This is a genomic window from Mesorhizobium sp. RCAM 05104, from assembly GCF_059683645.1.
In genome coordinates, this window is sequence record NZ_CM185033.1 from 57672 (window position 1) to 112713 (window position 55042).

Below are 55042 nucleotides of genomic sequence, written 5' to 3' on the forward strand. Positions count from 1 at the left end.
GTCTCGCCCTTGCGTACGGCAATGCCGGCGCCCGGCCCGAAGATATCGACCGGTTGCGGCGACGGCTGGCCGAGAATCTTGCAGCAGGCGCCATCAGGCGAATCCAGCCACTGCTGCAGCACGACGATATCGTCCTCGATGGCGTCGAGGCGACCATTGGCAAGATCTGCCTGCTCCTCGGGGCTGCTCGGATATCCCTTCACGGTGCTATCGGTGAAGGTCTTCGTGGCATAGTTGAAATGGGTGGTCGTCGTGGCGACGCCGACGGTCTTGCCGGCGAGATCTTCCTTGGTCACACCCTTCAGCGTGCTGTCCTTCGGCACGGCGAGCGCCGACGGCGTGTTGTAGTATTTGTGGGTGAAGTCGACCTTCTCCTTCCGCTCCGGCGTGATCGACATCGAGGCGACGATGGCGTCGAACTTGCCGGCCTGAAGCGCCGGGATAATGCCGTCCCAATCCTGGGCGACGAAGGTGCACTTGACCTTCATTTCATCGCAAAGCGCCTTGGCGATGTCGATGTCAAAGCCGACGAGCTGGCCATCGGAAGTCAGGTTGTTGAATGGCGGGTAGGCGCCTTCGGTGCCGATCCTCAGGGTCTTCTCCTGGGCCTGGGCTACGCCGAGCGTCAGCAGCGCAGCCGATGCGGCAAGCGCGATACGCAGTGCAATACGCATGATAGTCCTCTCTTTATGTCCCGGCCGTCGTTCCGAAACGGCTCTGTGGGGCGGTGCTTTTGACCGCCCGCTGAGGCGATACTCCCATTCTTTCCAAGAAAAAAGCAACTGCAAAACCATAAAAATAGGCAATGCTATTCTGCCGCTGCGTTACCTCTCAAGCAACGAGCCCGGTGGCGCGCTCGATGAAGTCGGCTATCGACTTTGTATCGTCGAGATCGAACACCGGCAGGCTTTCGCCCTCCGTCGTGAAGTCGGCGGCCACGGCGATGATGGCGGGGTCACTCGCCGAAAGCGGTGTCCGGTCCTTCGCTTCCCGCCGGCGGGTTTCTATCTTGCGATGGGCCTCGCGCTTGTAGCCCTCGACCAGCACGATGTCGCAAGGCGCAAGCCGCGACAGAACCGCCTCCAGCGTCGGCTCATCCTCGCCGCGCAGTTCGTGCATCAGCGCCCAGCGAACACCGGAAACGATCGCGACTTCCATGGCGCCGGCCTGCCGGTGACGAAAGCTGTCGGCTCCAGGCTTGTCGATGTCGAAGTCATGATGGGCGTGCTTCACCGTCGAGACCTTCCAGCCACGCCGGACAAGCTCGATGACCAGCTTCTCGGTCAATGTCGTCTTGCCGGAGTTCTTCCAGCCGGTGATGCCGAAGACGCGTCTGTTCATGGTTTCATGCTCTGCAACAGACGCTCGGCCCGGGCAAGATCATCAGGCTCGTTGATATTGAAGAAAGGGTCGATCGGTTGGCCCGCGGATTGCGGAACGGGAAATTCCACGTCGACAAAATCATGCCGCTCGATGAAGGCCGAAACCCGCCTGTTGTCCTCGTCGACCAGAAAGCGCCGCAAGGCGTCGCGACAATCGGCCGGCCAGAGCGTGAAGGTCGGGTGCCGCTTGCCGGCTGAGCAAGCAACGGCAATCGAACCGGGGCGCTGATCGGTGGCCGCCGCCAGCCGCTCGACAAGATCCAGCGGCAGGAAGGGCGTGTCGCCGGCAGCGGTGACGATTGCCTCGCAAGCGGTGTTGGCGATGGTCCATTCGAGGCCGGTCAGGATTCCGGCAAGCGGCCCGGCAAAGCCGGTGACCGTGTCGGCAAGCACCGGCAGTCCAAAGCGGGAGAACCGCGCCGGGTCGCTATTGGCGCTGAGCGCCAGCGGCGCCACCTGCGGGGCAAGACGCAAGATGACATGGTCGAGCAGGCAGCCGCCGCCAAGCGGCAACAGACTCTTGTCGCCTCCGCCCATCCGTCTTGATTGGCCACCGGCCAGAATGATCCCCGCAACATCTCGCTTCATGCCATCGAGCCTGTACGCCAGCCGTCGGGAATCACAAGAACCTTCTCGGGAGCCGGCTAGATTCCGTCCGGCATCATGGTCGGCCCGGTGCTTTCGGTGACGATCTTTCGCCGGCCGACGATCCGCTCGCGGTAGAGTGCAAAAAGGCCGGAGCCGATGATGATGGTGGCGCCGATGACCATCGGCAGGTCGGGAACGTCAGCGAAGATGAAGAGGCCAAGCAGGATCGACCAGATCAGGGCCGTATAGCGGAACGGTGCGATGAAGGAGATGTCGCCCACCCGCATTGCCATGATGATGGACTGGTAGCCGATGAGCACAAGCACGGCGGCGAGCGCCAGCAAGGCCGTGCTTTTCCCTGCCATCGGTGTCCAGCCGCCCATCGGCGACAACAGCGCCGCGCCGACGATGGTCATGGCAAGTGCGGTCGCGGTCGAAACCAGAAGGGTCGGAATAGCCTTGGGAATCCTCTTGGTGGCGAGATCGCGCACCGCGCAACATGCGACGCAGGCCAACGCGACCAGGGAATATACGCTGAACCCTTCGAAACCCGGCCGCACGATGACCAGAACGCCGACAAATCCGATGGCGATGGCCAACCAGCGCCGCCAGCCGACATCTTCCCCGAAGACGAGCGCCGCGCCCATCGTCACCGCCAGCGGCAGCGCCTGCAGGACGGCCGAGACGCTGGCGATCGGCAAATGGGCGAGCGCGATCAGAAACGTCACCGTGCCGCCGGCTTCGCCGAGGACGCGTAGCGCCACCAGCGGGTCCAGCATCGAGCGCAGCCGGACGAGAGCACCGCGCTGCCAGGCAAGCGAGCCGACGAGAAGGGTAGCAAATGCTCCTCTGACCAACATGACTTGCGCCATGCTCATCGATTGCGACGAGTATTTGGTAATGGCGTCGTTGAGGGTGAAGCCGGCCATCGCCACCACCATGAGCAATGCGCCGCGAAGATTTGGAGAAAGGGGCAAGACAATTACCGGTTCTGCTTTGCTGCAAGCCTGTAGCAGCCGGGCCTGAAACAGCAATGGCAAAGGACTGGGCCACGGCCTTGCCGCGGCCCATAAAACCCCTGCGATAACGGTGGAATCTACTTCTTTGGCGTCAGCACCTCGGTGCCATTGCCGTCCTTGCCGGCGATCGTCCACAGACCGTGCAGCGAACCGTCGTCCATCACCTTGTAGACCACGAGGCCGATGTCCTTGTCCATGACATAGCCGGCTGAGAAGGCATCATCGTTGCGCATGCAGATGCCGTCGGAAGACGAGCCGCCCGTCTCCCAGTGGATCGTGCAGGTCGTCTGGCTGGTCAGCGTGATGGTGGCTTCGCCGTCATAGGTCGAGCCGTCGAAGTTGGTACCGGCGACCGTGTAGGTACCGCCAATCGACTGGGCAGCGGCTGGTGTGGCCGCGAGGCCAAGCAAGGCAAGAGAAAGAATGAGTTTGCGCATGTTTAATCCCCCGAGAAGTGAAAATCGCGACGGGCAGGCTTAGGGCGCAACTGGCCGACGGTAAATCCGGCCGGCGCCCGTGTTCGGCAATATTGTCGTTGTGTGGCCGAAATGTTCAGTGCGCCTTGAGGCTGCCCGCTATGGCCGCGACAAGCCGATCGTACTTTGACTTCACGGCAGGCGGGTATTCGAGCCATACGGTGCGGATGACACCATCCTTGCCGAAGAGGCGACGCTCATAAAAGATCTTTCCATCCTTCAAGCCCGACAGCACGGCCCAGTCCTTGCCGGCCTTGCTGTAGGTAATCTCGTAGCCTGGCTCCTTGATGGCTTTCTCCGCCGCGATGAAACCCTTCGGCGTGTCGTCGTCGATGTTAAGGATGCCCGAGCAGATCAGGCGGGCGCCATCGGCACTGAGCCATTCCTGCCCGTCGCCATTTTCGGGCTCAGGCTGGCGATCGGTGAAGACCTCGTCGGGAAAAGTGCAGAGGGTGCCGAAGCGCTCGTTGGTATAGGTGAAGGGAGCGGCACTTGCGCTGGTCGCTGCAATGGTTGCGACAACCGCCAGGAATGAAGAACGCCTCTGCATATCTAGCCTCGGAGCCAATGACCGAGAGGCGATCTTGCATGAATTTCTCGAAAAGGTCAGCCGCCCGTAACGCTCATATGTCGCGAAACAGAGGGGCGGCTGGTGCGGCGGTCGATGATGAAGTCATGGCCTTTCGGCTTGCGGCCGATGGCTTCGTCTATGGCGTCGGCGACCAGTTCGTTGCCTTCGGACGCGCGCAAGGGCGCGCGCAGGTCAGCCGCATCCTCCTGGCCGAGGCACATATAGAGTGTGCCTGTGCAGGTCAGCCGGACGCGGTTGCAGCTTTCGCAGAAATTGTGGGTCATCGGCGTGATGAAGCCGAGCCGGCCGCCGGTTTCGGTGACGTGGACATAGCGGGCCGGGCCGCCTGTCTTGAAGGGGATGTCGGTCAGCGTGAACTGGCGTTCCAGCGAGGCGCGCAGCAGAGACAGCGGCAGATACTGGTCGGTGCGGTCGGCATCGATCTCGCCCATCGGCATGGTTTCGATGACAGTCAGGTCCATGCCGCGGCCGTGCGCCCAGCGCATCATGTCTGGCAGTTCGGCGTCGTTGAAATCCTTCAGCGCCACCGCGTTGAGCTTCACCTTCAGCCCGGCCGCCTGCGCGGCATCGATGCCTTCCATGACCTTGCCGAGATGGCCCCAGCGGGTGATCTTGTGGAATTTGTCGGCGTCAAGCGTGTCCAGCGAAACGTTGATGCGCTTGACCCCGCAATCGGCGAGTTCGGCGGCGAAGCGCGAAAGCTGCGAGCCGTTGGTGGTCAGCGTCAGTTCTTCCAGGGCGCCGCTTTTCAGATGTCGCGACAGCTGGCGCACGAGGTGCATGATGTTCTTGCGAACCAGCGGCTCACCACCGGTGAGGCGCAATTTCCTGACACCCTTTTCGATGAAGACGCTGCACAGCCGGTCGAGTTCCTCCAGCGAAAGCAGGTCCTTCTTCGGCAGGAAGGCCATGTCCTCGGCCATGCAATAGGTGCAACGGAAATCGCAGCGGTCGGTGACCGACACCCTGAGATAACTGATCGTGCGACCGAAAGGGTCGATCATGTCCATGCTTCAAGCGCTTCCCGTGGCCGTGAACGGCTTCGTTATATATCGCTATGTGATACGATCCGGCCCACCATTCAAGATACCGTTTCTCGATCTTTGGTAACATTCCCTGGCCGACATCGCATGTCGGCTCACCGCAAACGGCTTTTCCCGTTTGGCGAAGCAGCGTAGGGAAGGGTGGATTGCCAAGGGATCGAACACCATGACCGCACCCAGGGAACTCCGGGTCTCAAAAGATCGCCGACTGCTCTCGGTGACCTTTCCCGATCATCAACCGTTCGAACTGCCGGCGGAACTGTTGCGCGTCGCCTCGCCCTCGGCCGAGGTGCAGGGCCATTCGCCCGAACAGCGCGTTACGGTTCCCGGCAAGCGCAATGTGGCGATCCTCAAGATCGAGCCGGTCGGCAACTACGCCGTCCGCATCACCTTCGATGACTTCCACGACACCGGCATCTTCACCTGGAATTACCTGCACACGCTCGGCCACGAGAAGGACGCGCGCTGGAATGCCTATCTCGCCGAGCTTGCGGAAAAAGGCTTGAGCCGGGATCGCTAGCTCCAGCAAGTCGGCGTCGTGAAAACGTCACCCATCGGGAGTAAGGGCGGCGGATATGCGGAGACGAAAAGATGTCCGTCATCACCACGGTCGAACAGCTCGAAGCCCTTTACGGATTGCCCGGCGAAACCTCGCTGGTCAAGGAACTCGACCATGTGATTCCCGAATACGCCGCCTTTATCGAGGCTTCGCCCTTCGTCGCCCTGGCGACGAGTGGGCCGGAGGGGCTGGACTGTTCGCCGCGCGGCGATCTCGCCGGCTTCGTGCGCATCCTTGACCCGAAAACGCTGATGATGCCGGACCGGCGCGGCAACAACCGCGCCGATTCGCTGAAGAACATCATTCGCGATCCGCGCGTCGGCCTGCTGTTTCTGGTGCCGGGCTCGGGCACGACGCTGCGCATCAACGGTCGCGCCCATATCACCACGGATACAGCGCTCTGCGCGTCGTTCACGGTCGATGGCAAGCCGGCGCGCTCGGTGACCATCATCAGCGTCGATTCGGTTTATTTCCAGTGTGCCCGCGCCATCGTCCGTTCCGAGCTCTGGAACCCGGCGAGGCATGTCGATCCAAAGTCATTGCCGACACCCGGCCAAATCCTCGAAATAACCAGCCGCAAGAACATCGACGGCGAGACCTATGACAGGGAATGGCCGGAGCGGGCGAAAAAGACGATGTGGTAGGGCTGACGGCCAGGCCGAGACGGCGGTCACGCCTCCTTCAGCACCTCATAGATCTTGCGCATCTGATCGCCGATCATGTCGCATTGCTCCGGTGTCGACTGGCTCATCGCCTTTTCGATCAGCGCCATATGGACTTTCAGCGCCTGCATCAGCAGCGCCTCGCCGGCTTCCGTCAGGGCAAGCCGCAGGATACGCTTGTCCTTCTCATCGCCTTCGCGGCGCAGCAGGCCACGCGCCTCCAGCTGCGGCAGCAGCATGGTGATGTTGGAGCGACCGACGAGCAGCTTGCGGGCAAGATCGTGCTGCGACATGCCGGGGTGGCGATAGAGGTTCATCAGCACATCGAGCTGTGCCGGCTTCAGGTCGAGCGGCGCAAGCTTCACCGCCAGCGTACGCTCCAGCACATGGCAGGCGCGCGCCACCGCGACCCAGTTGCGAAAACGCGGGTTGTCCCAGGGTAGCTCTTGTTTATTGTTCATCTTTGAACTATTATGTTCATGCTTGAACGTATGGATGGATTCTCACTATGGCATCAATCGGGCTGAAGGTCATCCGGGGGGTGTTTGGTGCGGCCGAACATATTGCACCGCGCCTCACCGGTCGCGCGGCTTTCGAACTGTTCTGCCGCACCCCCAATGCCAAGGCACTGACGGACGGCGAACGCCGCGCCGTCAACCGTGCCGCGGAGTTCATGGCCGAGGCGCGTCATCATCGGCTGAAGACCGCCACCGGCTGCGTCATGGTGCACGAGTTCCGGCCAGAGCCGGGCAGGGCGGTTGCCGGCACGGTGCTTGTCGTCCACGGCTGGCGTTCGCGCACCGAATACATGCGTGCATTGATCGAGGGGTATCGCGCCGCCGGCTACAGGGTTGCTTCGCTTGATCTGCCGGGCCATGGCCAGTCGCGGGGCCGGCGGCTGAACATGGTCAATGCCGTGGATGCCGTGCGCGTTGCTGGCGAATGGTTCGGTCCGTTCGCGGCGGCGGTTGGCCATTCCTTCGGCGGCGCCGTCGCCGCCAACGCCATCGCTGGTTCGGTCAAGAACATCCCACCACTGGCGGCCGGACGGCTGGTCCTGATCGCGGCGCCAAGTTCCCTGCCGGCAATCTTCGCCGACTTCAGCCGCATGCTCAATGTCGGGCCGCGTTCGCAGGCCGCCATGGCGGACCGCGTCGAACATCTTTCTGGCCGGCCATTGCATGAATTCACCGGCGACCGCCAGCTCGCCCATGCGCCGGTGCCGACCCTGGTCATCCACGCGCCGGACGACCGCGAGGTCTCGGCCGATCATGCGAAGCGCTATGCTGGGGCTGGCGGCCATGTGCGGCTTTACTGGGCCGATGGGCTCGGCCACCGCCGCATCCTCGCCGACAGGGGCGTGGTCGAACGCGCCGTCGGCTTCGTGACCACGCACCGCGAGCCGTCGCTGCTCCACTAGCGGCAATCGAGATTATTTCTTCTTGTCTCCAGGCTCGACCGGCAGTCCGGCCGCCTTCCAGGCCGTGTAGCCGCCAAGGATGTGCTTGACCGGCGAAAGCCCCATGTCCTGCGCTGTCTTGGTGGCCAGCGCCGAGCGCCAGCCGCCGGCGCAGAAGAAAACGAAACTCTTTCCCGAAGCGAAGAACGGCTTGTGATAGGGGCTTTCGGGATCGATCCAGAACTCCAGCATGCCGCGGGTCACATGCCTGGCGCCTGGAATCCTGCCGTCGCGCTCCACTTCGCGCGGATCGCGCAGATCAATGAAGATGGTGCCTTCGTCCTCGAGCAATCCCGCTGCTTCCTCGGGCGACACCACTTCGATCTCGGCGTTGGCCTCGTCGAGCAGTTCGCGATAACCCTTTTTCACCCTGTCGTCCCTCCCGGCCAGGTGGTTTGCTGGCAGGTCGAATTTCGAGCACAACAGCCGGCGTTTGTCACGCCGCGTCGAGGCCGGCCATCGTCCACCAGGCAGCCATCGCCCCGGCCACGGTCACGGAAGGCCGTTTCGTCACCGGCGCCGCGCTGACCGTCGACGGTGGCGCCAACGCCCGATCGCCAGTGGATTTCCCCGGCCGGAGCCGAACCGTATCCGTTCCGGCCGTCACGAGGTTGTGAAACCGTTCTGCAACAGGCGCTCCGAAATTTATGGAAGCTTAACGAAATCAGTATGAATCGGTATAGTCGCGTCTTACATCCGCCATGCGGTGAGCGAGATCGTCTAACGGTGCGGAACGGGAACCGGTTGCGACCGGAGCGGGTGATCCATGAAATTCCTCGGAAACAAAGCAGCGGTGATGCCGCTGGTGGCGATCACGGCAACGCTCGCTCTCGGCGTGCCTCAGGCGGAAGCGCAAGGGCTTTTCGAGATGCTTTTCGGGGGCGGCATCAGACATGCGCCGCAAGGCGAGTTTCCACCACCTCCTCCGAAGCACAAGCCGAAAGTCCCTGCCGGTGGTGGCGGGGTGAAAATCAGCGGTCCGTCCTACTACACCTACAAGGCCGATCGCCTGGTCCGAATCGATTTCTCGGCGCTGACGGCAGCGCCGCAGCCGGCGACACCGCAGGACGCCGCTTTCGTTCCATCTGCCACCGGCGCTGCTTTTCGTGATGCGATTGCCAGCCTAGGCGACTACGAACTCTACGCCGAGCCCGACATCGCCAAGGCGCTGATCGCCTATTATTCGGCCAATCCGGATTTCATCTGGGTAAGCGGAACCAGCCTCAACAGCCGCGCGCAGGATGCGGTGCGGGTGCTCGGCGAGGCAGCGAGCTATGGCCTTACGCCCGCCGACTACGCAGTCGACGTGCCCGCCGCCGACTCGTCAACGGCCGACGCTGGGGCGCGGCTGAAGGACCTCGTCCGTTTCGAAATGGCTCTGTCGGCGCGCGTGCTGCGCTATGCCCACGATGCCCAGAATGGCCGTGTCGAGCCCAACCGCATGACCGGCTACTATGATTTCCCGGCCAAGCCGCTCGACTTGCAAGGCGTGCTGAAAACGCTGGCTCACACCCAGGAAGTACGCACCTATCTCGAATCGCGACATCCGCAGAATCCGGAATACCAGGCGTTGCGCGTCGAACTGGAAGCCCTGCAGGCAAGCGCCGAGAACGAAATCGTCGTCGATCCCAAGCTGTTGCTGAAGCCGGGCGAGACCAGCCCCGAACTGCCGAAGCTGCTGACGCTGATCGCGCGCAATCTCGATGACGAGATGGGCGGCGCCTATGGCGAGGTGTTGTCCAGGCTGGCGACCAGTGAAGTCTACGTTCCGGATCTGATTCCGGTCATCAAGGCCGTGCAGCAGAAGGCGGGCATGAAGGGCGACGGTGTCATCGGGCCGCGCACCGTCGAGTCACTGGCCGGGACATCCAAGGCCGACAAGCTTCTGAAGGTGGAAGTGGCGCTGGAGGAACTGCGCTGGCTGCCTTCCGACCTTGGCAGCCCGCGCGTCTTCATCAACCAGCCGGCCTTCACCGCGAGCTACATCGACAATGGCGAGGAGAAGCTGAAGACACGTGTGGTCGTCGGTCGAACCACCAACCAGACCGCTTTCTTCTACGACCAGATCAAGCAGGTCGATTTTCATCCCTATTGGGGGGTGCCGCAGTCGATCATCGTCAACGAAATGCTGCCCAGATTGCGCAGCGATCCAGGCTATCTCGACCGGGCCGGCTACGAAGTGACCGACTCGCGCGGCAACCGCATCCCGTCGTCGGCGGTCAACTGGGGCGCCTACGGCGCCAACATTCCCTACAGCGTGCGCCAGCAGCCGAGCGAGGCCAATGCGCTGGGCGAGTTGAAGATCCTGTTCCCCAACAAGCATGCGATCTATATGCACGACACGCCGCAGAAGTCATTCTTCAAGCAGGACATGCGCGCGCTCAGCCATGGCTGCGTGCGGCTGCAGGATCCACGCGGCATGGCGGCGGCGGTGCTCGGCACCTCGGTGGACTATATCGCGGAAAAGCTGAAGCATGGGCATTCGACGGAAAACGTGACACGCAAGATCCCGGTCTATGTCGCCTATTTCACCGCATGGCCGGACATGTCCGGCAAGGTCGAGTATTTCGGCGACGTCTACGACCGCGACTCGCGGCTGAAGCAGGCATTGGACGCCACCGAGGCAATGCGTTCACCGTCGAGTTGAGCAAAAGCAGTTTACGGCATCCGGAGGCGGCGCAACGTTTGAACGTTTAGCCGCCTCAACTCTTTTATTGACCTGGTGACAGCGGTCGCCGGAAGCCGGCGTCCCGCCCGGCGATCAGCCAGTAGATCAGTCCGGCGACAAGGCCGGCAGCAGCGATGATGCCGATATCGGCCCAGCGCTCGGGATCCATGTCTTCCGCCGTACTTGGCCAGATCAGGAAGAAGCCGCCTGCTGCCGCCGCGGCGGCGAAGAACATGTGCAACAGGGCATTGCGTAACGAGAAGAACTCGGCGATCAGCGCGAAGACAAGCGTCTGCGCTCCGGTCACGACAATCGTCAGGAAATAGATGAACATGCCGAGCGGCGGCACCACCAGGGCGGCGATCGGCGTGACGCCCATGACATCGAAATACGCCGGCGCATTGGGCAGGGAACTGAGCGCGGCGTAGATCGCCGCTACGGCGACCAGGCCGACCAGTACGGCGACGAGATAACCGGCAAGCACCATCAGGATACGCTTCAATATGTGCTTCGCTGTCGCCATGCCCATCCCCCATGCGGCGCAGTCAACCCATTCCAGTCAGCCATCAAAGCGAGGCCGATGCAAGCGGGAGGAGGGAAACCTCGGTCGCGGCGGCAGCTCAGGCGCCACCGCACAGATGCTGCGAATCGGGCAGCGCCCATGACCCTTTGATAGCGAGATCGATGCCATAGTAGAACCGGCCGCGATCGTCGCCCGCAGGGCAATCTCGCGGAATTGCGATCAGGCACATGATCGCCGCGTCGCCGACCTTCGAGGCGGCCAGGCCAGGCTCACGATCATAGGAGACGGCCGTACCGCCATTCGTGAATGTCGCCGCGCTGCCAGCCTCGGGACTGGCCGTTTCCAGCGGATCGTCGCCAAGCCGCGCGGTGAGCGTCTTGATATGCGTGGAGGCGCATTGTCCGATGGCCGAGGGCAGGGGCTGATCCGTCCCTCCAGGGTTCCGCGAGGCGGCTTCCAGCGCCTTTTTGCCGATCAGCGCTATGTTGTAATCCTGCACCCATGACGGGGCATTGCCATAGGTCTGCAATGCGTTGTTCTGCGCACTGACGATGCAGGCAGTATCGCCCTTGCAGGCATTACGATCGGCGATGAGCCAGCGGGCGATCTTGCGCTTGTCGCCACCGAACGCCGGCTCGAAACCCTTGAACGCCTTGGAGACCAGCAGATCGATGGCCGATAGCTGCAGATCGGCGCAGATCGCCTTTTCCGCCGGCAGGCTTGCCTTGGCGCAGTCGAAGGACGGCCCGTCGGCCCGTGCCGGAGCGGCCCCAAGCACGCCGCCGGCCAGGATGATGGCGAGCAAGAGCAAGACATCGGTTCGAACGGAAGATCGCATGCGTGCCCCCAAGCCAACAGGATCGCACACATATCATATCCCAGGATGGACATTCTTGGTCCTATCCCAGGATGGACATTTTTGGGCGAGACGGTTGGTCATTGAGAGCGCCCCGAGAAACGGGGCGCCTCCTTGAGCCGCGGATGTCTCGGGAAAAGCCCTATTTCGGCTCGGCCGTCACGGGATCGTACGTGATTTCGACCTTGGCCTTGTCCGACGTGTAGTAGGTGACGGTGTAGGCGCCGCTGTCCCAGTCGATCTCCTTGATGTAACGGAAGCCGTCGCGCTGCTCGACCTTGGCGATGATCTCCGACAGTTTCTTGGCATTGGGCGGCGGCAGCGGCTTGTCATCCGCCGCCAGAGCCGGGCCGGTGGCGAGGAGAACGGCGACGCTGGTCGCCAGCAGAAATCTGGACATGGTTTTCCCTCAAGTTTCGACGGAGGGAAACTCGCTCACAGGCTGGTTGGTTCCTCCGGCTTGAGGGAAACGCGATGGCACGCCCACCGGCATCCTTTCGGCCCGCGTTTCTGTGGGTTGGGCGTTTGCGGGAGTCACCTTCGAGTATAGGCTGCGCCAATTCGCCCAGGACAACCAAGCTTGTTGGCATCTTGGAGAAGGAGGTATCGTCGCTGGCGTCACTGCATCAGAAACTTGTCGCCGACGCTATCGAGCTTAGGCAGAATCTCGACTTGGAGGACGCCTCGCGCCGGAAGGCCTTGGAAGCGCGTGCAGGAGCATGCGGGGCCGGCGCCCAAGGGGATGAAACGGCCCGCAACACAGTGGGTCAGATCGGGTCTGGTCGGCCGCGTGAAACACTTGCGTGGCGGGGAAGATTTGCGCCACGCTTCGCTGCAGGATTTCCGATTTGAAGAAGATCAATGAACGGCGTCTGGCTCGCGCTTTGGTTTCGTCGGCATCGTGGTGCTGGTGTCGTGGTGGTCGAAAGAGTCGCCAGCTAGATACGGTTGACAGTTTTCGAACTTAAGCGCGGAATCCCCCGTGCGAATTATCGCACTACTGCTTAAAGGGAGGACCGTTACATGGAACACCTTAATCGCAGATCAGCCCTTAAATTTGGTCTCGCCGTGACAGCCGCGACACCCGTATTTTCACTGGCAGCGCCGGCGGAGGCGGCAGCTCCCACCTATGGCGCCACCGACGGCATGGACATGGGACATGGACGGCGAATGGTGGAAGTCGGGGAGCAAGAGTCGCAGATCAGTGCCTATAAGAGCATCAAGATAATCGATGTGATCTATCAACCTGGAGCTTCTGATCCCGACGATCAGCCTTTGATGGACATGGACATGATCTGCCACATCATTGCCGGTGAGTTCAAAATAGAAAAGAAAGGCATACCCGCCTACACGGTCAAGGATGGCGGAATCTACAGCTGCGGCAAAGGGAAGTCGGACAAAGCCACCAATATCAGCAGCGTGGTTGGCATCCATCGAATTGCTCTTTTGATCCCAGCCTGAGTCGTTTCCGAGAAGCCCGGGTTTGCCGGCCATCAGATTCCACCTGGGCCCTAGGGCGTGCCGCGTGGTGTGGCGAGCCGCGCGGCAGCGGCCTTTCGCCTAGCTGCTATAGACGTCAGGCACGCGTCAGGACGCGTGGCGGTTCGTTCTAGGGGAACATTCGCGGAACCTATCAGGACTTGGCACCTTCTAGCATCAAGAAGAATGCATGAGGCGCGCCTAATGTTCAGTGACAAAGAAACACGAGTTTTGGAAGCGGGGCTGTTCGCCGCAGTGCCGCTCTCAATCCTGATCGCGGTGGCGATCGTTAGCCTTACGTTCGGCTGGTTTGGATGAGCACACGCGGCATAAACTTCCTCGACCGATGGATCGCCAACAACGTCCCAGAGACGACAGAGGCGGATGTCATCTCAGTCGACGAGCTCACGCACAAGCTCATCGCGGACGCCAAGGCGCTCGGCATCAAGCGGGAAGAGATCGACGAAGAGGTCGACAGCCTCTATCGAACGATCCTTGACGCGATTGTGCATTACGACCCTGGCCTGCCCAAATAGCACTTGCCACCGAGATCGAGACGAGGAATATAATCCTCCCGTTGCGGCGACCCCTTCAATGAAGATCGCCATGCCCCCCAAGACCCTCGTCGACACCCTCGCAGCCTGCGAAACGGTCTGCATCACTTTCGGCCATCCAGCGTGCTGCAAATCGACCCAACTTGACGTTCAGGCGCTGATGGCGCCATGCCGGCTCTGCTCATGCCTGAAAGGATATTGGCAAACGTTGGACAGAGGCTGACAGGTTTTCACTAAGTGCTTGAAATCTCTGGTACGCCCAAGGGGAATCGAACCCCTGTTACCGCCGTGAAAGGGAAAATGCAGGGCAGGCGGTGCGCGGTTGGCGGAGCGATTGGGATTCGAACCCACGGTACCAGTTCGCCGACCGGCCTGCGGCACCCGGTGACGACCCGCACTGGAGAGCTGGTCGTTGTCTTGTGTTTGTCTTGCCGTAACGCTTTGATTTTATTTAGAGTTTTTGGTGGGCGATGCAGGGATTGAACCTGCGACCCCACCCGTGTGAAGGGTGTGCTCTCCCGCTGAGCTAATCGCCCGCTCGTTGCCCGAAGGCCAAGCGAGCCGCGATATAAGGGAGGCCGGCCGGTTAAGTCAAGGCTGTGTCGGGCTTTCTGACAAGGATCGGACCGCCGCACTTTCGAGCCTGTTTCCGGCGCCGCCGGCCGCCTTCCGATCAGCGTCCGGCAGCGGCGGCGATCAGTTTTTGCGCCAGGTCCAGCGTCAGCGCGTCGAAATGCGAAATCACCGCCGAAGGTTCGAATTCGCGCACATGGCGATCGGTATAGCCGAAATCGACGGCCACCACCGGAATGCCGGCGGCCTTCGCCGTGTCGATGTCGGTCTGCGAATCGCCCACCATCAGGGCGCGGTGCGGGTCACCGCCAGCCCGCGCGATGGTCTCGGTCAGGTGGCGTGGGTCGGGTTTGCGGAACGCGAACGTGTCCTGTCCGGCGATTGCGGCGAAATGTCTGGTCAGGCCGAGCGCATCGATCAGCGCCAGCGAATTGGCTTCGTACTTGTTGGTGCAGATGGCCAGCAGATAGCCTGCATTTTCGAAACGCGCGATCGCCTCGACGACGCCGGGGTAGGGGCGCGATTTGCCGGGGATGTTATCGGTGTAGTGATCGAGGAACAGTTTCAGCAGCCGGTCATGCTCGGCGACGTCAAGCGATCGCTGCTGGGCAGCATGAGCTCGTTCGATCATCACGCGGCCGCCATGGCCGACGAAGCGCTTGAAGCCTGCTTCATCGACGGCCGCGAGCTCGCTGGCGGCCAGGCTGTGGTTCAGGCTGTCGAGCAGGTCCGGCGCTGTATCGACCAGCGTACCGTCGAGGTCGAACACGATGATCGGGCGGGTCATGGTCTGTCCTGCGCAGGTTTGTGCAATTGGCAGGCGATAGCGGCTGCGACGCGCCAAGGCAAGCACGTCAGGGCAAGCGGGCCGGTGGATAGCGGCCAAAGGCTTTGACCCGACCGTCAAAAATGCTAGGAGCCCAGCCAGCAGGTTCCGGGGCAGCAAGCGGCATGGATGCAAGACAACTGAAGGTCGAGGCCGCGCGGGCGGCCCTTGCCCATGTTACGGACGGCATGCGGCTCGGCATCGGCACCGGCACCACCGCCGAAGAGTTCGTGCGGCTGCTTGCCGACAAGGTTGCCACCGGCATGACCGTCATCGGCGTGCCGACTTCGGAGCGCACCGCGTTGCTGTGCCGCGAGCTTGGCGTGCCGCTGTCGACATTGGAGGAAACGCCCGAGCTCGACCTCACCGTCGATGGCGCCGACGAAGTCGACCCGGAGCTGACCTTGATCAAGGGCGGCGGCGGGGCGCTGCTGCGCGAGAAGATCGTCGCCGCTGCTTCCCAGCGCATGATCGTGATTGCCGACCGCTCGAAGATGGTCGAGACGCTCGGCCGTTTTCCGCTGCCGATCGAAGTCAATCAGTTCGGCCTGCGCGCAACCGAAATCGCGATTGCCGCCGCGGCACAAAATCTCGGCCTTTCCGGTCCGGTTACATTGAGGATGACGGGGGGCCAGGCTTTTGTTACAGACGGCGGCCATTTTATCCTCGATGCATCTTTTGGCCGCATTCCGGATACAAGAGCGCTTTCGAATGCTCTCCACGCCATTCCGGGCGTGGTCGAGCATGGTCTTTTCATCGGGCTGGCGTCAGCGGCCATCATCGCCGGTGGCGACGGCATCCAAACCGTCCATGCCGCCCGAAAACCAGGGAGTTCTACCGATCATGATGTTGCATAACCGGGTTCGCAGCCTTTGCGCCGTTCTGGCGGCTTCGGCCGTTTTCGCGTTCTCTTCGCCGGCGTTTTCGCAGGATGTCACGGAATCGCACCTGAAGGCTGCCCGCGCGGCGGTCGCGGCGATCCACGCGACCGACCCGTTCGACAACATCCTGCCGCAGGCGGCAGCCGCGCTCGAGTCGCAGCTCATCCAGAAAAACCCGGACATGCAGGAGTTGATCGGCAAGACGATCAACGAGAAGGCATTGGCGCTGGCCTCGCGCCGCGCCGACCTGGAAAAGGAAGCGGCGCTCGCCTATGCGAAAGTGTTTTCCGAGAAGGAACTGTCCGATATCGCAGCTTTCTACAGCTCGGACTCAGGCAAGAAGCTGCTCGACAGCGGCCCGACCGTGACGCGTGAATTGGTCAAGGCAGCCGACATCTGGCAGAACGGCCTTGCCCGCGATCTCGCCCAGCAGGTCGGCGAGACACTGGCCGCGGCCGCCAAGGCAAAGGCGCCGGCGGCGCCGGCCGATGCCACCGCTCCCGCGGATGGAGCCGCTCCGGCGGATGGCGCAGCGCCCGCCGATGGTTCGGCTCCCGCGGACGATACGCAGAACTGATCCTGCGTTTTCAACCGGCCTTGCGGCCATCTGTTAAGCCCGGCTTGTCCGGGCTTTTCTTTGATGGTTTGCAGCCTACCTGTCTCTGGATTTTCCAAAGCTCGAGGAGCCACGCCATGGCCGGTTACGACTACGATCTTTTCGTCATTGGCGGCGGTTCGGGCGGGGTGAGGGCGGCGCGCGTCGCCGCCGCGCTCGGCAAGCGCGTCGGCATCGCCGAAGAATTCCGCTATGGCGGCACCTGCGTCATTCGCGGCTGCGTGCCAAAAAAACTCTATGTCTATGCATCGCAATTTCCTGAGCATTTCGCCGATGCCGCGGGCTATGGCTGGTCGGTGCCGGAAGCCAGTTTCGACTGGCAGACACTGGTCGCCAACAAGGATCGCGAGATCAGCCGTCTGGAGGCGATCTACGAGAAGAATGTACAAGGCGCTGGCGGCGAGACGTTCCATTCGCGCGCCATGATCGTCGATCCGCATGTCGTGCATCTTCTGGGCGATGATCGCACCGTCACCGCCGACCAGATCCTGATCGCCACCGGCGGTCGCCCGGCCGCGCATCCGGCGTTGCCCGGCCATGAACTTTGCATCTTTTCCAACGAAGCGTTCGACCTCAAGCAGCTGCCAAGGGCGATCATGATCGAAGGCGGCGGCTATATCGCCGTCGAGTTCGCCAACATCTTCCATGGCCTCGGCGTCGACACCACGCTGGTCTATCGGGGCAAGGAGATCCTCAGCCGCTTCGACATGGATCTGCGGCGCATGCTGCATGAGACGATGGAAAAGAAGGGGATAAAGATCCTCTGTCATGCCGTGTCCGAATGGGTCCGCAAGCGTCCTGACGGCCGGCTCGACGCAGTGGTCACCGGCGGCAAGGTATTGACCGTCGACCGGGTCATGCTCGCCATCGGCCGCATTCCCAACACCGAGAACATGGGTCTGGAGGGTATCGGGCTGGAGATGACCAAGACCGGTGCGATCGCCGTCGACAAATACTCCCGCACCAACATCGACAACATCTGGGCGATCGGCGACGTCACCAATCGCGTTCAGCTCACCCCGGTGGCGATCCACGAGGCGATGTGTTTCATCGAAACCGCCTTCAAGGGAAATCCCACCGCGCCCGACCATGAGACGATCGCGACCGCCGTCTTTTCGCAACCCGAGATCGGCACGGTCGGTCTGTCGGAGGATGATGCCGTCAAAAGCTTCCCCGACATCGAAATCTACCGAGCCACATTCAGGCCGATGCGGAACACGCTGTCCGGGCGCGACGAGAAGATGCTGATGAAACTGGTGGTCGATGGCGCGTCGAAGAAGGTGCTCGGCGCCCACATCCTGGGACCAGATGCCGGCGAGATGGCGCAACTCCTCGCCATTCCGCTCAAAGCCGGCCTGACCAAGGATGATTTCGACCGCACGATGGCGGTGCATCCGACGGCGGCGGAAGAACTCGTCACCATGTACAAACCGACCTACCGCATGAAGGATGGCCAGCGCGTCTGACCTTTCGCCAGTTCGCTCGTCGTAAGGGGCAATCAATGACCGCGACCATCGGTTCCGCGCCGCTCGACGATGACTTTGGTGGACGCGTCGATCAAGTTGTCGACAGGGCCATCGAGGAGGAGCGCATTGTCGGCGCCATGATCCTCATCGCTCGACGCGGCGAAATCCTTTACAGCCGCGCCGCCGGTCTTGCCGACCGCGAGTCGAAAAAACCGATCACGGCGGACGCGATCTTCCGGCTCGCGTCGGTGACCAAGCCCGTAGTCGCGACCGCGGCTCTTGCCCTTGTCGAAGCAGGCGTGATCGGCCTCGATGATCCCGTGGCGAAGTTCATCCCTGAATTCCGGCCGAAGCTGGCTGACGGCAGCGAGCCCGTCATGACCGTCCGACAGTTGCTGACGCACACCGCGGGCCTGTCCTACGGTTTCCGCCAGACCGCCTACGGACCCTATCATCGCGCCGGAATCTCCGATGGCCTCGACCAGCCCGGCCTTTCCATGGCCGAGAACCTCCGGCGCATCGCCTCGGTGCCGCTGTCCTACGCGCCAGGAACAGGCTGGGGCTACTCGGTGGCGATGGACGTGCTGGGCGAGGCCATGGCGAGAGCCGCCGGAGCCACCCTGCCGGAGCTGATCGATCGCCTGGTCGTCCAGCCGCTCGGCATGCACGACGCGGCCTTTGCGGTGCGAGATCGATCACGGTTGGTGACGCCTTACGCCGATGGACCTGGCAAGGCCGTGGCGATGGGCGAGCATCATCGCGTCCCCTTCGGCGACAGCGCCATCTCATTCTCGCCTCAGCGCGTCTTCGATCCCGCCTCCTTCGCCTCAGGCGGCACCGGCATGAACGGCACAGCTGGCGATGTCCTCAAGCTTCTCGAAGCGCTGCGTTCCGGGGGCGGACCCGTTATCCGGCCCGAGACGGCCGCGGCAATGACCACGGACGCGATATCGGGCCTGGAAACCACCATGCCCGGCTGGGGCTGGGGTCTTGGGTTTGGCATCCTGCGCGACCCGCTGGCCGCGTCGACGCCTCAGGCCGCGGGCACCTGGCGCTGGGGCGGCGTCTACGGGCATTCCTGGTTCGTGGACCCGACAATGGACCTGACGGTGGTGGCGCTGACAAACACGGCGATCGCCGGCATGGTGGGCGCCTTCCCCGATGCGCTCCGCGACGCGGTCTAGGCAGGCAAGCCTAAGGCCGGAAGGGCGGAACCCGCCGCCGGCCATTTGCCGGCGGCGGAAACAATTGGCGCTGCTGGTTAGAGCAGCGTGCCGCGCAGGATCACCAGCGCCACCGAGAAATAGATCACCAGCCCGGTGACATCGACCAGCGTGGCGACGAACGGGGCCGATGCGCTGGCCGGATCGAAGCCGATGCGTTTCAAGGCAAAAGGCAGCATCGACCCTGACAGCGAGCCAAAGGTGACGATGCCGACCAGTGCCGCGCCCACCGTCGTGGCGATCAGCGGCCAGTGCGGTCCATAGTCGTAGAAGCCCATATATTGCCAAAGCGCGATGCGGCAGATGCCAACCACGCCCAGCATGGCGCCCAGCACGACGCCAGTGGGCAGTTCGCGCAGCGCCACCCGCCACCAGTCGCCAAGACCTATCTCGCGCAGGGCCAGCGCCCGGATGACAAGCGACGTCGCCTGTGAGCCGGAATTGCCGCCGGAGCTCATGATCAGCGGGATGAACAGCGTCAGCACGATCGCCTTTTGCAGTTCGCCCTCGTAGCTCTGCATGGCGTTGGCCGTCAGCATCTCGCTGAGGAAGAGCGCGCACAGCCAGCCGCCCCGCTTCCTGATCATGGCGAGAAAACTCATCTTCATGTACGGCTCGTCGAGAGCCTCCATGCCGCCGAAGCGGTGCACGTCTTCCGTCGTCTCCTCGATCATCGTGTCGATGATGTCGTCGATGGTGACGATGCCCAGGATCTTGCCATGGTCGACGACCGGGACGGCGAGCAGATCGTATTTGGAAATGAGTTGAGCGACTTTCTCGCTGTCGGTCAGCGGTGAAACCGTCACCGGTACGCGGTCCGGCGCCACCGTCATGATCAGATCCTCCGGCTCACCGGTGATGAGCCGACGCAGGCCGGTCGATCGCATCAGGAGATGCGTTTGCGGGTCAACGATGTAAATCGCGTAGACGGTTTCGCGTGTCCGCTCGACCTTGCGGATATGGTCGAGCGTGCGGCCAATGGTCCAGTCCGAGGGAACGCTGACAAACTCCGTCGTCATAATCGATGCGGCGCTACCTTCGGGATAGCCCAGAATGGAAAGCAGTGTCGCGCGCAGCGCCGGCGCCAGGGCTCCGAGCAACTCGGAGCGAGCCGGCTCGTCGAGATCGCGCAGGATGTCGGCGGCGCGGTCGACCGACATGGCGGTGAGCAGCTTGCCTGCCCTGGCACGCGGCAGCGTCTCCATGAGTTCGGACGCGCCATCAAGTTCCGGCTGGTCGAAGATCTCGACCAGACGCTCGAACTGTACTTCGCAGAGCAGCTCCGTCGCGGTTTCTCGCGACTCTCTGTTCAGCGCCTCGACAATGTCGGCGACGTGATCATTGGCCAGGATACGAGCGATTGCGACGGCATCGTCGCTCGCTATCGGGGTAAATTCGTTCATGGTTCACTCCTTGCCGTCCGGCAGGGCATGAACCATTCAAGGTCACGTCTTAGGCGGACGGCGGTTGCGTTCGACTGTGACTATCGCCAGGCATGGCGCGGTGACCTTTCCGCTTGCGGGTTCGCGTTTGAATGTCTGCAAGCCGGCGCAACATAGGGATGCGCCTTGCCGAGTCAATCGTGGTGAGAAGGGAAAATGCCGGCGAGCGAGCAGGATCGCGAGACTGTGATCACCGGCCGCCGCATGACGCGGCCGGCTCGTCTCACAGCATCGTTATTTCTGCTTCAGCCGACGCGAGAAACGCAGCCATTTGTCCTCGACGGGTCTTGGCTGCGCGAGAATGGTGGTGAGTTCGGCAGGCAGGGTCGGAACCAAAGGCTTCTTGGTGGCGACACCGTCGGCGATCGCGACGACGCTGTGATAGAATTCGCTGCCGGTCATCGATCGCGGCGCCACCGCCTCGTGCATGACGCTGATCACCGTGACATCGGGACAGTTGTCCTTGATCGCCTGGTGGAAGGCAACCTTGCCCTGCGGGTCGAGGGCGCCGGTGGCCTCATCCAGGAACAGCAGCCCTGGCTGCTGCAGTATGATGCGAGCCACCACCAGCTTCTGTTTCTGGCCACCCGACAAAACCTGATCCCAGCTTTTGCCTTCGCGGCTGTTGTCGGCCATATGCTCGATGAAGTCACCGAGACCGGCCTTGTGCAATGCCGAGGCGACCTGCGCGTCGCCATGGTCGTGCTCGGAACCCGGCAGGCAGACCAGCTGTTTCAGCGACACTTGCTGCAGCTTGACCTCCTGGGCGGCATAGAAACTCCTCACTCCCTCGGGGAAAACGATGGTGCCATGGCCATAGGGCCACAGTCCATTGATCGCCTTGATCAGCGAAGTCTTGCCGCAACCGGATTCGCCTTTCAGGAACGTCCATTCGCCGCGCCGGAAGCGCAGATTGGCGGCACTGAGGAACGGCGTGGCGTCTTCGCCCTGATGCGCCAGCTCGAGCTTCTGGATGGTCAAGCCGAAAACCGGGTTCTGGCTGGCGTAACGGAATTCGGAGCGACCGGTCTGACTGTAGAACTCCTGTGGATGCTGGACATTCTCGATCGCCACCGCCAGTTCGGTCACGCGCTGGCTGTTGGCCCGCAGCGTGGCAATGGCAGGCATGACATGGATGAACCACGAACATTGGCCGATCAGCGCATTGACCAGTTCGGAGCCGGTAATGTAGCCCTTGAGATCGAGACCGTTGTGGATGAACGGCACGAGGCCAGGCCCATAGGCGACAATGCGGGCGCCGACAAAATTGTAGATCAGCTCGAACGACATGTAGACGGTGTTAACGATGTTAAGCCGCGTCCAGGTGCCGTCGATGTCGACATAGAGCCGGCCATGCATGGTCTTCTGCACGCCTTCGCCCTGAGAGGCGGCGACATGGAAACTGCGGCGCAGGAACGTCGTCAGCTCACCGCGATAGCTGCCTTCAGCCTGCTGCATCCGGATGTTGAGACGCTCGAGCAGGCCGCCCAGCTTGACCGCTATCCAGGTGTTCAGCGGCACATAGGTGGCAACCGCCAGGAAGGCCAGGATGGCACTGCCATAGCTGCCGAGGAACTCCAGCCCCTTCACCTCGACAGAGGTTTCGAGCAGCTTCTGGCCGACAAAATAGAGCGAAGTGGCAACCCCCAGAACGCCCATGGCGAGGCCGATGGCGCCGCCGGTCATGTCCTTGATGGATTCCTGGACGCGCTGGTCGATGTTGTCGGGAGCGGGCGCGCCCGTGCCGGTCGACGCGTGCTGGGCGTGGAAATGCGTATGATTGGTGTCCAGCAGTGCTTCGTTGAAGCGGCTGTCCAGCCAGCCGCGCCATTTGCGGTGCAACGTCGCCGAGACAAGATTGCGGATGCCGGTAAAGCCGGCGTCCTTGAGCACGACCAGCAGAACGAGGATGCCGGCATTGACCAGCAACGTGCGAAGCGGCGTGGTGTTGGCGGCGTCATGGAAGAAGGCGATCGAGTTTACGAGCTCTCCGGACGCTTCGGCGAACCAGACACCGGCCTTGCTGGACAGCGCCGTGAGCAGCGCGATGACCAACGTCAGCGTCCAGGCTTCTTTCCAGCGATCCGAGACCCAGTAGGCCCGCATCAGGCCCCAGAAGCTGCGCATCGAGGACACCGGCGTCAGGAGCGACCGCCTTACGGCATCGCGGTGTAGTTCATCCGGTGCTGACTCTTGCGATCGTTTGCCGATCCGAATCACGATCCCGCCCAAACCTTTTTTGTTTTGTTACGGAGGGTAACACCAATTGATCATTTTCCATTAATTTTTAAAGTTGGCCGAACGGATTACTCCCAGCGGCCGTTGCCAGGAGGCAACAGATCGCTTGGCCGGAATGCCGCCAATCCAGTCAGCACAAATCAGGATATCGTCATTAATTCAAACTCTTGATCGGCGCAGGCACGCCTTCGTCGAAGCTTCCCTTAGGGAAGCTTTTCACACGTTTTTGTGAACTCGAAAATCGTGGGGGAAGATGGATTTTCTTGCCGCGGACTGACCGGAGCGCCCGAAAATACCGTTCATGATTCCGACAGGCTTGCTTTTTTCGTCCTTGGCGGAGCCGCAAAAAATGCCGGCAACGGCCTCGCGGCACGTCGTCCTTGGGCAATGACAACGTCTCAATTCGCGGGTGGAACCAAGCTGCATAAGCGCTGAGTTGCAACGGGGCCACGGCTTCGTCAGGCAAAGGTGATGGTGCAATAGCCAGCGTTGCCAGGTGCAGCAGAGATCGTGCCTCAGCCGGCTGCTCTTTCCAATTCGCCGCGCGCCTTCGCCGCCGCAACCTGGCGAATGGCGTCGGCCAGCGTGTCGACATCCTGCGCACCCATGACCGCGTATTTGCCTTCGAGCAGGAAGCACGGCACGCCTGATATCCCCATGCGCGACGCAGTGGCGATCTCGGTGCGAACCGCCTCGACATCGGCGTCGGTAGGCAAGAGTGTGGCGATCACGGACGCGTCCATGCCAGCCTCGCGCGCGGCTTCGACCAGGACAGCGTGGTCGCCGATATTGGCGCCCTCCTCGAAATTCAGCTGGAACAGGCGGCGCACCAGCCGGTTCTGGACTTCCTCGCCGACAGCTCCGGCCCAGCGGATCAGCCGGTGCGCATCCAGCGTGTTCGCCGCCACCTTGATAGCCCCGAACGCGAAGGAAATGCCTTCGGCTTCGCCCAGCGGCTCGATGCGGGCATGGATCTCACGGATGCGCTCGTCGCTGCCGAACTTGGCCAGCATATACTCGTGGCGATCCCTGCCTTGCGGCGGAATGGTCGGATCGAGCTGGAACGGCCGCCATCGAACATGCACTTCACCGCCGACAGCGGCGATCGCCTTGTCGAGCCGCTTCTGACCGATGAAGCACCAGGGGCAAACGACATCGGACACCACATCGACGGTGATGGCGTTGAGTACGCTCATCTCGATCTCCTGATCTTCAGTTCGCCTTGCGCCACCAGGTTGGCAGTTGATAGCCGAATATGGGCGTCTTCTGCGGATGTTCCAAGTAGTTCCAATAGGCGATCCATTGCTGCGTGTTGTGCTGCATCGGCACCATGTAGTTGCCGGAGATCAGCAGCCGGTCGAGAACGCGAACGGCGGCGACATAGTCTTCCTTCGAGGGGGCGTGCAGCATCGCCTCGATCGCCGCGTCCACCGCCGGATCGGCAACCCCGGCGAGATTGAACGAGCCTTCCGCCCTGGCCGCGGCCGAACTCCAGCGTCCAGTCTGTTCGATGCCGGGCGACAGCGAATTGTTGAAGCCGCTCGAGCCGACTAGCACCTCGAAATCGAAGCGCTGCTTGCGTGACTGGATCTGATCGCCATCAAGGCTGCGAATGCTGACGTTGATGCCGATCTTTTCCAGCGTGCGCTGGTAGATGCCGGCAAGACGCTCCTCGTCCTGCGAGGCAGTCAGGATCTCGAAGCCGAAGGGTTTGCCGTCGGGATCGAGCATCGTCCCATCCTGCACGTGGAAACCGACGCTTTTCAGCAGGTCGAAGGCGGCTTTCAGCACCTTTCGATCCTGGCCTGAACCGTCAGTGACCGGCGGCCGGTAGGTACCGTCCATGACATCGGCCGGCACGCGACCGGGGTAGGGAGCCAGAAGTGCTTTCTCCCTGTCGTCGGCCGGATGGCCGAGCGCGGAAAGCTCTGAATTCTGCCAATAGCTCATCGTGCGTGTGTATTTGCCGCCGAACAGGTTCTTGTTGGCCCATTCGAAGTCGTAGAGCATGCCGAGCGCACGCCGCACGACGGGGTTGGAGAACTTCTGCAGCCGGGTATTGAACAGGAAGCCGGTCACCACAGGCGGAATGCCGGTGTCGAAGGTCTCGGCAATCACGTCGCCCTTGTGGAAGGCCGGGAAATCCAGATCGCGCTCGCGCTTCACCGGGTCGCTGTCGTCGTCGATGGCGCATAGGCCTTTCTTGAACGCTTCCAGCTTGGCGTTGGCGTTGAGGAAATATTCGATGGTGATCTGGTCGTAATTGTCGAAACCGCGCTTGGCCGGAACATCCTTGCCCCAGTAATCCGGATTGCGCTTGAAGACGATGCGTTGGCCGGGCTGTACCTGCGCTATGGTATAGGGGCCACTGCCGATCAGCGGCTTTAGCGTGGTCTTGTCGAAGGTTTCCTTGTCGAAAGCATGTTTGGGAATGATCGGCGTCAGCGCGATGATCAACGGAAATTCGCGATCGGCCTTGTCATTGAAGGTGAAACGAACACTGTGGTCGCCGGTCTTTTCGAGCTTGGCGATCCTGGCCATGCGGTCGCTATAGGGCGGGCGGCCCTTCTCCGTATAGACATCGTAGCTGAACAACACATCCTCGGGCGTTACCGGCTCACCATCCGACCACCTGGCCTTCGGGTTGAGATGGAATTCGATGCTCTTGCGCTCGGGGTCCATGTCGGCGGTGTCCGCCAGCAGCCCGTAGAGGGTAAAAGCCTCGTTGGCACTACGTTGCATCAATGGCTCGAAGACCAGATTGCCGAAGATCGTGTCCATCATGCCGCGCGCCGTTGTGCGCAGGCTCTTGAGGATGAAGGGGTTGAGGTTGTCGAAGCTGCCGACGACGCAATAGGTGACGCTGCCGCCCTTCGGCGCGTCGGGATTGACATAGTCGAAATGCGTATAGTCGGGCGGGAGCTCCGGTTCGCCCTGCATGGCGATCGCGTGCTTCGGCTCCGACACCGCCGGCTGATGCGAAAGGGCGAGAAACGATATCGCGGTGATCAGCCAAACAAGAACGCGGCCCATGACCGTCTCCTTACTGGGTCGGCTTGATGATTCGGTGCGCACCCTAGCATGAGGCAGCGGCATGCCGGCCAATGGCGTGGTCAAGAATTACAAGTGGCGGGCTGGATTCGGCATCACTTGCAGTGTAACACGCCGACCGAAGTCATTCTGTTGCCTCATTTCGGCAACAGGTAGCTGGACCACACGGCGCGAAGAAGCCGGTCCCGGGATCATTTGAGAGGAAGTGCACGACATGACGAGCCTGAACAGCAACGCGTACCGCCTGTCGGTCATGGCCGCTGGCGTGATCGGCTTTCTAGGCGCAGGGCTTCCCGCTGCTTCCGCACAGCAGCAACAGCAGATTCCGCAAGGCTGGTTCAAGGCTTGCACCAAGCAGGAAGATGTCGACATCTGCAACGTCCAGAACATCACCACCGCCGGCAACGGCCAATTGATCACCGGCGTCAGCCTGATCGAATTGAAGGGCAAGGTGAACCGCAAGGTGTTCCAGGTGACGGTGCCGACCGGTCGTCTGGTGCCTCCCGGCATCGGCCTGCAGATCGATACCGGCAAGGCGCAGAAGCTCGACTATGTGATCTGCTTCCCGGATCGTTGCGTGGCGGAGGTGCCGTTGACCGACCAGCTCGTCGCCTCGTTCAAGAAGGGCCAGGCGATCACGCTGACTTCGGTCAATTTCCAGAACCAGCCCAATCCGATCAAGATCGCCCTGCAGGGCTTCAGCGGCGCCTATGACGGCCCGCCGCTGCAGCAGTCGGACATCGAGGACCGGCAGAAGAAGCTGCAGGACTTCGTCGCCAAGAACAATCAGGACTTCGCCAAGAAGCTCAAGGAAGAGCAGGACAAGGCGAAGACCGCCAACTGATCACCCGTCATCGGGTCATTCTCAAGCCAAGGAAAAAGCGGGGTCATGCCCCGCTTTTTTCGTTCCTGACCATACCGGCAACGCCGGTAATCAGTGTCTGGACTGCCGTTTGGGCTCGTAGCGCCCGTCGGGCCTCTTGTCGAACATCTCCTTTATCTGCGGATGCCTAACCGGTTCACCCGACCGATCCTCCAGCAGATTCTGCTCGGATACATAGGCGATGTATTCGGTTTCCGAGTTCTCGGCGAGCAGGTGGTAGAATGGTTGATCCTTGCGCGGCCGCACGTCGGCCGGGATGGCTTCGTACCATTCGTCGGTGTTGGCAAACTGCGGATCGACGTCGAAAATGATGCCCCTGAACGGAAACAGCCGGTGGCGAACCACTTGCCCGATTGCGAATTTGGCTGTTTTCATCGTACTCACCACTGAATTCCTTAGCTTTATTTGGCGCAGACCGCGTGTCAATTCAATCCTGCTGTGCTTGACGCGCCGTCAAGCACAGCAGGACGCGGGGCACGGGTCCGCCGCATGCGGGCGATTTCGACGATCGTCGACGATGCAGATCAGCAAGAATGTCCGGAAGGCCGTTACCGGCGCACCGGCCTTCGCAGGCCGCCCGCGAGCGCCGCGAAGCCGCTGCCGGGACGGAGTCCCTCGCGCATGAAGAAGGCGCGAAGCGGTGCGAAGCCGCCGAGCACGCCGAGCCCGGCAACGCGGGCAATCTGGGCCGGCAGCATGTCGGAGAGGAGCGACATGTTGAGCAGGTTGACCGCGCTGCTGCGTGCCAGAATATCGGGGCGGCGCTTGAAGTCGTAGGCCGCAAGCGCCGTTGGGGAACCGGGATCGCGACGATTTTCACAAGCAATCCCAATAAGATCTTCGATATCCCTGATGCCGAGATTGAGGCCCTGTGCGCCGATGGGTGGAAACACGTGGGCGGCTTCGCCGACCAGCGCTATCCGGTCTCGCGCGAAGCGCAGCGGGGTCACCGCCGAAAGCGGATAGATCTGGCGCCCCGGCTCGACCGTCACCCGGCCCAGCATCGACTGCATCTGTTGTTCGACCCGCATTGAAAGCGTTGCATCGTCCAAAGCGGCAAGTTCTGTCGCGGTCTCCGGTTTCACCACCCAGACGAGGCTCGAGCGATTGCCGGGCAGGGGAACCTGTGTAAACGGCCCGGTCTCGGTGTGGAATTCGGTCGAGGTATAGGCATGGTCGCCAGTGTGACGGAAATTGAGGACAAGCGCTGCCTGTGGGTAGGAGCGAGCCGAGGTCGTGATGCCAGCCGCCTGGCGAGCCGGCGACAGCCGTCCGTCGGCGGCGACCGCCAGCGATGCGTCCACCGTGCTGCCGTCGCTCAGAATGGCACCGGCGTGCTCGGCATCGAGATGCCATCTCGCCACCATCGACCTTCGCCACTCGATGCCGGCATGCGCGGCTGCCGCGCCGGCCAGCGTCGGATTGAGGGCGCTGTTGGGCAGGTTCAACCCGAACTGTTCCTCGTCGATCTCGCTGGCGCGGAAGGTGACGACCGGACTGCGGATCAGCCGGCTGGTCGCGTCGATGATGCGCATCACTTTCAAGGGCGCAGCCTTGGGCTTGATGTCTTCGAGGACGCCCAGCCGCTCGAGCACTTTCAAGGCAGGATTCATCAGGGCCGTCGTGCGGCCATCGGGAGCAGAAGCCTCGGGCCCGACGAGCGTCACCGGGAAACCGGCATCGGCGAAACCGAGCGCCGCGATCAGTCCTGCCGGCCCCGTGCCAGCAACCAGTATCCGCGCAGTTCCCTGATGCTCCAAGATCGGCTTTCCGGCTGCAATGCGAGGCGGTCCACCTGACCTGCCAGTCGATGAGCATATAGGTCAGATCATGCCGCTTGATCAACGCGGCGATTCGGCTCATTCGAATGACATGACCGGCCAGCAAGACGACTTCAGCCATCTCGACCGCGCGGGCCGCGCCATGGCGAGCATCGCGCGCAGCCCGCGTGTCACGGTCAATGTGGTCATTGGCGCCGGTATCCTGCTTGCCTGGCTGTTCCTTGCCGCCACGGCAATCCGTGGCGCTGAAGGGCGGGTTGCAGGCGGCGGCGCTCCTGGTGACGCGATCCTGCAAAACCTGCCGCGCCTGCCACTGCCAGCTTTCCTGGAACGGTTCTTCGCGCTTTGCCTCTCGCCGGCGACGCTGGACGGAAGTGTCGGCCTGCAGGCCGGCGCGCTCGTTGCGATGTGGTTCCTGATGGCGATCGCGACGATGCTGCCGTCCGCCGCACCGATGATCCGCACCTATTGCGAGATCGCCGATACGGCACAGAATCAAGGGCGAGCCGGTCGTCCATCCGCTGGTGCTGGTCGCCGGTTATCTCAGCGCTTGGCTCGCCGCCTCGGCGATGTTCGCGGCGCTGACCTTTGCCAGCCACGCCTTCGCCTCGTCTGATGGGCTGCTTGACCCGGCGATCGGGATTGCCGGTGCACTCGCCCTGCTGGTTGCCGGCCTCTACCAGTTCAGCGGCCTGAAGGAAGCCTGCCTGGAGAAATGCCGAAACCCGTTCTCGATCCTGTTTTCGAACTGGAGCGCGAGGCCCGCCCGCATCTTCCGGCTTGGCCTCGCGCAAGGCATATGGTGCCTCGGCTGCTGCTGGGCATTGATGCTGGTGATGTTCGCCGTCGGCGTGATGAACGTCTTCTGGATGGCCTTGATCGGGTTGTTCACCCTGATCGAAAAACAAACAGCGAGCAGGGTTCCAACCCGGCTGGCCGGTGCGATACTGCTTGTCTGGGCAGCCGCCCTGCTAGTAGTCTCACGATAGTGGGGGAAATTTCGATGGCAGATCAGGGCTGGGCGATGAAGGGAGAGCTCGTACTCTCCTGCAATTGCACGGTTTTCTGTCCTTGCGTGCTGTCTCTCGGCAATCATCCGCCAACCGAAGGCTATTGCCAGACCTGGGCGGGGTTTCGCATCGATGCCGGCCATTTCGGCGACGTCGACCTGTCAGGTCTCAATCTCGGACTGGTCATGGAAATCCCCGGCTACATGAGCCGCGGCAACTGGACCGCCGGCCTGTTCATCGACAAGCGCGCCTCTGTCTACGCGGTCAAGGCGCTGACAAGGATCTTCACCGGCAAGGCGGGCGGCACCACATCGTTGCTTTCCATCCTTGTCGGTAAATTCCTCGGCGTCGAGCAGGTGCCGATCACCTATGAGACGCGCGACAAGACGCGCATCTTCCAGATACCGAAGATCATCGACGGGGCGGTGACGCCGATTCCCGGCAAGGACCGCGAAAAGGATACAGTGATCAGCAATTCGGAATACTGGATCGCGCCGGAGATCATCGTGGCCAAGTCCGACAAGAGCAAGATGCGGGCTTTCGGCCGCAACTGGAATTTCGCTGGCCGTTCGGCCGAAATCTGCAAGCTGGATTGGCGGGGCCCGTGAGCAAAAACACTACGGCCAGGAAAGCCGCCAAGAAGATCACGGACCGGATTCCGCGGCCGAAGAAGAAAGTCACCTGGCCGCAGGCGAGGGCTTTTTCCGTGCACCTGCTGACGGCGTCGGGTTCGTTCCTGGCGTTCCTGTCGCTGGTGGCGGCGAGCGAAGAGCGCTGGACGGCCATGTTCTGGTGGCTCGGGCTGGCGCTGTTCGTCGATGGTATCGATGGGCCGATCGCCAGAAAGCTCGAGGTGAAGGAAATCCTGCCGACATGGTCGGGCGAACTCCTCGACAACATCATCGACTACGTGACCTACGTCCTGATCCCGGCCTTCGCGCTCTATCAGCGCGGCTTCATGGGGGAGGGCCTGTCATTCCTTTCAGCGGCGATCATCGTCGTCTCCAGCGCCATCTACTATGCCGACACCGGCATGAAGACGAAGGAGAACTTCTTCAAGGGATTCCCTGTGGTCTGGAACATGGTGGTGTTCACACTGTTTGTCATTGAGCCGGGACCGTGGGTTTCGTTCGCGGTGGTGGTGGTAGCCGGCATTTTGACTTTCGTGCCGATGAACTTCATCCATCCGGTTCGCGTAGTGCGGCTGCGGCGCATCAATCTTTCGATGACCCTTTTGTGGTGCGCCTTCGGCGCGCTTGCCCTGGCGCAAGCGGCGCTCGCAGCCTTCTACGATCAGATCGGCGTGCTGGGCGAGCAGGTCAGCACCTTCACCAAGATCGGCATCACCATTACCGGGCTCTACCTTGCCTGTATCGGCGGGATCATGCAGTTCTTTCCAAATCTCGGTGCTAAAAAGGCCTGATCAGCCAGAGGAAGCCTAGCCCATGTCCAAAGCGATCCGTATCCACGCCAATGGTGGTCCGGAAGTTCTCATCTATGAGGATGCCGATCCCGGCCGGCCGGGATCCGAGCAGATCCTGATCAGGCACACGGCGATCGGCCTCAATTTCATCGACGTCTATCATCGTTCGGGCCTCTATCCGCCGCCTGGCGGATTTCCGCTTGTCCCCGGCAGTGAAGCCGCCGGCGTAGTGCTGGAAGTCGGCGAGGGCGTCGACTGGCTGAAGCCGGGCGACCGGATCGTCTATGCGGTGACGACGGGCGCTTATGCGCAAGAGCGGGTTATCGATGCCAGCCGCGTCGTCAAGGTTCCGGATGGCATCAGCGACGAGCAGGCGGCCGCAATGATGTTGAAAGGCATGACCGCCGAGTACCTGCTGCGCCGCACCTTCAAGGTGAAGGCGGGCGACACCATCCTGTTTCACGCCGCGGCCGGCGGCGTCGGATTGATCCTCGGCCAATGGGCGAAACATCTCGGTGCGACTGTCATCGGCACGGCCAGCTCGACCGACAAGATCGAACTCGCCAAGGCACATGGCTTCGACCATGTCATCAACTACAAGGAGCAGGATTTCGTCGCCGGCGTCGCCGCCATCACGGGCGGCGGAAAATGCGACGTCGTCTACGATTCGGTCGGCAACGACACGTTTCCGGCGTCGCTGGACTGCCTGAAGCCGCTCGGCATGTTCGTCAGCTTCGGCCAGTCCTCGGGTCCGATCCCGCCGTTCAGCATGTCATTGCTGGCACAGAAGGGCTCCTTGTTCGCCACGAGGCCAACATTGTTCGTCTACAACGCAAAACGTGAGGCCCTGGAGGCCTCGGCCGCAGCCTTGTTCGAGGTCGTGCTCAGCGGCGCGGTGAAGATCAAGATCAACCAACGCTACGCGCTGAAGGACGCCGGCAAGGCGCATTCCGACCTCGAAGGCCGCAGGACAACCGGAACCACCATTCTCATCCCTTAGTCCCTTCCGGCTTGCTATCCCTTGAATTTCCGCTGAAATTCTTGAAGCTCTTTCAAGACGCGTGCCGCTTTCCGATGGGAGCCGGCCGCGCCTACCATGCTTGCGGGAACACAGAACATATCTGGCTAACCAGATGGGAGGCACTGTGAGTGCAAATCAGGATGGCACGAACTTGCTCGAGGTTCGTGGCCTTACCAAGATATTCGGTACGCTGACGGCGTGCGATCATATCGATCTCGACATCGCCAGGGGTGAAATCCACGCTTTGCTCGGCGAGAACGGCGCCGGCAAGTCGACGCTGGTCAAGATGCTGTTCGGATCACTGGAGCCCAATTCCGGGGAGATTTTCTGGAACGGCCAGACGGTCAGGATCACCAGCCCCGGCGTTGCGAAAAAGCTCGGCATCGGCATGGTGTTCCAGCATTTCTCGCTGTTCGAGGCGCTGACCGCGGCGGAGAACATCGCCCTGTCGCTGGACGATGGTTCGCCGATCAGCAGCATCGCTGCCAAGGCGAGGGCGCTTTCCTACAGCTATGGCCTGCCGCTCGATCCTGAATCGATGGTCGGCGACCTGTCGGTCGGCGAGCGCCAGCGTATCGAGATTATCCGCTGCCTGCTGCAGACGCCGCAGTTGATCATCCTCGACGAGCCGACCTCGGTGCTGACGCCACAGGAGGCCGACAAGCTGTTCGAGACGCTGGAGCGGCTGCGCTCGGAAGGCAAATCGATCCTCTACATTTCGCACCGGCTCGAAGAGGTCAAACGCATCTGCGACCGCGCCACCGTGCTGCGGCATGGCAAGGTGGTCGGCCACTGCAATCCACGCGAGGAGACCGCGGCCTCGCTGGCCCGCATGATGGTCGGCAACGAGGTGCAGGCCGTGGTGCGTGCGCCGGTCGAGGGGATCGAGACGGCGCAGCCGCTGCTCGAAATTCGCGGCCTCACCCGCAAGCCGGCAACGCCGTTCTCCATTCCGCTCAGGAACATCAGCCTGAATGTCCGCGCCGGCGAGGTGATCGGTATCGCCGGCGTCGCCGGCAACGGCCAGGGCGAGTTCTTCGAATCCGTCTCAGGCGAAGCGTTGCAGCAGGATGCCGCGTCCGTGCGCATCCGCGGCAAGGACGCCGGTGGCCTCACCATCACCGGTCGGCGTTTGCTGGGCGCCGCTTTCGTGCCCGAAGAACGCCTCGGCCATGGTGCGGCGCCACGCATGAAGCTCTCGGAAAACCTGCTGTTGTCGCGCCATGCCACCGACGGCAAGGCCTTTGTCGGCACCGGCGGGATGGTGAAGAGCGGCGCTATCTACGCCGCGTCCCAACGCATCATCGCGGCGATGGACGTGCGCAAGAGCGCACCGGATCCGGAGGCTGCGGCACTTTCGGGCGGCAATTTGCAGAAATTCATCGTCGGTCGCGAACTCGACCGCCGGCCCAGCGTCATGGTGGTGAACCAGCCGACCTGGGGCGTCGACGCCGGTGCCGCCGCCCACATCCGACAGGCCTTGATCGAGCTGTCGCGCAGCGGATCGGCGGTGCTGGTGATCAGCCAGGATCTCGACGAACTGTTCGAGATATCGGATGCCATCGCGGTCATGCACAATGGCGAACTGTCCAAACCCATGCCGATCGCCGACGCGACCTTCGAGAAAGTCGGCTTGCTGATGGGTGGCGCCGAGCCCGGCCACGCCGAACACACGCTGGAGACGGCATGATGCGCCTTGAACTCGTCAAACGTCCGCAGCGCTCGGCGCTGTTTTCGGCACTGTCGCCGTTCATGGCCTTCGTGCTGACCATCATCGCCGGCGCCATCATGTTCGCGCTGCTCGGCGTCAATCCGTTGACCGCGTTCCGGATCTATTTCATCGAACCGGTCAGCCAGGTCTGGCAGCTGCATGAGCTGGCGATCAAGGCTGCGCCCCTCATCCTGATCGCTGTCGGCCTGTCGGTCTGCTACAAGGCCAATATCTGGAATATCGGCGCCGAGGGCCAGTTCATCTTCGGCGCCATCTTCGGCTCGGCCATTCCTGTGCTGTTTCCGCAGTTCGAAGGCCCACTGGTGCTGCCGCTGATGCTGTTGCTCGGCATGGTCGGCGGCGCGGCCTATGCGGCGATCCCGGCTCTGCTCAAGACGCGCTTCGGGACCAACGAGATCCTGACCAGCCTGATGCTGGTCTATGTCGCCCAGCTGTTCCTCGACTGGCTGGTGCGCGGCCCCTGGCGTGATCCGCAAGGCCATGGTTTCCCGCAGACGATCCAGTTCGGCGACTCGGCCGTGTTGCCGGAGTTGATGCCGGATGCGGGGCGAGCGAACTGGGGGTTCGTCTTCGCCTTGATCGCTGCGGTGCTGATCTGGATCCTGATGAGCCGCATGCTGAAGGGCTTCGAGGTGCGCGTACTCGGCTCCAGCCCGCGGGCAGGGCGCTTTGCCGGCTTCGGTCTCAACCGCATGGTGTTCTTTGCCTTCCTGCTGTCGGGTGCGCTGGCCGGTCTTGCCGGCATCTCTGAAGTCTCCGGCGCCATCGGCCAGTTGCAGCCGGTGATCTCGCCCGGATACGGCTTCACCGCCATCATCGTGGCGTTCCTCGGCCGGCTCAACCCGCTCGGCATCGTCGCCGCAGGCCTGGTGCTTGCGCTGACCTATCTCGGTGGCGAAGCGGTGCAAAGCGCGCTCGGCATTTCCGACAAGGTGGCGCGGGTATTCCAGGGCATGCTTTTGTTCTTCGTGCTCGGCTGCGACACACTCATTCATTACCGCATCCGTCTGATCGGCCTGGCGCTGACGAAACCGGAAAGCGCGGCCAAACTTGAACCCACGCCAAAGTTGAAGGAAGCCCGCTGATGGACATCACCATCAACATCCTTTTGACCATCGCCACGGCGGCGACGCCGCTTTTGATCGCCGCGATCGGCGAACTGGTGGTCGAGCGCTCCGGCGTGCTCAATCTCGGCGTCGAGGGCATGATGATCATGGGCGCGGTCGGCGGCTTCGGCGCCGGCTATTTGACCGGATCGCCCTGGATCGGCCTTTTGGCGGCGATCGCCATGGGGGCGATATTCTCGCTGCTGTTCGCCGTCATGACGCTGTCGCTGGCAACCAACCAGGTGGCGACTGGCCTGTCGCTGACACTGCTTGGCCTCGGCCTTTCCGGCATGATCGGAACGAGCTTTGTCGGCCAGCCCGGCGTCAGGCTGCCCAATCTCGATATCCCCGGCTTGACCTCGATCCCCGTCATTGGCAGGCTGTTGTTCGGCCAGGACCCGATCTTCTACATTTCGATCGCGCTGACGGCGGCCGTCATGTGGTTCCTGTTCAAGACCCGTACCGGACTGACGTTGCGCTCGATCGGCGACAGCCATGTGTCGGCGCACGCACTCGGCATCAAGGTCATCCGCTACCGCTATCTCTCGGTGATCTTCGGCGGCGCTTGTGCGGGCCTTGCGGGCGGCCATCTGTCGCTGGTCTACACGCCGCAATGGGTCGAGAACATGACCGCCGGCCGCGGCTGGATCGCGCTGGCGCTGGTGGTGTTCGCTTCGTGGCGACCGTGGCGCGTGCTCGCCGGCGCCTACATATTCGGCGCGGTGTGGATCGGCCAGCTTCATGCACAAGCTTTTGGCATTCCAGTGCCCTCGCAGATGCTTTCTTCTCTGCCCTATCTGGCAACCATCGTGGTTCTCGTTCTAATCTCGCGCAACAAGCGTCTGACGATGATGAACACGCCGGCTTCCTTGGGGCAGCCATTCGTTCCGGATCGTTGACAACAAAAACAAACGGGAAGCCCCAAGGCTTAACACAGAGAGGTAACACAATGAAAAAACTGCTTATTGCCCTGATGACCACGACAGCGGCGTTTTCGCTGGCGGCGTCCGCGGAGGCCGCCGACAAGCTGAAAGCCTGCTGGGTCTACACCGGCCCGATCGGCGACTTCGGCTATTCCTACCAGCACGACCAGGGCCGGCTCGAGGTCGAGAAGGCGCTCGGCGACAAGGTCGAGACCGCCTATCTGGAGAACGTGTCCGAGGGCCCCGATGCCGACCGCGCTTTCGAGCGTCTGGCGCGCGAGGGATGCAAGCTGATCTTCGGCACCTCGTTCGGCTTCATGGACGCGGAAGTGAAGGTCGCCAAGAAATTCCCCAAGGTGATGTTCGAGCACGCGACCGGCTACAAGTCCGGCGACAATCTCGGCCTCTACAATGCGCGCTTCTATGAAGGCCGCTATGTGCTCGGCCAGATCGCCGCCAAGGAATCGAAGTCCGGCGTCGCGGGCTACATCGTTTCCTTCCCGATCCCGGAAGTGGTAATGGGCATCAACTCCTTCATGCTCGGCGCACAGTCGATCAACCCGAACTTCAAGGCCAAGATCGTCTGGGTGAACTCGTGGTTCGATCCCGGCAAGGAAGCCGACGCCGCCAAGGCGCTGTTCGACCAGGGTGCCGACATCATCGTCCAGCACACCGATTCGACCGCTGCCCTGCAGGTGGCCGAGGAGCGCAAGCTGCATGGCTTTGGCCAATCCTCCGACATGATCAAGTTCGCGCCGAACGCGCAGCTGACCTCGCTGACCGACGAATGGGGGCCCTACTATATCAGCCGGGTCCAAGCGGCGCTGGACGGCACCTGGAAGCCTGACAATGTCTGGCTTGGCATCAAGGACGGCGCGGTCAAGCTCGCGCCCTTCACCAACATGCCCGACGACGTGAAGGCGATGGCTGAGGCAACCTCGAAGAAGATCGCCGGCGGCTGGAACCCCTTCACCGGGCCGATCGCCAAGCAGGACGGCACGCCATGGCTGAAGGACGGCGAAGTCGCCGACGACGGCACGCTGCTCGGCATGAACTTCTATGTGAAGGGTGTCGACGACAAGCTGCCGCAGTAAGCTGCGCGAAGATTGAAATGAAAAGGGCGCCGCGAGGCGCCCTTTTCTTTGCTTGCGTGAACGGAATGAAATCAGACCGCCGATCCGTAGAGATCGTAGGCATCGGCGCGGTCGATCTTGACGGTGACGATATCGCCAGCGCGCAGCGGACGGCGCGACTGGATGTGCACCGAGCCGTCGATCTCAGGCGCGTCATATTTGGTGCGGCCTTTTGCCGACGTGCCGTGCGCCTCGTCGATCAGCACCGGCAAGCGCTTGCCGACCTTCTTGGCCAGCTGCGTTGCCGAAATCTTCTGCTGGCGCTGCATGAAGCGGTGCCAGCGTGCTTCCTTGATCTCCTGCGGGACCTGTTCGAGACCCAGGTCGTTGGAGCGGGCGCCCCGGACCGGCTCGTATTTGAAGCAGCCGGCACGGTCGATCCTGGCTTCATCCAGCCAGTCGAGCAGCATCTCGAAATCGTCGTCCGTTTCGCCGGGGAAGCCGACGATGAAGGTCGAGCGTATGGCAAGATCCTGACACACCTCGCGCCAGCCGCGAATGCGCTCGAGCGTCTTTTCGCCATGCGCGGGCCGGCGCATGTTCTTCAGCACCTGCGGCGAGGCGTGCTGGAACGGGATGTCGAGATAGGGAAGGATCTTGCCTTCCGCCATCAGCGGGATGACGTCGGCGACATGCGGGTAGGGGTAGACATAGTGCATGCGCACCCAGATGCCGAGCTTGCCCAATTCCTCGGACAGATCGAGGAATTTCGCCCGAACCTCGCGGTCGCCGAACATGCTGGTCTGATACTTGATGTCGATGCCGTAGGCGCTGGTGTCCTGCGAGATGACCAGAAGCTCCTTGACACCGGCCTTGGCCAGTTTTTCGGCTTCGCGCAGCACATCGGCCGCCGGCCTCGAGACAAGATCGCCACGCAACGCCGGAATGATGCAGAAGGTGCAGCGGTTGTTGCAGCCTTCCGAAATCTTGAGATAGGCATAGTGGCGCGGGGTCAGCTTGACGCCCTGCGGCGGCAGCAGATCGACATAGGGATCATGCGAAGGTGGCGCCGCTTCATGCACGGCGGCCATCACGCTCTCATAGGCCTGAGGGCCGGTGATGGCGAGAACGTTGGGATGCTTCTCGCGGATCACGTCCGGCTCGGCGCCCAGGCAACCGGTGACGATGACCCTGCCGTTTTCCGAAAGCGCGGAGCCGATGGCGTTGAGCGACTCGTCACGGGCGGAATCGAGAAAGCCGCAGGTGTTGACGACGACGAGGTCGGCGCCGTCATGCTTGCGCGCGATCTCGTAGCCCTCGGCGCGCAGGCGCGTGATGATGCGCTCCAGAATCCACCAGGGCCTTCGGGCATCCAAGACTGACAAAACTCACGCGGGGAGCGGACATATAGGGGTTTTCCGGACTTTTCAGGATTGCGGCGCCAGTACCACACTTATTGCGGCATTGGTATGGTGGAAGACATCCATGGCCAGACGCGCGGCGATCGAGCGTGAAGCCTCAAGCCAGATCGAACGATCCGGAGACAGGCTTTTTTCAGCTTACCGCGTTGCTGACATGCGGCCAGACTTCCATCGCCCCGCGATAGACCATGTCGACAGCAACATAGAGAATGATGAGCAGGCCGATATAGGCGATCCAGCGATGGCGGTGCAGCAGCTTGGCCATGAAACTTGCCGCCAAGCCCATCAGCGCGATCGACAGCACGAGGCCAATGACCAGCACCGGGAAATGATCGCGCGCGGCACCGGCGACCGCCAGTACGTTGTCGAGCGACATCGACACGTCTGCGACGACGATCTGCAATGCTGCCTGGCCGAGCGTCTTGCGCTTTGACTTGCCGGCCACCGCGTTGTCGTTGTCGAGATCGGAATTCGACAGCGCCTCGGTCGCTTCCAGCTCATCGGCATGCGACGTGCGCAACTCGCGGTACATCTTCCAGCAGACCCACAGCAGCAAGATACCGCCGGCCAGGAGCAGGCCAACGATCGCCAGCAGCCTGACGGTCACCGAGGCAAAACCGATGCGCAGCACCGTTGCCGCCAGCACGCCGATGAGGATGGCCTTCTTGCGTTGTTCGGCCGGCAACCCGGCGGCGGCAAGGCCGATGACGATCGCATTGTCGCCAGCAAGGACGAGGTCGATGGCGATGACCTGGAGCAGGGCCGTCAGGCTGGCAGCGCTGAAAATGTCCATCGACCGGAAGCCCTTGCCTGTTTGCCGAGTGTTCGTCGATTATCCAGACGGGCCCTAACTTGGTGATCCCTTGACGTCAAGGGTTCGCCCATGGCGGCCATCGTTCCACCGAGGCTGGATTCAATGATCTGCGGCACTTTCCGGCAGCCGGGCAAAGCCGCGACGACCGAGAACAAATCAATCGTAGAGATTGTACTTTGCCCAATCGGCTTCCGGAATTTCATCACCGATCCGGTAGCGGAGTTGCAAAACTTCCATATGATCCGGCGCCGTCTGGCACTTGAACTTCAACCGGTACCATTGCCCCTTGCTGCGAAACGCGGCACCTGGGCTCCTGATTGCATCCGTGCCCATCTCGGGCGTCGCGAAGGCGTAGGCGACGACGCGATCCGCCTTGAACTTGCGATCGTCGTGAGTGATCCGGTCGAGCACTTCGGCATCACAACGCTGTTCAAGGCGGGTTTGCGGATCGAGTTTCATCAGGCCGGCGCGCAATGCACTGTCCATTGCGTTGGCCGGAAAACTCAGCGTCACAGACGCCAAGGCGGTCATGCAGAGCTTCTTCATGGGCGGGACAAGCAGCATGTTTTGCCGGAAAAATCAACATGACGGGGCGTTCCGCACCGATCAGAAATCAATGATCGGAATGTGATTGGCGACAGTCCGACCGGGCATGCGCCCTTTTTCACCCATTCAAGACGTTCAAATCTTTCGTCTGCTCTGCCGCGTCAGGCAATTGCGGCCAACGAACCAGCGAAGCCCGGCCGGCGTCGGTAAGGTCATAGAGACCACGGTCGACGCGCGCGAACCAGCCATAGACATTGTGCAGCAGGATCTTGGGCGCGATCGGCGTCAGCACCTTCAGATCACGGGGGCGTTTGGGTCCGTCGGCCATCGCTGCGGCACAGGCGAGGGCGCTTTGCCGATACGCCGTCATGATCGGATTGCGCGACCCGCCGCCCGCAACCGGATCGCCGCGACGGCGCTGGTGTTCGTCGACCAGCCGAGAGCGCCGTCGCGCATTCTTGCGCGGCGACAGCGCGACCGGGCTGAGAAGCACCTCGACCCGATCATTCGTGGTCACGCCAAGCAGGCCGAAGCCAAGCCTGCGGCAGAGATTGCGAAACCTGGCATCGCCTTCGCGTCCCTTGCCCCGCACCGACATGCGCGCGGCCAGCCACACCTCGTCGCAGGCCGTCGCGCGATCGACACCTTGCAGCACCAGTTCGAGATTGAACTGCAGCTTCAGTTCGCAGATGACGACGACCGGCGGCTCGCCCTCGCGCAACGCAACAATGTCGCAGCCGCCGATCTCGCCTTTCACGACGAAGTCGAGGCTTTCGAGAAACCGTTTCACCGGCGCATAAAGTGAGGTCTCGTTCATCCTCAAGGCTTAGCCGATTCGGGCGATAAAGCCTTGCGGCGGTGCGGGGCTTACCGCGCGCCCGCTGGATCAGCGCCTGGAAACATCTGGCCTTCCCGAAAGATGGGTCACAGTTCATTCCGGGGAGATGGGTTATACTTTCGGGCCTTTGCAAGGAGCAGAAACGCGCTCTGGTGAGGCTCGGAGAGGGCCTGACGCATCACCTGAGGATGAAGTAGAGCGGGACGAGAATCGAGAACGCCGCGACAGCGGCGAGAAATAGGTCTGTGGTCATGAGCCCCCGCTCGGAATTCCATGACCCTTCTCACATTCAAGTCAGCTAAAATGCAAGGAGTCGGGCCTGTGCATTCGACGGTATCCCCTGATTGTTCCACCTACCGGCCAGCTCGATTTCAGGAATAGGCTCCTCGTTACGGCGATTTTTGACTGCTTGAGCTGTAAACCGCGGCTGCCACCAACGGCCGGTGTTCTTCACGATCATCCCGATTACGAAGGCCAGCAGCGAGACCGGAACAGGTGCAGGAAGCTGGCTTTCGAGCGACGCTATGCGAGAACTTTTCGCGCCTCGACCTCACGAACTGTGCCGTGAGGTGCCTGGATCGGCTGTGGCGTGAAATGCCGAGCCACGAAAGCATCGATCGGACCTGTCAAGAAATCGGCTTCCTGCTTGATCTTTTCGTCGTCCCAGTCCCACCAGCGAATAGCCAGCATTTTACCGATGATTTCTTCGGAGAAGCGCAGCCGGATAATCTTGCCGGGATTGCCGCCGACAATGGCATAGGGCGGCACGTCCTTCGTAACCGTGGCTTGCGCTCCCACAACGCCACCGTGGCCGACGTTCACCCCGGGCAGGATCAGGGCTCTTCTGCCGATCCACACATCATTACCGACCTTGATGCCGCCCTTTCCGGGGCGATCCCAAGGCGAGGCCTTTCCCATCATATTCGAGTGGACATAGGACGTCGTCGCGCAGTCGGTTGGGTGGTTGCCGCTGCACAAGAGCACGACCTCGGCAGCGATCGAGCAAAAGGAACCGATCTCAAGCGGTGACTCTGGACCGCATCCGGCAATTTTTCGACCGTCGTCAATACCGTAAGTCCAGCGACCCATTGTGGCGCTCTTCGGAATTGGGTGGCGTCTGTTGCGCCACCACATAGACAATTTCGACATTTCACCCCCAACTACACTTCTGCAGCGGCCCGTCTGCTCGCTCCCGGCGTGACGTTAGACATTCATTGGCGGAAAGGGCAATGCCATGGCTCGCAACTTCCTGCCCGCCATGAAGAAACGGCCTGACAGAATATTAGCCCCCAAAATATTGGTGTCTCGCGGCGGGGCGATGACCCTCTCGCGATTGTATACATTCATGCTAATATTCGAAGCATGCAAATTAAGGAGCTGGCCAGGGAGCAGGGATTGTGTCAATCCGCGATGAATTGCAGGGAATTTGGAACATCTACATTGCGGCCTATCGGACCGGGGACGCTGTCGGTTGTGCGGCCGTATTTACATCTGACGCAGAATTGCATTCTCCCTATGCGCCGCCGGCTCGCGGCCGCGCGGCGATAGAGGCACTGCACGGCATCTGGACCCACCACGCCACTCCCGACAAGACTCTTGTCATAACGCAGGCAGGAGGGTCCGGTGAACTAGCCTGGTCTCTCGCGGCCTATTCGGAAGGCGCGGCGACCGGAAACGGAACTTCGCTCAGCGTCTTTCAGCGCCAGGTCGGCGGAGGCTGGTTGATCCGTATGTGTAGCCTGAACAGCAGCGACCCAGCAGAATGACCGGAGAAGACGGCAACGACCTATATCGTCAGCGTTTCAACAAAGCCGCATTGGCGGACGATCCTGACCACAGCGACACAACGGAGAGGGCGAAGCGCTTGAACAGGCGATGGTTCCTGACGAGCTAAGACGCGGATCAGGAGATCACGCCGGACCGTCCCCACGTTTTAGCGGGAAATAGATCGGCTTCCCATCGGAACTGATCCACAACAAAGAATGGCCGACGACGCTGCGATGTAAAACAGAAGATTATTCAGTTAAATCAATGACCATGGCGGAGGAAGTGGGATTCGAACCCACGGTGAGCTTGCACCCACGCCGGTTTTCAAGACCGGTGCCTTAAACCGCTCGGCCATTCCTCCGTGCCTGATTTCGTTAGGTTTTCTGGCTTACGACAGGAGCCCAATTTGGCCGCTGCTACCATTTTGCTACCGAAAGGGCGTTCACGCCTTCGCCTTTACCGCGCTCCGGATCGCCACGTCAACTTGCTCAGCGCCGTCCGCCTGCATTCAAGGTATGACATGGGAATGCCGGATCCGGCGTCGACCTGCTGGCGATCCCACGGATGAGGAAAGGACCGTGGGCGGCAAACTCCATTTCCGGACTCTGAAAACTGGCAAGCTGTGACAGCTAGTCCGGTAGCCCGCTGCCTAGCTGTCGTTGAACCAGGACCAGGGTCGGATCATCGGGGTAAGCCGTGACGGTGAACCCCATGTCACGTTCGAGTTCGATAGCCGCACGGTTTTCGCGATTCTCGATCGACTCGATTGTATGGAGGCCCAAGCCTTCAGCATATCTCGCTATGTAAGCGAGCAGTTCCCAGCTGACGCCCATATGCTTGCGATCCGCTCTGATGCAAATCGCGACCTCTCCGTGCCGACGAGCCTCATCGCACGCGAGTGTTCCGACCGCGATCAGCATTCCGTCGGTCGAGAACGCAAGAAAATTGTGTATCCGTGCATCATCGGACCGCGTCATTGCCACAAGCCGCTCGTGCGAAACTTCCTTCACTCCGCCGAGAAAGCGAAATCGCAGGTCGTCTGGCGTCACATGGGTGAAGAACTCCGCCAGGGTCGGTTCGTCTTCAGGCCGCGCACGGCGCACCTCGAATTGAAATCCGGTACGTGTGGTAATCGCGCTATTCGTGGTCATATACGGCCTCTAATCCTCGGTTGTTCGGAAGCAATGCGCTACCCGTTGGTCATTCGCTAATATCTTGAAGCGCTTCGTGCTTGACGATTTCGATGCTGCGCAGGCTGGTGAGGCGGATCACGCCCTTGTCCTTCAACCGGGTCAGCACCCGCGACACGGTCTCGATGGTGAGGCCGAGATAATCGCCGATGTCCATGCGCGACATCGGCAGCTCGATCGGCTGCAATCCACCCTGCCGCTCGGCCATGTCGAGGAGGAAGGCGGCGACGCGTTCGATGGCATTCTGGCGGCCGAGGACCAACAGGTGTTCCTGCGCCCTGGTCAACCCTTTGAGCGCCAGGGGCAGCACCTGACGCGAGATGTCCGCACCCGTGGCGAAGCGGAAGACGCGGATGCCGGTGGCGTTGATTGCCTCGGCGAAGAAATGATGCGTGCTGTCGGCCTCGAAGCCGAATGTCTCTCCGGCCAGGTGAAAGGCGCTGATCTGGCGACGGCCATCGGCCAGCAGGCGGTAGATGCGGACGGCGCCGAACTCGACCTGATAGAAGGGCCCGGCCTTCTCGCCCTGGGCATAGATTTCCGCGCCGGCGGGAAAGAAGCTGAGCGGTTGCAGCAGCGCGGGCTCGAAAGCCTCTGGCAGGGTCGGCTGGGGGGACCGTGACGGCAGTGCAATTCTGGAGGTCGTGTAGGTGTGCATGGCTGTTTTCCCGGTTGATCCGCGACACAGCAATCGCGCGAATCCGTGGGTGACGAAATTCGGTTATGTCCCTACGGGAAACTACCTAATCTGGCCGTCCAGCTTGTTGATTCATATCAAGCGGCCAGGCACTCCGATCGCTAGAATGTTCTTTTGCTCTGGGCGATGGCAACGCGCTTCGAACCCTCGCATCGGAACGGCTGGTGAGCAGCGATGTATTTTCCGCAATTTCTGGTGGGAATGTTTTTTACGTCGGGCGTCGTGGCCCTCTGGGCCTACACGGCAACCGGTTCAATCTGGAGCGCACTCGGCTGGGCGATCGTCGACCTGGTCCTGTTGCAGGTCGGATACTTCGCCTTTGTCATACGCCTGGTTTACAAACGCGCGACGGGTGACGCCGCGGCAAACTCGGCGTCTCCCAGCCATGTTCGGCCATTCCATCACGACGGCACGCTTTTCTAGGGCCAGGCCAAACTGCGTGCCTCATCCGCCGTCCGGCGCGCCTCAAAGCGGGGCGCCGGCTTCGAGCCGTGTGCCGCGATTTCCTCTGACGATTTCTACGGCGTCATCGAGCTTGCCGATCGCGGCTGGCCTGCCGGTCGCTTCAACGAATTCGATTGCGGCACTGACCTTCGGTCCCATGGAGCCAGCGGGAAAATTCCGCCCGGACACCTCCTTGGGCGTCACTCGACCGAGCGCATGAGCGGCAGTGGTTCCATAGTCGATATAGACGGCGTCGACATCGGTCAGCATCAGCAGCATGTCGGCTTTCAACTGGCGGGCAAGAAGCGAGCTTGCCAGATCCTTGTCGATAACGGCCTCCACGCCGCAAAGGCTGCCATCGTCCCGCGCTACCACGGGAACGCCGCCGCCGCCGGTGCAGATGACGATGACGTCGCGTTCGACAAGGAACGAGATCACGGATGCTTCCAGGATCGCCAGCGGCTTGGGCGAGGGCACCACGCGGCGCCATTTGTCGCCATCGGGCGCGATTTGCCAGCCGCGTTCGGTGGCAAGCTTGCGTGCCGTCGCTTCGTCGTAGACCGGGCCGATCGGCTTCGTCGGATGAGCGAAAGCCGGATCGTGCGGATCCACCTTCACCTGCGTCAGCAGCGTCGCAAACAGCCTTTGCGTGAGGAGATTGCCGAGCTCCTGCTCGATCACATAGCCAATCATGCCGGCGCTCTCGGCGCCGAGCACGTCCAGTGGAAATGTGCCGCCATCCGAGGTCGCCGCCGCCTGCAGGGCCAGAAGCCCCACCTGCGGTCCGTTGCCGTGTGTGATTACGATCGAGTGCCCTTCGCCGACGAGTTCGGCGAGCACCGAGGCGGCGCGCACAATGTTGGCGCGCTGGTTCCCGGCCGTCATCGGCTCTCCACGACGCAGCAGTGCGTTTCCGCCAAGCGCAACGACGATACGCATCTCAGTTGCCGATCGTGGCGACGAGCAAGGCCTTGATGGTGTGCATGCGGTTTTCCGCCTGGTCGAAGACGATCGAGGCAGCCGATTCGAACACCTCGTCGGTGACCTCCATGCAGTCGATCCCGTATTCCTTCGCGACGAACGCACCTATCTCCGTCTCGGTATCGTGGAACGCCGGCAGGCAATGCATGAACTTCACGTGGGGGTTGCCCGCGGCAGCCATCACCTCGCTGGTGACACGATATGGCTTCAAAAGGCGAATGCGCTCGGCCCAGCCCGATTTATCCTCGCCCATCGACATCCACACGTCGGTGTAGATGAAATCGGCATCCTGGACGCAACTCATCACGTCCTCGTCGAGTCGGAAGCGGCCGCCGCTACGCTCCACCAGCTCCCGGACATGGGCGCAGAATTTTTCATCCGGCCATAGGTCCTTTGGCGAGGCAATGCGCATGTCGATGCCGACCTTGGCGGCACCCAGCGCCAGCGACAGCGCGACGTTGTCGCGCCCTTCGCCAACGAATGTGACGGCCATGTCCGAGAGATGCTTGTGCGTGAATTCGCGCATGGTCATGAAATCGGCGAGGATCTGCGTCGGATGCGCTTCGTCGGTGAGGCCGTTGTAGACGGGCACGCCGGCATGCGCGGCGAGCAGTTCGGCCTGGTGCTGGCCAAAGCCGCGATATTCGATCGCGTCGTACATGCGGCCGAGCACGCGGGCGGTATCCTTCATCGATTCCTTGTGGCCGATATGGCTGCCAGTGGGGCCGAAATAGGTGACGTGGGCGCCCTGGTCATAGGCCGCCACTTCGAACCCCGTCCGTGTGCGCGTCGAATCCTTCTCGAAGATCAGCGCGATGTTCTTCCTGACAAGACGCGGCATCTCGTGCCCGGCGAGCTTGGCGGCCTTGAGATCGGCGGCCAGTTTCAGGAGAAATCGGATCTCGTCGGCCGTGAGATCGTCCAGCGTGAGCACGGAGCGACCGTGAAGATTCATCGACATGGGGATTTCCTTTCGGGTCAGATCGGGTCACGGGCAATCGGACAGGTCATGCAGTGCCCGCCGCCGCGACCGCGACTAAGCTCGGCGCCCTCGACAGTGATCACTTCAATTCCCGCGCGGCGCAGAAGCGTGTTGGTGTAGACATTTCGGTCGTAGCCGATGACCACACCGGGCTCGACCGCAACGACATTGTTGCCATCGTCCCATTGCTCGCGCTCGGCCTCGTAGCGGTCGCCGCCCGTGGCGATAATCCGCAGTGACTTCAGACCAAGTGCTTCCGCCACCACCTCGGTGAACGGTTTTTTCTCATCAGTGACCTCAACCGCCGACTTTCCGTCGCCTGGCCGCAGCGAGAAGGTGCGCAGCCGCTCGACCACTGGCGGATACATGGTCACCAAATCGCGGTCACAGAAAGTGAAGACGGTATCGAGATGCATGAAACTGCGGTCTCGCGGCATCAGCGCGGCAATCACACGCGTGGCTTCGCCGGCTGCGAACAGGCTGCGCGCGAGGTCGCCCACCGCTTGTGGCGTGGTGCGCTCTCCCATGCCGATGAGAACCGTTCCGCCACCAATCGGCATGACATCACCGCCTTCGAGGCTGGTGCCTGTTCCCAAGTCCGGCGAAACAAAGGGGACGCCGCTGTCGCGAAAGCGAGGGTGGAAGCGATAGACGGCTTCGACATTGGCCGCTTCTGGGCGCCTGGCGGGCCAGTACATGGCGTTGACCGAAACCGAAGCGTAAATCCAGCATGAGCTGTCACGGGTGAAAAGCTGATTTGGCAGCGGCGGCAGCACGAAATCCTGGGGGGCGAGCGTCCTTCCGGTCAGCCCTTTGGGCTCGAAAGGAAGCTCCGCCCGGGCAATGCCGCCGACAAGGTAAGACGCCAGTTGCTCCGACGGCATCTCATTGAGCCATCCGCGCATTTCGTCGACCATGTCCAGCCCGACGACGCCGGGATGAACCCGGCGGTCGAGGAGCCAGTCGCGGGCCTTGGCCAGGTTCATTGTCTCTGTCAGCAGTTCCCCGAAGGAATGCACCAGCACACCGCGTTCGCGCAACGCATCGACGAAGACGTCGTGCTCCTGGCGGGCCCGCTTGACCCACAGCACGTCGTCGAACAGCAGCGCCTTGCAGTTCTCCGGCGTCAGCCTGCGCAGGCTGAGATCCGGACGATGGACCATCACCTCGCGCAGACGGCCGACTTCGGAATGGACACCCAGGCTTGTCATCGCGTCAATCCTCTCACAGCGGGCTGACGGCGCCGGTCCACATCTCGTAAACGGCGAGAATGGCGACGGCGACGAGGGCTGCGGCGAGTACCGCTTCGGCAGGATGGAACACGCGCTGATTGGTTTCGCGGCGCGCCCAGATGTAGAAGAGGATGCCGGGCGCATAGAGGATCGCGCACATGAACAGGTATGCAGGACCCGCCGCGTAGACGAGCCACAGCCCGTAGACGGTCGCCAGCAGGCCGGCGAAAAGCGGACCGGCGCGTTGCTCGCCGCTCTCGTAGCTCTCTCCGGTCAGCGCCAGCTTGGCCGCATAGGCTCCTGAAAAGATGTAGGGCACCAGGATCGCGGCCGACGCGATGTAGAACAGCGCCTGGTAGGTGCTTTGCGCGAAAAGTGTGATCACCAGGAATGCCTGGACAAGCAGGTTGGTGATCAAGAGCGAGGTTGACGGCACACCACGGTGGCTTTCGCGGCCAAAGAACTTCGGCATCGTCCCGTCCTTGGCGGCGACATGCGGAATCTCGGCGGCAAGCAGCGTCCAGCTCAGGAAGGCGCCAACCACCGACACTACAAGCGCGATGTTGATGAGAATAGCGCCCCAAGGCCCGACAACCGCCTCCAGCACGCCTGCCATGGACGGGTTCTTAAGCGCGGCGAGTTCAGGCTGGCTGAGGATGCCCAGCGACAGCAGCGACACCAGGGCGTACAGCGCGAGACAAGTGAAGAAGCCGAGGACTGTCGCCGTGGCGATGTCCTTGCGGCGCTCGGCCCGGCTGGAAAATACGCTGGCACCTTCGATGCCGATGAACACCCACAAGGTCACCAGCATCGTGCTCTTCACCTGTGCGGTGATCGAGCCGAGACTGGCGTTGCCCAGACCGGTGAAGTCGAGCGACCAGACCTGCAGTTTGAAGGCGACGGCAACAACGCCGACGAACAGGACGATCGGAGCGATCTTGGCCACAGTGACGATAAGGTTCACGACCGCCGCCTGCCGGATGCCGGCGAGAACCAGGATGTGGATCAGCCACAACAGGATCGATGCGCCGACCACCGCCTGCCAGGTGTTTCCGTCACCGAAGGCCGGAAAGAAATAGGACAGGGCGCTGAATACGATCACCGCGTAGGAGACGTTGCCAACCCAGGCACTGATCCAGTAGCCCCAGGCGCTGTTGAAGCCGATGAAAGGACCGAAGCCGGCCTTGGCGTAGGCGTAGGGCCCGGCGTCGAGTTCAGGCTTGCGGGTGGCAAGCGATTGATAGACGAAGACCAGCGCCAGCATGCCGACGGCGGTGATGGCCCAGCCGATCAGGATGGCAAGAGGCCCGGCGCCGGCAGCCATGTTCTGCGGCAGGCTGAACACCCCGGAGCCGACCATCGAGCCGATCACCAGTGCGGTGAGGGAACCAAGTCTAAGCTTCGTCGATGCCGAGGTAGTGGCTCTAGGGACAGGGATGTTGATTCCAGCCGTGCTCATGATGCGCTCCCAAAATTCGAGACCTTGATGGGAGGTATTGAACAGGAAAAAGGAGCGGGAGCTTTGATGCGGGTCAAATCCGTCCACGGGCGGCAAATGACTGTTTGCGTTGCTGTTCCGATTTCCAGGTCGCGTAGCGTCGCTGGCTCTCGCGATCCTGTCGAACAACGGGAAATCGACATGCGCCCGTTGTTCGTTGGGAGGCGAATCGGGGCTGGCGCGTTGACGGATCGTCAGGCGATGTCCGCCGGCTCGGCTTTGCGTTTTCGCCCCGTGATCATGGCCCGGACAAGGTTTTCACGATGTCGAAAGCTTGCCAGCGCGACGCCACCTATATGGAAAAGGACCAGCACGAACAGGCCGTGTGCGGCAAGGCTGTGCGCCGCCTCGACCCACGACACGCCGAAATAGACGTCCGTTGTCATCAACCATCCGGTCAGCGCCGTCGTAGCCATCGCCGCAATCAGCACGACCACCATTGCGCCGCCGGCCGGGTTATGGCCGATGTAGCGGGCTTCGCGACCGCTCAGCAACGCCAGGAGGTAGCGTAGCACTGTTCCCGGATCACGCACGAATTGCGAGAAGCGCGCATAGGGCGTGCCAAGAACGCCCCACAAGAGCCGCATCGCGACCAGCCCAGCAGCGGCGTAGCCAGCCCAATGGTGAATGTCCTCCGAGGAATGGGAGGTGAGCCAGGCCGTGACGAAGCTCAGCACCAGCGCCCAGTGGAAGCTCCGCACGACCCGGTCCCAGACGCGCACCATCTCCGGCGATGGCTGCGCGTCCGTGGCTACCGAAACGTTCCGATCAATTTTCGCCGGCTTCGGCATTGTCGAGCTTTTCAAGGGTCTCGGCATTGTAGGCCAGATTCACCTTCTTGCCGGCCTTGTCGACCGCGTAGACTTCGTAACAGCCCTTCTCGACCTTGATCTGGCGAACGGTAAGGCCTTCGCCGGTCAATTGCGCCTCGAGCGTTGCCTTGGGCTTGAACTGTGATTTCGGGGCGGTGCTGCAGCTGCCGCCGGCGGCGAGCGCCGGCCCTGCAATCATGCCGGCGAGAGCGGCGAGGACGAGTGTGCGATACATGATGGCTCCATTCGGGAGGTTGGGCGCGGTGATGCGCCTTGTGGGGTTGGATTTCGATCGGTTCGGTCAGACGGCGATATGACCGTCATTGGTGCGGCATACCCAATTCAACCTGACAACTGGCTGACAGCTCCATCGCCGCCGCCGGTCGGGCTCGCCGGTTCGTTTGATCTGGCGCAAGGACCGCGGGTGACGCCGCGAGCAGGATGACGGGAGGGATGTGGAGCGCTTCTGCTGCCGTCCTGAAGGAGGACTGTCATGAAATCCATATCGAGGAGAGCAGCGCTCGGGCTTGCCGCCGCAATGCTCATGGCCGGCAGTGCCGGCGCTGCCCAGGCTGCCGCTATTGTCCAGGTCTCGCTGTGGGACAAGGGCGCGAGTACGGAGATGCCGATGGGTCTTGCCTATGCAGCGCCAGGACTCGATCTCGCCAAGGCGACCATGGGCATCAAGGTCTTGCCTGGTGCGGTGAAGGCCGGGGAGGTCACATTCAATGTGAAGAACGACTCCAAGGACACCGTTCACGAAATGATCGTGATGTACCTTGCCGATCCCGGCAAGCCGCTTCCTTACGTTGAGGCCGAGAACCGGGTCGACGAAGACAAGGCTGGCGACAAGGGCGAAGTTTCGGAGCTCGATCCCGGCAAATCAGGCACATTGACCGTCGAACTGAAGGCTGGAAAATACCTGCTTATCTGCAACGTGCCAGGTCACTTTGGCGCCGGCATGTGGGCTGAGTTCACCGTCGATCCATAGGTCCTGAACCAGGCAGCCCTTTGGCCCGAGCCTGCGACTGTCGCAGTTTTCGAAGGACTGCCGGGATCACCATTCTTGTCGGTGAGCCGACTCACGACGGCAAGGTCAACAGCCAGGCCGAACGCCGCTCGACGGAACGGGCTGTCAGGGCAATGCCCGGCGTTCGTGTGGTTGAGGGCCGCATCGCCGTCGCCTGGTTTCGGGTATGGCGGAGGGAGTGGGTCGTAATCCACTTTCGTCTGTTTCCGGGCAACATGGAGCACGTCATGAGGGCAATGGTGCTCGAAAGCGTCGGCACCCCCTTGAAACTTCTCGACAGGCCCGATCCTTTGCCTGGCGCGGGCGAGATCAGGCTGAAGGTCGAGGCATGCGCGGTTTGTCGAACCGATCTGCATGTGGTTGACGGTGATCTGCTTCATCCGAAACTGCCGCTCATCCCGGGGCACGAGATCGTCGGCATCATCGATTTGGTTGGCGAGGGCGTCGCCCGTTCCAGGGTCGGGCGCAGAGTTGGCGTGCCTTGGCTCGGGCATACTTGCGGCCATTGTCCCTACTGCGCCGCGGGGGTGAAAATCTCTGCGACCAGCCAGACTTCACTGGCTATACACGCGATGGCGGTTTCGCCAGCCATGTCATTGCCGACGCGCGATTCGCGTTCGACTTGGACCCGGATGCCGACCCCGTATCGCAAGCGCCGTTGCTTTGCGCTGGCCTGATCGGCTGGCGATGCCTGAAGAAAGCCGGTGACGGCAAGCGGCTCGGGATCTACGGCTTCGGCGCCGCCGCGCATATCGTCGCCCAGATCGCGATCTGGCAAGGTCGTGAGATTTTCGCTGTCACCCGGCCGGGCGACAAGGAAGCACAGGAATTTGCGCGCTCGCTCGGCGCGACGTGGGCGGGCGGTTCGGATGAACTTCCGCCCAGGCAGCTCGATGCCGCGATCATCTTCGCTCCTGTCGGCGACCTGGTGCCGATCGCGCTTCGTGCTGTCCGCAAGGGTGGCCGCGTGGTTTGCGGCGGCATTCACATGAGTGACATCCCTGCGATGCCTTACAAATTGCTCTGGGAAGAGCGTGAACTGGTGTCGGTAGCAAACCTGACGCGCCGCGACGCGGAAGAGTTCTTTCCCATTGCGAAGCGCGCGCAGGTTCGCACGCATACCAAGGTCTATCCGCTGGAACGGGCCAATCAGGCGTTGGACGATCTGAGGGAAGGGGGATTGAGCGGCGCCGCCGTCCTGGTGCCGTGATCGACATTCAACGAGCGTTATCTGGCCCGTTCGCCCAGTCCACGCATTTGCCGGATCCACTTCGCGCGGGTTGAGTCGCTGGCGGCGGCGACCATGCCGAACAAAGTCTCGCGCACCGGACTGATGCCGACAAAATGGAGGATGCTTCGCCGCATGCCGGCGAGACCATGTCCGAGGAACCATAGCCGGTAAACAACGGACGGCATGCCCATCGTCACCACGACGCGCGCCGAGCGGCCACGAAGTAATGTCTTGGTGAAGCCGCCGCCCTTGTCCGGATAGGCAAAGGCCGTTCCCGGTCGCATGACCTGTTCCAGAAATGCCTTGAGCATGGCCGGCATCGTCCCGAGCCACAGCGGAAAGACAAAGACGATGTGCTCGGCCCAGACGATGGCCTCGGCCGCGTCCTTCAGCTCGTCTGGAACCGACCCGTGTTCGAACGCCTGCATTGTCCGCAGCATGGGAAAATCAAGCGCCGCCAGATCGACCCGGCGGACAGCGTGCCCTGCCTTTTCCGCGCCCTCGCCATAGGCCTGGGCAAGACCGCGGCAGAGCCGGTCCGGGGACGGGTCGGGATGACCGAGCACAATGAGGATGCGCCGCGGCATGGTTCACGTCCAAGGAGTTTGGCCCCGAGGCATCAAGGCCGTTCGACCCGTGCCACCTGGTAGGTATGCATGGCGCCGTTGCGCTCTATCGACACATACTCACCGGTCACGAACCGTTCTTCGCCGAGATGAAAGCCGATCTCGTCGTCACGATCGCCTTCGGCGTAGTCGAAATACCACTGTCCGCCGGGCTTGCGGCGGAGCCGGCCGATCAGATCGTCTTCGCCGGTGCGAAACCGGCGCACGCGGCAGGAGGCTTTGTGCGACTTCCATTCCTCGGCATCGATCCGGCCTTCGCCGGTTAGCGGAGCAAGCACGTCATAGCCCTCTTCACGGTCGCCTTCCGGATGGCCTTTCTCGCGGGCGAGCAGCAGCCGGACATTGCGGAATTTCGGGGTAAGGTCCTTCAAGTCAGTCATGGAGAACTCCTTTCATGGAATTCCATAGAACGGTGGTGGGCCTTGGCCCTTGATCCGCATCAAAGGAGGCTCGAGAAGCGCGCTTCCATCAAAGGCTGGTCAACAGCATGGCGCAGGTGCCCACGGTCGCGGCAATCAGGGTTGCGCCGGCCAATGGCAACCAGAACCTGACCGGACCGGCGGAGATCGCGAGCAGCAGGCGGCCGACCGCATTTGCTGCCAGCGCCGCCAGCACCGCTTGGCCCACCGTGCCGAGGGGGACCGAGTGCTTGACGAGGCGCAATGCGCCGAGCACCGAGACATCGACATCGAACGTGGCTGCAAATGCCGAACTCGCCAGCAAGCCGCGCCCGCCGAATTCAGCGGCCAGCGCGGCACTTGCGGTCGCCACGACAGCAAAGAGCAAGGCGAAGAGGAGCAAGGGGCCAAGTTCGAATGGATTGCGCGCGATCGTGCCGCCTTCGCGGTTCCCGCTGTCGCGAGCCAAAAGCAATGTTCCGCAGGCAGCGAAGGCGAGCGCCGCGGCGATCGCCGGGACGCCGACGGAAGCGAACACGCTTGGCTCGATGATCAGAACCACGACACAAACGCGCAGCACCGAAACCATTGCCGCCAGCGATGCCGCGCCTGCGAGCGGCAGTGGATTGCTTGCCGATGCGGCGTTGCGGGCGAGCGCCATGGTTACGGCGGTGGAAGAGACCAGTGCACCGGCAAGCGAACTGACGAGCAGGCCGCGCTTGGCGCCAAGCACTCGGACAGCGACATAGCCGGCGAACGATATCGAGGCCATCAGCACCGTGAGAAACCAGACCTCCCAAGGATTGAAACCGCCCCAGGGGTCCAACGTTCGGTTCGGCAGCAAGGGCAGCACGATCGCCGTCATCGCCGCCAGGATCAGCGCCGATCGCAGTTCGACCCATGTCAGTTGCCGCAACAGGCCGTGCAAGATTTCGCGACTGGCAAGAATTGCTGCCAGTGCCGCCCCACCGGCAGCCGCCGCTCTGTAATCCCCGGCGACGGAAAGCGCGCCAAGTGCGAAGACACCAAGGCCGGCAATCACGCTCGTGACGCTGAAATCCTCGTCATGGGCAGCCTCGCGCGCCTTGTACCAAGCGAAGATCACCGCGAAGGCGATGAACCCGCCGACCAGCACCGATACCGCATCGAGCGCTTCGGCGAGTGCGGCCAGAATCCCGCCGAGCAGGCCGGATATGCCAAAGGTGCGAATGCCGGCCGTGCGGCTGCGATCGGGCGCATCCCGCTCACGCCAGCCGCGCTCCAATCCGACGAGCAGGCCAATGGCCAGGGCCAGTCCGAGCCGGGCGATGAGCGGATCCATGGTGCGACAGCTTTCAGGCGGCGACCGTCGGCAGGCGGTCGCGAACCCACCTGACGATCTGGCTCGCCGACATTGCGCCGGATGCG

Annotated in this window: 56 protein-coding genes, 2 tRNA genes and 3 pseudogenes (2 of these 61 only partly in view); 23 read left to right on the plus strand and 38 right to left on the minus strand. The window is 62.0% G+C overall.

What is annotated here, in order from left to right; genetic code table 11:
• The 7 genes from AC56QP_RS00320 to moaA all read right to left on the minus strand — a co-directional run.
• Positions 1 to 674, minus strand: partial view of an ABC transporter substrate-binding protein gene (locus AC56QP_RS00320; protein ID WP_256754456.1) — the 5' portion only. 112 nt of this gene lie to the left of the window's left edge; the window shows 674 of its 786 coding nt (coding positions 1-674); the start codon lies at positions 672 to 674; the stop codon falls past the left edge of the window.
• Positions 675 to 831: 157 nt separating this feature from the next.
• A complete protein-coding gene (mobB, locus tag AC56QP_RS00325) occupies positions 832 to 1341 on the minus strand; it encodes a molybdopterin-guanine dinucleotide biosynthesis protein B (protein WP_489861360.1) in 510 nt (169 codons plus the stop codon).
• The gene (mobA, locus tag AC56QP_RS00330) at positions 1338 to 1970 is read right to left on the minus strand and encodes a molybdenum cofactor guanylyltransferase MobA (RefSeq protein WP_489861359.1); all 633 of its coding nucleotides are present in this window, start codon (positions 1968 to 1970) and stop codon (positions 1338 to 1340) included. Before mobA ends, mobB begins: the two co-directional genes overlap by 4 nt.
• Positions 1971 to 2026: 56 nt before the next feature.
• Positions 2027 to 2947, minus strand: coding sequence for a DMT family transporter (locus AC56QP_RS00335; protein ID WP_489861358.1), 921 nt, complete (start codon positions 2945 to 2947; stop codon positions 2027 to 2029).
• A 119-nt stretch (positions 2948 to 3066) separates the two neighbouring features.
• Positions 3067 to 3426 (minus strand): hypothetical protein, encoded by a 360-nt coding sequence (locus AC56QP_RS00340; protein ID WP_489861357.1) that lies wholly within the window; start codon positions 3424 to 3426, stop codon positions 3067 to 3069.
• A gap of 115 nt (positions 3427 to 3541) precedes the next feature.
• Positions 3542 to 4015, minus strand: a complete 474-nt coding sequence (locus AC56QP_RS00345; protein WP_489861356.1) for a hypothetical protein — start codon at positions 4013 to 4015, stop codon at positions 3542 to 3544.
• Between the two features lie 56 nt (positions 4016 to 4071).
• Positions 4072 to 5067, minus strand: a complete 996-nt coding sequence (moaA, locus tag AC56QP_RS00350) for a GTP 3',8-cyclase MoaA (RefSeq protein ID WP_489861355.1) — start codon at positions 5065 to 5067, stop codon at positions 4072 to 4074.
• Positions 5068 to 5266: 199 nt separating this feature from the next.
• Between moaA and AC56QP_RS00355 the strand changes: the two genes are divergently transcribed.
• On the plus strand, positions 5267 to 5620 hold the full coding sequence (locus AC56QP_RS00355) for a gamma-butyrobetaine hydroxylase family protein (protein WP_256754463.1): 354 nt from the start codon (positions 5267 to 5269) through the stop codon (positions 5618 to 5620).
• A gap of 71 nt (positions 5621 to 5691) precedes the next feature.
• Positions 5692 to 6303, plus strand: coding sequence for a pyridoxamine 5'-phosphate oxidase family protein (locus AC56QP_RS00360; protein WP_489861354.1), 612 nt, complete (start codon positions 5692 to 5694; stop codon positions 6301 to 6303).
• Between the two features lie 26 nt (positions 6304 to 6329).
• On the opposite strand, the gene AC56QP_RS00365 is transcribed toward AC56QP_RS00360, so the two are convergent.
• Positions 6330 to 6782: a MarR family winged helix-turn-helix transcriptional regulator gene (locus tag AC56QP_RS00365; RefSeq protein WP_109671239.1), complete on the minus strand. Its 453-nt coding sequence runs from the start codon at positions 6780 to 6782 to the stop codon at positions 6330 to 6332.
• A gap of 47 nt (positions 6783 to 6829) precedes the next feature.
• Between AC56QP_RS00365 and AC56QP_RS00370 the strand changes: the two genes are divergently transcribed.
• Positions 6830 to 7741, plus strand: coding sequence for an alpha/beta hydrolase (locus tag AC56QP_RS00370; protein ID WP_489861353.1), 912 nt, complete (start codon positions 6830 to 6832; stop codon positions 7739 to 7741).
• 12 nt (positions 7742 to 7753) lie between these two features.
• On the opposite strand, the gene AC56QP_RS00375 is transcribed toward AC56QP_RS00370, so the two are convergent.
• On the minus strand, positions 7754 to 8149 hold the full coding sequence (locus tag AC56QP_RS00375; RefSeq protein ID WP_256754467.1) for a rhodanese-like domain-containing protein: 396 nt from the start codon (positions 8147 to 8149) through the stop codon (positions 7754 to 7756).
• Positions 8150 to 8546: 397 nt separating this feature from the next.
• Here AC56QP_RS00375 and AC56QP_RS00380 point away from each other — a divergent pair, with 397 nt between their 5' ends.
• Positions 8547 to 10427 carry a L,D-transpeptidase family protein gene (locus AC56QP_RS00380; RefSeq protein ID WP_489861352.1) on the plus strand — a complete coding sequence of 627 codons (1881 nt, stop codon included), beginning with the start codon at positions 8547 to 8549 and terminating at the stop codon, positions 10425 to 10427.
• A 64-nt stretch (positions 10428 to 10491) separates the two neighbouring features.
• Here AC56QP_RS00380 and AC56QP_RS00385 read toward each other — a convergent pair whose 3' ends face one another.
• The 3 genes from AC56QP_RS00385 to AC56QP_RS00395 all read right to left on the minus strand — a co-directional run bounded on the left by AC56QP_RS00385 (position 10492) and on the right by AC56QP_RS00395 (position 12227).
• Positions 10492 to 10977, minus strand: coding sequence for a hypothetical protein (locus AC56QP_RS00385; protein ID WP_489861351.1), 486 nt, complete (start codon positions 10975 to 10977; stop codon positions 10492 to 10494).
• Positions 10978 to 11068: 91 nt separating this feature from the next.
• Positions 11069 to 11809, minus strand: coding sequence for a lysozyme inhibitor LprI family protein (locus AC56QP_RS00390; protein ID WP_489861350.1), 741 nt, complete (start codon positions 11807 to 11809; stop codon positions 11069 to 11071).
• A 160-nt stretch (positions 11810 to 11969) separates the two neighbouring features.
• On the minus strand, positions 11970 to 12227 hold the full coding sequence (locus tag AC56QP_RS00395; RefSeq protein ID WP_489861349.1) for a PepSY domain-containing protein: 258 nt from the start codon (positions 12225 to 12227) through the stop codon (positions 11970 to 11972).
• Positions 12228 to 12850: 623 nt separating this feature from the next.
• Between AC56QP_RS00395 and AC56QP_RS00400 the strand changes: the two genes are divergently transcribed.
• Positions 12851 to 13288 (plus strand): hypothetical protein, encoded by a 438-nt coding sequence (locus tag AC56QP_RS00400; RefSeq protein WP_489861348.1) that lies wholly within the window; start codon positions 12851 to 12853, stop codon positions 13286 to 13288.
• Between the two features lie 332 nt (positions 13289 to 13620).
• Positions 13621 to 13842 carry a DUF768 domain-containing protein gene (locus AC56QP_RS00405; protein WP_489861347.1) on the plus strand — a complete coding sequence of 74 codons (222 nt, stop codon included), beginning with the start codon at positions 13621 to 13623 and terminating at the stop codon, positions 13840 to 13842.
• Positions 13843 to 14321: 479 nt separating this feature from the next.
• Here AC56QP_RS00405 and AC56QP_RS00410 read toward each other — a convergent pair.
• Positions 14322 to 14396, minus strand: a tRNA-Val gene (locus AC56QP_RS00410).
• A 137-nt stretch (positions 14397 to 14533) separates the two neighbouring features.
• Complete coding sequence (locus AC56QP_RS00415; protein ID WP_489861346.1) at positions 14534 to 15220, minus strand: phosphoglycolate phosphatase; 687 nt, start codon at positions 15218 to 15220, stop codon at positions 14534 to 14536.
• A gap of 164 nt (positions 15221 to 15384) precedes the next feature.
• Here AC56QP_RS00415 and rpiA point away from each other — a divergent pair, with 164 nt between their 5' ends.
• From rpiA to AC56QP_RS00435, 4 genes are all read left to right on the plus strand, one after another.
• Positions 15385 to 16116 carry a ribose-5-phosphate isomerase RpiA gene (gene rpiA / locus AC56QP_RS00420; RefSeq protein WP_497100863.1) on the plus strand — a complete coding sequence of 244 codons (732 nt, stop codon included), beginning with the start codon at positions 15385 to 15387 and terminating at the stop codon, positions 16114 to 16116.
• Positions 16103 to 16717: a DUF2059 domain-containing protein gene (locus AC56QP_RS00425; protein WP_489861345.1), complete on the plus strand. Its 615-nt coding sequence runs from the start codon at positions 16103 to 16105 to the stop codon at positions 16715 to 16717. The genes rpiA and AC56QP_RS00425 overlap by 14 nt, the downstream gene beginning before the upstream one ends.
• Before the next feature lie 116 nt (positions 16718 to 16833).
• On the plus strand, positions 16834 to 18222 hold the full coding sequence (gor, locus tag AC56QP_RS00430; protein WP_489861344.1) for a glutathione-disulfide reductase: 1389 nt from the start codon (positions 16834 to 16836) through the stop codon (positions 18220 to 18222).
• Between the two features lie 35 nt (positions 18223 to 18257).
• Positions 18258 to 19406: a serine hydrolase domain-containing protein gene (locus AC56QP_RS00435; protein ID WP_489861343.1), complete on the plus strand. Its 1149-nt coding sequence runs from the start codon at positions 18258 to 18260 to the stop codon at positions 19404 to 19406.
• 77 nt (positions 19407 to 19483) lie between these two features.
• Here the strand turns inward: AC56QP_RS00435 and mgtE are convergent, their stop codons facing one another.
• The 4 genes from mgtE to AC56QP_RS00455 all read right to left on the minus strand — a co-directional run bounded on the left by mgtE (position 19484) and on the right by AC56QP_RS00455 (position 26158).
• Positions 19484 to 20848: a magnesium transporter gene (gene mgtE / locus AC56QP_RS00440; protein WP_489861342.1), complete on the minus strand. Its 1365-nt coding sequence runs from the start codon at positions 20846 to 20848 to the stop codon at positions 19484 to 19486.
• A gap of 273 nt (positions 20849 to 21121) precedes the next feature.
• Positions 21122 to 23014: an ABC transporter ATP-binding protein/permease gene (locus AC56QP_RS00445; protein WP_489861341.1), complete on the minus strand. Its 1893-nt coding sequence runs from the start codon at positions 23012 to 23014 to the stop codon at positions 21122 to 21124.
• 626 nt (positions 23015 to 23640) lie between these two features.
• A complete protein-coding gene (locus AC56QP_RS00450; RefSeq protein WP_489861340.1) occupies positions 23641 to 24321 on the minus strand; it encodes a DsbA family oxidoreductase in 681 nt (226 codons plus the stop codon).
• Positions 24322 to 24337: 16 nt separating this feature from the next.
• A complete protein-coding gene (locus tag AC56QP_RS00455) occupies positions 24338 to 26158 on the minus strand; it encodes an extracellular solute-binding protein (protein ID WP_489861339.1) in 1821 nt (606 codons plus the stop codon).
• Positions 26159 to 26390: 232 nt separating this feature from the next.
• Between AC56QP_RS00455 and AC56QP_RS00460 the strand changes: the two genes are divergently transcribed.
• Positions 26391 to 27020 (plus strand): invasion associated locus B family protein, encoded by a 630-nt coding sequence (locus AC56QP_RS00460; protein ID WP_091585775.1) that lies wholly within the window; start codon positions 26391 to 26393, stop codon positions 27018 to 27020.
• A 90-nt stretch (positions 27021 to 27110) separates the two neighbouring features.
• Here the strand turns inward: AC56QP_RS00460 and hspQ are convergent, their stop codons facing one another.
• Both hspQ and AC56QP_RS00470 read right to left on the minus strand, forming a co-directional pair.
• Positions 27111 to 27434 (minus strand): heat shock protein HspQ, encoded by a 324-nt coding sequence (hspQ, locus tag AC56QP_RS00465; protein WP_019858091.1) that lies wholly within the window; start codon positions 27432 to 27434, stop codon positions 27111 to 27113.
• Between the two features lie 173 nt (positions 27435 to 27607).
• Complete coding sequence (locus AC56QP_RS00470) at positions 27608 to 28819, minus strand: UbiH/UbiF family hydroxylase (protein ID WP_489861338.1); 1212 nt, start codon at positions 28817 to 28819, stop codon at positions 27608 to 27610.
• 70 nt (positions 28820 to 28889) lie between these two features.
• Between AC56QP_RS00470 and AC56QP_RS00475 the strand changes: the two are divergent.
• The 8 genes and pseudogenes from AC56QP_RS00475 (at position 28890) to AC56QP_RS00510 (ending at position 37149) form a co-directional block, all read left to right on the plus strand.
• A pseudogene (locus tag AC56QP_RS00475) lies at positions 28890 to 29829 on the plus strand (DUF2182 domain-containing protein).
• 14 nt (positions 29830 to 29843) lie between these two features.
• Positions 29844 to 30458, plus strand: a complete 615-nt coding sequence (locus AC56QP_RS00480) for a DUF1326 domain-containing protein (protein ID WP_489861336.1) — start codon at positions 29844 to 29846, stop codon at positions 30456 to 30458.
• Positions 30455 to 31273, plus strand: coding sequence for a phosphatidylcholine synthase (pcsA, locus tag AC56QP_RS00485; protein WP_489861335.1), 819 nt, complete (start codon positions 30455 to 30457; stop codon positions 31271 to 31273). Before AC56QP_RS00480 ends, pcsA begins: the two co-directional genes overlap by 4 nt.
• A 22-nt stretch (positions 31274 to 31295) precedes the next feature.
• Entirely contained in the window at positions 31296 to 32273 is a 978-nt protein-coding gene (locus tag AC56QP_RS00490) for a quinone oxidoreductase family protein (protein ID WP_489861334.1), read from the plus strand.
• Positions 32274 to 32406: 133 nt separating this feature from the next.
• Positions 32407 to 33984, plus strand: a complete 1578-nt coding sequence (locus AC56QP_RS00495) for an ABC transporter ATP-binding protein (RefSeq protein WP_489861333.1) — start codon at positions 32407 to 32409, stop codon at positions 33982 to 33984.
• Positions 33981 to 35111 carry an ABC transporter permease gene (locus AC56QP_RS00500; RefSeq protein WP_489861332.1) on the plus strand — a complete coding sequence of 377 codons (1131 nt, stop codon included), beginning with the start codon at positions 33981 to 33983 and terminating at the stop codon, positions 35109 to 35111. Before AC56QP_RS00495 ends, AC56QP_RS00500 begins: the two co-directional genes overlap by 4 nt.
• Positions 35111 to 36031, plus strand: a complete 921-nt coding sequence (locus tag AC56QP_RS00505) for an ABC transporter permease (protein WP_489861331.1) — start codon at positions 35111 to 35113, stop codon at positions 36029 to 36031. The genes AC56QP_RS00500 and AC56QP_RS00505 overlap by 1 nt, the downstream gene beginning before the upstream one ends.
• A gap of 50 nt (positions 36032 to 36081) precedes the next feature.
• The gene (locus AC56QP_RS00510) at positions 36082 to 37149 is read left to right on the plus strand and encodes a BMP family ABC transporter substrate-binding protein (RefSeq protein WP_489861330.1); all 1068 of its coding nucleotides are present in this window, start codon (positions 36082 to 36084) and stop codon (positions 37147 to 37149) included.
• Between the two features lie 71 nt (positions 37150 to 37220).
• Here the strand turns inward: AC56QP_RS00510 and rimO are convergent.
• The 5 genes and pseudogenes from rimO to AC56QP_RS00535 form a co-directional block, all read right to left on the minus strand.
• Positions 37221 to 38535 (minus strand): annotated as a pseudogene (gene rimO / locus AC56QP_RS00515) (30S ribosomal protein S12 methylthiotransferase RimO).
• A 147-nt stretch (positions 38536 to 38682) separates the two neighbouring features.
• The gene (locus AC56QP_RS00520; protein ID WP_489861328.1) at positions 38683 to 39342 is read right to left on the minus strand and encodes a TerC family protein; all 660 of its coding nucleotides are present in this window, start codon (positions 39340 to 39342) and stop codon (positions 38683 to 38685) included.
• 177 nt (positions 39343 to 39519) lie between these two features.
• Positions 39520 to 39927, minus strand: coding sequence for a DUF930 domain-containing protein (locus AC56QP_RS00525; RefSeq protein ID WP_489861327.1), 408 nt, complete (start codon positions 39925 to 39927; stop codon positions 39520 to 39522).
• Between the two features lie 100 nt (positions 39928 to 40027).
• Complete coding sequence (locus tag AC56QP_RS00530) at positions 40028 to 40726, minus strand: DUF2161 domain-containing phosphodiesterase (protein WP_489861326.1); 699 nt, start codon at positions 40724 to 40726, stop codon at positions 40028 to 40030.
• A 543-nt stretch (positions 40727 to 41269) separates the two neighbouring features.
• Positions 41270 to 41836 carry a CatB-related O-acetyltransferase gene (locus tag AC56QP_RS00535; protein WP_489861325.1) on the minus strand — a complete coding sequence of 189 codons (567 nt, stop codon included), beginning with the start codon at positions 41834 to 41836 and terminating at the stop codon, positions 41270 to 41272.
• Between the two features lie 308 nt (positions 41837 to 42144).
• Between AC56QP_RS00535 and AC56QP_RS00540 the strand changes: the two genes are divergently transcribed.
• Positions 42145 to 42513: a YybH family protein gene (locus AC56QP_RS00540; RefSeq protein ID WP_489861324.1), complete on the plus strand. Its 369-nt coding sequence runs from the start codon at positions 42145 to 42147 to the stop codon at positions 42511 to 42513.
• 272 nt (positions 42514 to 42785) lie between these two features.
• Here AC56QP_RS00540 and AC56QP_RS00545 read toward each other — a convergent pair.
• From AC56QP_RS00545 to AC56QP_RS00555, 3 genes are all read right to left on the minus strand, one after another.
• Positions 42786 to 42875: transfer RNA gene (locus tag AC56QP_RS00545), tRNA-Ser, on the minus strand.
• 268 nt (positions 42876 to 43143) lie between these two features.
• A complete protein-coding gene (locus AC56QP_RS00550) occupies positions 43144 to 43665 on the minus strand; it encodes a GNAT family N-acetyltransferase (RefSeq protein WP_489861323.1) in 522 nt (173 codons plus the stop codon).
• Positions 43666 to 43714: 49 nt separating this feature from the next.
• On the minus strand, positions 43715 to 44362 hold the full coding sequence (locus tag AC56QP_RS00555; protein ID WP_489861322.1) for a helix-turn-helix domain-containing protein: 648 nt from the start codon (positions 44360 to 44362) through the stop codon (positions 43715 to 43717).
• Positions 44363 to 44575: 213 nt separating this feature from the next.
• Between AC56QP_RS00555 and AC56QP_RS00560 the strand changes: the two genes are divergently transcribed.
• Entirely contained in the window at positions 44576 to 44824 is a 249-nt protein-coding gene (locus AC56QP_RS00560) for an exopolysaccharide production repressor protein (RefSeq protein WP_489861321.1), read from the plus strand.
• A gap of 42 nt (positions 44825 to 44866) precedes the next feature.
• On the opposite strand, the gene arcC is transcribed toward AC56QP_RS00560, so the two are convergent.
• The 6 genes from arcC to AC56QP_RS00590 form a co-directional block, all read right to left on the minus strand.
• On the minus strand, positions 44867 to 45784 hold the full coding sequence (arcC, locus tag AC56QP_RS00565; RefSeq protein WP_489861320.1) for a carbamate kinase: 918 nt from the start codon (positions 45782 to 45784) through the stop codon (positions 44867 to 44869).
• A 1-nt stretch (position 45785) separates the two neighbouring features.
• Positions 45786 to 46787: an ornithine carbamoyltransferase gene (argF, locus tag AC56QP_RS00570; RefSeq protein ID WP_489861319.1), complete on the minus strand. Its 1002-nt coding sequence runs from the start codon at positions 46785 to 46787 to the stop codon at positions 45786 to 45788.
• Positions 46788 to 46804: 17 nt separating this feature from the next.
• Positions 46805 to 48019, minus strand: coding sequence for an arginine deiminase (locus AC56QP_RS00575; protein ID WP_497100860.1), 1215 nt, complete (start codon positions 48017 to 48019; stop codon positions 46805 to 46807).
• A gap of 13 nt (positions 48020 to 48032) precedes the next feature.
• The gene (arcD, locus tag AC56QP_RS00580; protein ID WP_489861318.1) at positions 48033 to 49499 is read right to left on the minus strand and encodes an arginine-ornithine antiporter; all 1467 of its coding nucleotides are present in this window, start codon (positions 49497 to 49499) and stop codon (positions 48033 to 48035) included.
• Between the two features lie 233 nt (positions 49500 to 49732).
• A complete protein-coding gene (locus tag AC56QP_RS00585) occupies positions 49733 to 50263 on the minus strand; it encodes a cytochrome b/b6 domain-containing protein (protein ID WP_489863433.1) in 531 nt (176 codons plus the stop codon).
• Positions 50264 to 50306: 43 nt separating this feature from the next.
• Positions 50307 to 50585, minus strand: a complete 279-nt coding sequence (locus tag AC56QP_RS00590) for a PepSY domain-containing protein (protein WP_056587822.1) — start codon at positions 50583 to 50585, stop codon at positions 50307 to 50309.
• A 258-nt stretch (positions 50586 to 50843) separates the two neighbouring features.
• On the opposite strand from AC56QP_RS00590, the gene AC56QP_RS00595 reads away from it, so the two are divergent.
• Complete coding sequence (locus AC56QP_RS00595) at positions 50844 to 51341, plus strand: sulfocyanin-like copper-binding protein (protein ID WP_489861317.1); 498 nt, start codon at positions 50844 to 50846, stop codon at positions 51339 to 51341.
• Positions 51342 to 51607: 266 nt separating this feature from the next.
• Positions 51608 to 52590: pseudogene (locus AC56QP_RS00600) on the plus strand (zinc-dependent alcohol dehydrogenase family protein).
• A 17-nt stretch (positions 52591 to 52607) separates the two neighbouring features.
• Here AC56QP_RS00600 and AC56QP_RS00605 read toward each other — a convergent pair.
• From AC56QP_RS00605 to trxC, 4 genes are all read right to left on the minus strand, one after another.
• A complete protein-coding gene (locus AC56QP_RS00605) occupies positions 52608 to 53198 on the minus strand; it encodes an NAD(P)H-dependent oxidoreductase (protein ID WP_489861315.1) in 591 nt (196 codons plus the stop codon).
• 32 nt (positions 53199 to 53230) lie between these two features.
• Positions 53231 to 53617 carry a hypothetical protein gene (locus AC56QP_RS00610; RefSeq protein WP_091586139.1) on the minus strand — a complete coding sequence of 129 codons (387 nt, stop codon included), beginning with the start codon at positions 53615 to 53617 and terminating at the stop codon, positions 53231 to 53233.
• An 88-nt stretch (positions 53618 to 53705) separates the two neighbouring features.
• The gene (locus tag AC56QP_RS00615; RefSeq protein ID WP_489861314.1) at positions 53706 to 54956 is read right to left on the minus strand and encodes an MgtC/SapB family protein; all 1251 of its coding nucleotides are present in this window, start codon (positions 54954 to 54956) and stop codon (positions 53706 to 53708) included.
• A gap of 13 nt (positions 54957 to 54969) precedes the next feature.
• Positions 54970 to 55042, minus strand: partial view of a thioredoxin TrxC gene (gene trxC / locus AC56QP_RS00620; RefSeq protein WP_489861313.1) — the 3' portion only. 377 nt of this gene lie beyond the right edge of the window; only the last 73 of its 450 coding nucleotides appear in the window; its start codon lies beyond the right edge, outside the window — the gene reads right to left on this strand; its stop codon occupies positions 54970 to 54972.

Excerpts from the sequence above, each read along its gene's own strand:
- argF (WP_489861319.1), bottom strand. The coding sequence starts at position 46,787 with ATGTCGATGAATCTTCACGGTCGCTCCGTGCTCACGCTGGACGATCTC.
- AC56QP_RS00495 (WP_489861333.1), top strand. The coding sequence starts at position 32,407 with ATGGGAGGCACTGTGAGTGCAAATCAGGATGGCACGAACTTGCTCGAG.
- arcC (WP_489861320.1), bottom strand. The coding sequence starts at position 45,784 with ATGCGTATCGTCGTTGCGCTTGGCGGAAACGCACTGCTGCGTCGTGGA.
- AC56QP_RS00550 (WP_489861323.1), bottom strand. The coding sequence starts at position 43,665 with ATGACCACGAATAGCGCGATTACCACACGTACCGGATTTCAATTCGAG.
- AC56QP_RS00520 (WP_489861328.1), bottom strand. The coding sequence starts at position 39,342 with ATGGACATTTTCAGCGCTGCCAGCCTGACGGCCCTGCTCCAGGTCATC.
- AC56QP_RS00535 (WP_489861325.1), bottom strand. The coding sequence starts at position 41,836 with ATGGGTCGCTGGACTTACGGTATTGACGACGGTCGAAAAATTGCCGGA.
- mobB (WP_489861360.1), bottom strand. The coding sequence starts at position 1,341 with ATGAACAGACGCGTCTTCGGCATCACCGGCTGGAAGAACTCCGGCAAG.
- AC56QP_RS00530 (WP_489861326.1), bottom strand. The coding sequence starts at position 40,726 with ATGAACGAGACCTCACTTTATGCGCCGGTGAAACGGTTTCTCGAAAGC.
- AC56QP_RS00505 (WP_489861331.1), top strand. The coding sequence starts at position 35,111 with ATGGACATCACCATCAACATCCTTTTGACCATCGCCACGGCGGCGACG.
- AC56QP_RS00415 (WP_489861346.1), bottom strand. The coding sequence starts at position 15,220 with ATGACCCGCCCGATCATCGTGTTCGACCTCGACGGTACGCTGGTCGAT.
- AC56QP_RS00380 (WP_489861352.1), top strand. The coding sequence starts at position 8,547 with ATGAAATTCCTCGGAAACAAAGCAGCGGTGATGCCGCTGGTGGCGATC.
- AC56QP_RS00615 (WP_489861314.1), bottom strand. The coding sequence starts at position 54,956 with ATGGATCCGCTCATCGCCCGGCTCGGACTGGCCCTGGCCATTGGCCTG.
- AC56QP_RS00395 (WP_489861349.1), bottom strand. The coding sequence starts at position 12,227 with ATGTCCAGATTTCTGCTGGCGACCAGCGTCGCCGTTCTCCTCGCCACC.
- AC56QP_RS00595 (WP_489861317.1), top strand. The coding sequence starts at position 50,844 with ATGAAATCCATATCGAGGAGAGCAGCGCTCGGGCTTGCCGCCGCAATG.
- AC56QP_RS00510 (WP_489861330.1), top strand. The coding sequence starts at position 36,082 with ATGAAAAAACTGCTTATTGCCCTGATGACCACGACAGCGGCGTTTTCG.
- AC56QP_RS00355 (WP_256754463.1), top strand. The coding sequence starts at position 5,267 with ATGACCGCACCCAGGGAACTCCGGGTCTCAAAAGATCGCCGACTGCTC.
- AC56QP_RS00345 (WP_489861356.1), bottom strand. The coding sequence starts at position 4,015 with ATGCAGAGGCGTTCTTCATTCCTGGCGGTTGTCGCAACCATTGCAGCG.
- AC56QP_RS00425 (WP_489861345.1), top strand. The coding sequence starts at position 16,103 with ATGATGTTGCATAACCGGGTTCGCAGCCTTTGCGCCGTTCTGGCGGCT.
- AC56QP_RS00360 (WP_489861354.1), top strand. The coding sequence starts at position 5,692 with ATGTCCGTCATCACCACGGTCGAACAGCTCGAAGCCCTTTACGGATTG.
- AC56QP_RS00590 (WP_056587822.1), bottom strand. The coding sequence starts at position 50,585 with ATGTATCGCACACTCGTCCTCGCCGCTCTCGCCGGCATGATTGCAGGG.
- AC56QP_RS00390 (WP_489861350.1), bottom strand. The coding sequence starts at position 11,809 with ATGCGATCTTCCGTTCGAACCGATGTCTTGCTCTTGCTCGCCATCATC.
- AC56QP_RS00400 (WP_489861348.1), top strand. The coding sequence starts at position 12,851 with ATGGAACACCTTAATCGCAGATCAGCCCTTAAATTTGGTCTCGCCGTG.
- AC56QP_RS00560 (WP_489861321.1), top strand. The coding sequence starts at position 44,576 with ATGTATTTTCCGCAATTTCTGGTGGGAATGTTTTTTACGTCGGGCGTC.
- AC56QP_RS00340 (WP_489861357.1), bottom strand. The coding sequence starts at position 3,426 with ATGCGCAAACTCATTCTTTCTCTTGCCTTGCTTGGCCTCGCGGCCACA.
- rpiA (WP_497100863.1), top strand. The coding sequence starts at position 15,385 with ATGGATGCAAGACAACTGAAGGTCGAGGCCGCGCGGGCGGCCCTTGCC.
- AC56QP_RS00525 (WP_489861327.1), bottom strand. The coding sequence starts at position 39,927 with ATGCTGCTTGTCCCGCCCATGAAGAAGCTCTGCATGACCGCCTTGGCG.
- AC56QP_RS00435 (WP_489861343.1), top strand. The coding sequence starts at position 18,258 with ATGACCGCGACCATCGGTTCCGCGCCGCTCGACGATGACTTTGGTGGA.
- AC56QP_RS00575 (WP_497100860.1), bottom strand. The coding sequence starts at position 48,019 with ATGACAAGCCTGGGTGTCCATTCCGAAGTCGGCCGTCTGCGCGAGGTG.
- hspQ (WP_019858091.1), bottom strand. The coding sequence starts at position 27,434 with ATGAAAACAGCCAAATTCGCAATCGGGCAAGTGGTTCGCCACCGGCTG.
- AC56QP_RS00365 (WP_109671239.1), bottom strand. The coding sequence starts at position 6,782 with ATGAACAATAAACAAGAGCTACCCTGGGACAACCCGCGTTTTCGCAAC.
- AC56QP_RS00555 (WP_489861322.1), bottom strand. The coding sequence starts at position 44,362 with ATGCACACCTACACGACCTCCAGAATTGCACTGCCGTCACGGTCCCCC.
- AC56QP_RS00450 (WP_489861340.1), bottom strand. The coding sequence starts at position 24,321 with ATGAGCGTACTCAACGCCATCACCGTCGATGTGGTGTCCGATGTCGTT.
- AC56QP_RS00405 (WP_489861347.1), top strand. The coding sequence starts at position 13,621 with ATGAGCACACGCGGCATAAACTTCCTCGACCGATGGATCGCCAACAAC.
- AC56QP_RS00480 (WP_489861336.1), top strand. The coding sequence starts at position 29,844 with ATGGCAGATCAGGGCTGGGCGATGAAGGGAGAGCTCGTACTCTCCTGC.
- AC56QP_RS00500 (WP_489861332.1), top strand. The coding sequence starts at position 33,981 with ATGATGCGCCTTGAACTCGTCAAACGTCCGCAGCGCTCGGCGCTGTTT.
- gor (WP_489861344.1), top strand. The coding sequence starts at position 16,834 with ATGGCCGGTTACGACTACGATCTTTTCGTCATTGGCGGCGGTTCGGGC.
- AC56QP_RS00585 (WP_489863433.1), bottom strand. The coding sequence starts at position 50,263 with ATGGTGCGCGTCTGGGACCGGGTCGTGCGGAGCTTCCACTGGGCGCTG.
- AC56QP_RS00370 (WP_489861353.1), top strand. The coding sequence starts at position 6,830 with ATGGCATCAATCGGGCTGAAGGTCATCCGGGGGGTGTTTGGTGCGGCC.
- AC56QP_RS00610 (WP_091586139.1), bottom strand. The coding sequence starts at position 53,617 with ATGACTGACTTGAAGGACCTTACCCCGAAATTCCGCAATGTCCGGCTG.
- AC56QP_RS00605 (WP_489861315.1), bottom strand. The coding sequence starts at position 53,198 with ATGCCGCGGCGCATCCTCATTGTGCTCGGTCATCCCGACCCGTCCCCG.
- mobA (WP_489861359.1), bottom strand. The coding sequence starts at position 1,970 with ATGAAGCGAGATGTTGCGGGGATCATTCTGGCCGGTGGCCAATCAAGA.
- AC56QP_RS00455 (WP_489861339.1), bottom strand. The coding sequence starts at position 26,158 with ATGGGCCGCGTTCTTGTTTGGCTGATCACCGCGATATCGTTTCTCGCC.
- arcD (WP_489861318.1), bottom strand. The coding sequence starts at position 49,499 with ATGAGCACGGCTGGAATCAACATCCCTGTCCCTAGAGCCACTACCTCG.
- AC56QP_RS00385 (WP_489861351.1), bottom strand. The coding sequence starts at position 10,977 with ATGGGCATGGCGACAGCGAAGCACATATTGAAGCGTATCCTGATGGTG.
- mgtE (WP_489861342.1), bottom strand. The coding sequence starts at position 20,848 with ATGAACGAATTTACCCCGATAGCGAGCGACGATGCCGTCGCAATCGCT.
- AC56QP_RS00460 (WP_091585775.1), top strand. The coding sequence starts at position 26,391 with ATGACGAGCCTGAACAGCAACGCGTACCGCCTGTCGGTCATGGCCGCT.
- moaA (WP_489861355.1), bottom strand. The coding sequence starts at position 5,067 with ATGGACATGATCGACCCTTTCGGTCGCACGATCAGTTATCTCAGGGTG.
- AC56QP_RS00445 (WP_489861341.1), bottom strand. The coding sequence starts at position 23,014 with ATGCGCAGCTTCTGGGGCCTGATGCGGGCCTACTGGGTCTCGGATCGC.
- AC56QP_RS00490 (WP_489861334.1), top strand. The coding sequence starts at position 31,296 with ATGTCCAAAGCGATCCGTATCCACGCCAATGGTGGTCCGGAAGTTCTC.